Origin of the sequence: Streptomyces vulcanius (genome assembly GCF_042653945.1) — a bacterium.
Taxonomy (GTDB): Bacteria; Actinomycetota; Actinomycetes; order Streptomycetales; family Streptomycetaceae; genus Streptomyces; species Streptomyces mangrovi.
Genome location: NZ_JBHSFK010000028.1, coordinates 1 through 56130, shown reverse-complemented (window position 1 = coordinate 56130; position 56130 = coordinate 1). Strand labels below are relative to the sequence as shown.

Below are 56130 nucleotides of genomic sequence, written 5' to 3'. Positions count from 1 at the left end.
TCCTCCTTGCGGATGAGATCAGATCGACCATCGTCGCAGGGGCGCGCGCCGCCTTGCCTCATACCCCTGCTGACGGTTCATCAGTATTGAATGTTGGCGGCCTTGGGGCTACTTTCCGCGACGACGCAGCCGGAGTTGCCCGAGACGAAGAGGTGGTCGCATGGCCGAAGTCAGCGCGGAGGCACGCATCCAGGCACCGGCCGAGAAGGTGTGGGCCCAGCTCACCGACTGGCCGGCGTACGGGGAGTGGAACGCCACCCACACCAACTTCCCGCAGGGCGGCCCCGGAGCCCTCGAGGTGGGCGCGACCTTCCAGGAGAACATGAAGCTGATGGGCTTCCCGGCCGAGGTCGAGTGGACGGTCGAGGAGCTGGAACCGGCCCGGCTGCTCACCATCCGCGGCAAGGGCCCGATGGCGGTGAACGTCGCCACGCGCTACACCCTCACCCCCGACGGCGACGCCACGACGGTCCGCATCGACGGCGAGTTCACGGGTGCGGCCGTGTCCCTGATGGCGGGCAAGCTGAAGGACTCGGGGACGGCGGCGCTGAACGAGTCACTGCGGAAGCTGGACGGCCTGGTGGCCTGAGCACGAGCAGCCGTACGACGGTGGGGGCGCGCCCCCACCGTCGTACGGCTGTCGCCGCGAACGCTGACGTCAGTCCTCGTCGGCGAGGATCAGGTACAGCTTCTTGCGGGCCTCGTTGATGACGGTGAGCGCCTTCTCCCGCTGCTCCTTGCTGCCGGCCTTCCAGACCTGCCCGAAGGCCTCCATCAGACCGAAGCCGGCCTGGCGGATCTCACCGAGGGCTTCCCAGTCGACCCCGCGGCCGGCCTCCTCCCAGGGGGCGTCCGGGCCCGCGTCGGCAGCCGTGCGGCCCTCTTCGGTGAGCGAGAAGAGCTTCTTGCCGCCCTCGCTCGCGCTGCTGATCAGGCCCTCGTCCTCCAGGAGCTGGAGGGTCGGGTACACCGAACCCGGGCTGGGCTTCCACGCCCCGCCGCTGCGCTCGGCGATCTCCTGGATCATCTCGTAGCCGTGCATCGGACGGTCCTTGAGCAGGGCCAGGATCGAGGCCCGCACGTCGCCGCGCCGTGCCCTCCCCCTGGGCCCGCCGCGCCCGCGTCCACCCCAGGGGCCAGGGCCGAAGCCCGGTCCGAAGCCGGGGCCGCCGTGGCCGAATCCCGGACCACCGGGCCCGCCCGGACCGAAGGGCCCGAAGGCCGCACGCCCTCCTTCGAAGCCACCGCCGAAGCCACCGCGGCCACGCCTGGGGCCGCCCTCACCATGTCCACGCTCGAATCCGTGGGTACGCATCGCAAACCACTCCTTCATTCCATCGTTGATCTGTCGCGATGCGTCAACGATATATCGGAATAGCTCGCATGACAAGAGTCAGGGTTGGCGGGGCGTTGTCCCGTCTCACTGGCGCGCGGCTGAGTGCGCTGGGGGTGCTGGACGGCTGTACCGGCTGGGACGGTGTCCACTGCGGCACTGGGCGGCGGCGACCGGACGGCACGTCGGCGGTATGCCTCGGCAGGGAGCAGTGGTGGCCGCAGATTGAGCCCGCCGACGGCGCATGACAGGCTCATGCCCCATGATCGATGATTTCGCGAAAAAGTACCTGCACAGCGATCTCCGAGAGATACGCGAGGCGGTGCTCTGGAAGCTCGACGGGCTCGGCGAGTACGACATCCGCCGCCCCCTGACCTCGACGGGCACCAACCTTCTCGGCCTGGTCAAGCACCTGTCGATTTTGGAATCCAGGTACTTCGGTGAGGTCTTCGACCGGCCGTTCCCTGAGCCTCTGCCCCGGTGGGACGATGCCGGGGAACACGGTGCCGACATGTGGGCGACCGAGCACGAGACGCGCGGCGAGGTCGTCGACCGTTACCGTCGCGCCTGGGAGCACTCGGACGCGACGATCACCGCCCTCGCCATCGACTCTCCCGGCCACGTGCCCTGGTGGCCACGCCCCGACGTGAAGCTGTTCAACATCCTGGTCCACATGCTCACCGAGACCAGCCGGCACGCCGGACACGCCGACATCCTGCGCGAACAACTCGACGCGTCGACCGGCACGACAGCCAAGTACGCAGCACCACAGCACGACGCGACCTTCTGGGAAGCCCAGTGCGCGAAGATCGAGCGAGCCGCCAAAGCAGCCGTCACAGGACAGGCGTGTGCTAGGCCGCCTGTGGGGTGAAGTGGAGCATTTCGTCGTCGCCGGGCTGTACGACGCCGTAGCTGCTCTCCGGGACCGCGTTCCAGGCGCCGGGCAGGTCGCCCAGGGGCTCGGAGACGATGAGGCGGGTCTCGTCGGAGACCCCGCGCAGGAAGGCGAGGTCCGGGTGGAGCTGGCGCAGCGTGTCGACCCGGGTGCTGTAGAAGAGCGACCGGGACTCGCCCTGGCTGGAGTAGCGGAAGCCCCACAGCCGCGCTCCGTCGGTGACGGCGAGCGTCATCTGCAGCGGGAAATCGATCCCGTACGCCTGCCCGGTCCGCTCCACCATGCCGGCCATCCGCGCGACGGCGCCGGGCGGATCCTCCTCCAGGCCGAAGGTCAGGGCGAGATAGAACATCATCTCGGAGTCCGTCGAGCCCTCCATGTCCAGGAAGAGCTCCGGGTCGACGGCGAGGGCGAGGTCGCGGCGCATCCGGTGGAAGTCGGTGATCCCCCCGTTGTGCATCCACATCCAGCGGCCGTGCCGGAAGGGGTGGCAGTTGGTCTGCTGCACCGCCGTACCCGTCGAGGCACGGATATGGGCGAAGAACATCGGCGAGCGGACATGGCCGGCGATCTCCCGCAGGTTGCGGTTGCTCCAGGCCGGGCCGACGTCACGCACCACGGCGGGCGACTCGACGTCGTCCGGCCCGTACCAGCCGACGCCGAACCCGTCGCCGTTGGTCGTCTCTACGCCCATCCGCGCGTGCAGGCTCTGGTCGATCAGCGAGTGCTCCGGTCTGTAGAGGATCGTCTCGAGGAGTACGGGCGTTCCCGTGTAGGCCAGCCATCGACACATGTCCGTCTGCCTTCCTGTCACTTCTCCTGACGTCTCCTGACGTCTCCTGACGCTTCCGGCCGTCGCCGGTCGGGCGCCCGCCCGCCCCGCGCCGAGGGGCGGCGAGCGCCCGTGCCGGGCCATCACCAGGTGGGCGAGCCGCGCCACGGCCCGGCGGTCACGAGAACTCTTCGCCCCGGTCCACGCACAGCGCCCAGATGATGAACCCGGAGAAGGCGATCATCACGACCGACCAGACCGGGTAGTACGGCAGAGAGAGGAAGTTGGCGATGATGATCAGCCCGGCGATGGCCACGCCCGCGACCCGGGCCCACATCACCGACTGGAACAGGCCCAGACTGACGATCACCGCGACGACGCCCAGGGCGAGATGGACCCAGCCCCAGCCGGTGAGGTCGAACTGGAAGACGTAGTCGCGCGTCGAGACGAAGATGTCGTCCTCGGCGATCCCCATGATCCCGCGGAAGATGTCGAGCACTCCGGCGATCATGAGCGTGACGGCGGCGAAGACCGTCAGGCCCTCCGCCCAGTGCCGCTTGGTCGAGTGCGCGTGCGTTTGCGCGCGGGTGGCGTGTGACGCAGTCATCCCCATGCCTCGATTCACTCGTCGTTCGCTTCGTTCGCTTCGTTCGCTTCGTCGTTCAGTGGTGGACCGGAGGGCGGCCGCGGCCGTAGTCGCTCAGGACCAGTTGCTTGGCCCTCTCGAACTCCTCGTCGGTGATGTCGCCGCGGGCCTTGATCTCAGAGAGCTTGGCGAGCTCGTCCGCGCTGCTGGGCTTGTCGGAGGAGCCCTTCGCGGTCTCCCTGATGTAGTCGTCGACCTGCTTCTGCTGCGCCTGTGCGTGCTTCACCTCGCGCCGGCCCATGTTCTTCCCCCGCGCGACCACGTAGACGAACACGCCGAGGAAGGGCAGGACGACGCAGAACACCAGCCAGCCGGTCTTGGCCCAGCCGCTGAGGTCGTCGTCGCGGAAGATGTCGACGATGATCCGGAACAGCAGGACGAACCACATGACCCACAGGAAGAACAGCAGCATCGTCCAGAAGGCGCTCAACAGCGGATAGTCGTACGCGAGGTACGTCTCACCAGTCATCTCTTCCTCCGTGTCCCGGGCCTGCGCCCGCCCGACAGCTCTTCCGTGCCGACTTCAGCGTGCCCACGGCAAACGGCGGGCGCCTCACCCGCCTCGGGTGAGACGCCCGGCGGTCGGCCGTCGCGCTCAGGGGCCCGGGTCGTCGCCGCGCGAACCCGTCACACCCGCCCTGCGCAGCGCGGCCCGCCAGGCGAAGGCGACCGCCACCTCGACGAGGCCCAGCAGGACGAGCCACAGTCCGAGCAGCCGGGTCAGCGCCCGGGCCGACTCGGTGGGCAGGGCCAGCACCACGATTCCGGCGACGATCGCCAGGAGCCCGGCCGCGAGGACGACGCCGCGGTGGGGCAGGTCCTTGGCGGCGAGGGCCGTGTGGAGCGTGAGGATGCCGGACACCAGCCACAGCACCCCGACGATCAGTGACAGCGCGGCGATGGTCTGCAGCGGGTGGCGCAGGCACAGCACGCCGGCCAGGACGTACAGCACCGCGAGGAGCAGCCCGGTGGTCCGTTCGTGGGCCTCCCGCCCGAAGGCGGCGACGAACCGGAACGCCCCGGTCACCAGCAGGTACAGGCCGATCAGCACCGCGAGGACGTGCAGGGTCTCGTCCGGCCAGACCAGGATCAGGATGCCCGGTACGAGGGTGGCGAGGGCGGACCCGAGCAGCCAGGTCCAGGAGCGGCCGAGCGCCGACAGGACGTCGGCGGGATCACCGGCCGCTTCGGTGTGCGGTGCCGCCGGACCACGCGACTCGGCCATGGCTCCTCCTCGTCTCCACGCGCCCCAACTCTCCCCGGGGCTGCTGCGCCCCCGACGGCTCCCCGGGGCTCCTGCGCCCCAGCCTCCCGCCCGCCGCCGTCGCCCCGGGTCACCCACCGCGGGTGATCCGCGCGGGCGGCGGGAGCGATGGGGTGGAGCAGGACGGGCCCGGCACGACCGCGCCTCGGCGCTGCCCGGACGCGATCCGCCGAGGTACAGGAGGTTCAGTCATGACCACGCCGAACACACGCACGACCTCGCAGGGCGCATCCACCGCCTCGCAGGACGCACCCACCGCCTCGCCGGACGCACCCACGGCACCCCGCTCCCTCACGACATCCCAGTTCTTCGCGACCTCGCTGTCCCCGGCCGAGCGAGCGGCCCACGGCAGGCACGCGCGCAGCCACTCCCCGCGTTCCAGTCACGGCTGGTTCGATCCGGATCCGAAGCGGCCCGACCCCGTCGAGGTGATCGAGCATCAGTCGGCCACCCGGGTACAGGAGTTGGTGCCGATCCGCTACGGCCGTATGACGGAGTCCCCGTTCCGCTTCTACCGGGGCGCGGCGGCGATCATGGCGACCGACCTCGGCCCGCAGCCCCACACCGGCCTCACCGTGCAGCTCTGCGGCGACGCCCATCTGCTGAACTTCCGGATGCTGGCCTCGCCCGAACGGCATCTGATCTTCGACATCAACGACTTCGACGAGACCCACCCCGGGCCCTTCGAGTGGGACGTCAAGCGGCTGGCGGCCAGTCTGGCCATCGCCGGCCGGGCCAACGGCTTCTCGCTCAAGGAACAGAACACCCTGGTCCGCACCTGTGTGGGCGCCTACCGGGAGCGGATGCGGGCGTTCGCCGGAATGCGCAACCTGGACATCTGGTACGCCCAGGAAGACACCGACAGCCTGCGGCAGCTGATGGCCTCGTCGATGAACCGGACGGCCCGGCGGCGTACCCAGGCGGCCGCGCAGAAGGCCCGGACCCGCACCAGCATCAAGGCGTTCGAGAAGCTCACCCGGATGACGGCCGAGGGCCGGCGGATCGCCGCGGACCCGCCGCTGATCATCCCGCTGCGCGATCTGCTGACCGATCCCGCGGCGGAGTGGCAGGGGCTGGAGACGGTCTTCGCCGCCTACGCCCGCAGTCTGTCCTCCGAGCGCCGGCATCTCCTGCGCCGCTACCGGCTGGTCGACATCGCCCGGAAGGTGGTGGGCGTGGGAAGCGTCGGCACGCGCTGCTGGATCGTGCTCATGGTGGGCCGGGACGACGACGACCCGCTGCTGCTGCAGGCCAAGGAGGCCGACGAGTCGGTCCTCGCCGCCCACACCGACGCCGAGCCCTACGACAACCAGGGCCGCCGGGTGGTGTCGGGGCAGCGGCTGATCCAGACGACCAGCGACATCCTGCTGGGCTGGACCCATGTCGACCTGGGCCTCGACGGACGCGGCCGGGACTTCTACGTACGGCAGCTGTGGGACTGGAAGGGCATCGCCCGGCCGGAGACGATGGACCCCGGCATGCTGGGGCTGTTCGCACGGGTGTGCGGGGCATGTCTGGCGCGGGCCCACGCCCGTTCCGGCGACCCGATCGCCATCGCCGCGTACCTGGGCGGGAGCGACAGCTTCGACCGGGCGCTCGCCGGGTTCGCGCAGGACTACGCCGACCGCAACGAGCGGGACTTCGACGCGCTGGGCGACGCGATCCGCATCGGGCGGGTGCAGGCCGAGAGCGCCTGACACACCCGCTCATGGTCACTCGGGCAGCTGGCGCATCTCCAGGAGCCGCAGCCCGAGTGACTGGCAGCGTGCGAGCAGTCCGTAGAGATGCGCCTCGTCGATGACGGGTCCGAACAGGACGGTCTGGCCGGACATCACCACATGGTCCAGTTCGGGAAAAACCTTGGTGAGCGTCTCCGACATCTGACCGTCGACACGGATCTCGTAGCGCATGGGCTGCTCTCCCCGTCGTCTCCCTGAGATCCTGCGCCGCCGCGCGCCGCACGGCCTCACCCGGTACAGGTGATACCCCGTCCGGCGCGCAACCCGGTCCGGGTCAGTGGGTGACGAAGAGCTTGAACGAGATGATCAGCAGCCCGATCACCAGGTTCACCGCGGCGCTGACGGCCATCAGCCGCCCCGAGGCGCCCGCCCGTCGTGCGGCGGCGACCGACCAGCCCACCTGGCCCGCGACGGCGACCGTGAGCGCGAGCCAGGCCGTCCCCTCCAGGTCCAGGCCGAGCAACGGGCTGACGGCCACCGCGACGGCCGGCGGCACCGCGGCGTTGACGATCGGCCACTCCTCCCGGCACACGTGCAGGACGACCACGCGGTCCAGCCGCCGCTGCGCCAGCCGGGCGCCGAACACCTCGGCGTGCACGTGCGCGAGCCAGAACGCCACGGCGGAGAACAACAGCAGCAGCACCATCTCCAGCCGGGGGAACTCGCCCAGGCCGCCGGCGCCGGCCACCACGGAGGCGGCGAGCATGGAGCCGTAGACGCCACCGGTGAAGTCGGCACGCGCCCGGGGCTCGGGGGCGCTCTCCCGCGCGGTGAGGCGCTGTTCGCTGTGGGACATGGCCGGCTCCCTAGGCGGGTCGGGGACGCGTTCCGGCCGCGTCGGCGCGGATCCGTCCGGGGCGAGTTGCCGGCCGGCCCGGCAGATGCGGGGTGACCAGGAAACTGGCGAGGGTGATCCCTCCGGCGGCGAGGACGGCCGCCTTCAGGCCGTCCAGTTGCGCCGAGGCGTAGGAGTCCGCGAGGGCGTCGACCTCGGCCGGCGGCAGTCCGGCGTTCTCGGCCGCCGAGCGCACCTGGCCGGTGGGGACGAAGGCGATCCCCGCCTCGAGGGCGACGCCGGCCTGCTCCCGGGTCTCCTCGGACAGCCGCGGGTCATTCTCCACCTGCGCGGTGAACGCCTGGGCCAGCGCTCCGACCAGCAGCGATCCGATGAGCGCGGTGCCCAGCGTGTCGAGAACCATCAGGAACTGTGCGGTACCGAGGAGGATCAGAGCCCGCCAGCGTTTCACGTCGTCCACCTCGCCGAGTCGGCCCGGGACGCCGGTGGGCATCGGCCAGCAGCGACCGCGGCCGACCGGCCGCCACCTCCATCGCAGCTCAGGAGCCCGTCCCGTGCCTCACCCGCCACGGGCGAGCCCGCTGTCGCGCGGCCATGACCACGTACGGCGGGGCCGGCTCGGCTGCGGTCCGTCTGTTTGTTCATTGCGTCCGGTTGAGGCTTGGCCGGCCGGACGATGAGCAGGCAGTCGGTAGGTCCCTTGCCGCGACCAGCAGGTTTCCTTAGCGTTGAGCGGTGACCAGTTCGACCGCCAGAGCGGGAAACCTGCCGGCGTCCTACACGACGTTCGTCGGCAGGCGGCGGGACATCGCCGAGGTCCGCCGCCGCCTCGGCGTGACGAGACTGCTGACGCTCACCGGGGTGGGAGGGGTGGGCAAGACGCGGCTGGCGCTGGAGGTGGCGGCTGCCGGACGGAAGGGCTTCGGCGACGGGGTGTGGCTGGTGGATCTGGCCCCCGTGCAGGACCCGTCGACCGTGGCGAGCGTCGCGGCGAGCGCCCTCGGCGTACCCGATCTGTCGGCGAGGCCCGTGGTGGAACAGCTCGGGCGCCATCTGGCCGGGCGACAGTGCCTGATCGTGCTGGACAACTGCGAGCATCTGGTCGACGCGTGCGCCGCGCTGGCGGACGCGCTGCTGTCGGCCGGGCCCGACCTGCGCATCCTGGCGACGAGCCGGCAGCCGCTGGGCATCGCGGGCGAACATGTCGTCACCGTCGCGCCGCTGTCGCTTCCGGACGAGGCGGTGGAGCTGCTGCGGGACCGGGCCGCCGCGATCCAGCCCGACTTCGTCGTCACCGACGCCAACCGGGCGGCCGTCACCCGGCTCTGTGCCCGACTGGACGGGCTGCCGCTGGCCATCGAGCTGGCCGCCTCCCGGCTGCGTACGCTCACCGTCGAGCAGGTTCTGGACCGGTTGGAGGACCGGTTCGCCCTGCTCACCGGGGGCAGCAGAACCGCCCGGCCGCGTCAGCGGACCCTGCGGGCGCTGATCGACTGGAGCTACGAGCTGTGTGCTCCGGCCGAGCGGTCGCTGTGGAGCCGGCTGTCGGTGTTCGCCGGGGGCTTCGGCCTGGACGCGGCCGAGGACGTCTGCGCCGGAAACGGCATCGCGCCCGAGGACGTCCTCGACCTGCTCGACCAGTTGGTCGCCCAGTCCGTGCTCCTCATCACCGAGCGGGAGGGACAGCCGCGCTACCGGATGCTGGAGACCATCCGCCAGTACGGCCTGCAGCGGCTCGCCGAGTCCGGCGAGGAGAACACGGTAGGGGCGCTCCACCGCGACTTCTACCGCACCCTCGCCGAGCGCATCGCCGACGGCTGGTACGGCCCCGGGCAGGAGGAGGGCCTGGCCCGGCTCCGCGCCGAACACGGCAATCTCCGTGCGGCGTTGGAGCACAGCGACGCCGGGACCGCGCTGGCGCTGGTCGCGGCGCTGCGTTTCCACTGGTGCGCCGACGGATTCCTCGGTGAGGGACGGCGGTGGCTCGACCGGGCCCTGGCCGCGTCTCCCGAGCCCACCGCGGCCCGGGCCAGGGCGCTGTGGGTCGCCGCCTGGGCGGCGCTGCTCCAGGGCGACCACCCGGCTGCGGACCGGTCGCTGGCGGAGGCCGGGGAGCTGGGCGCCTGGCTGAACGACCCGGTGGTATGCGCGTACGTCCAGGGCTTCCGTGGTACGTCCGCACTGTTCCGGGGGCAGCTGGACGAGGCCGTGTCCCGGTACGAGCGGGCGGTGGCCGCGCACGAGGCCGTGGGCGACGGCCCGGGGGCCCTGATCTCGCTGTTCCAGCTCGCCATAGCGCAGGCCCACACCGCCGACCCGCGCGCGGAGCGGACCGGGCGGCACGCGGTGTCCACCGCCGAGGCGCACGGCGAGCGGTGGAGCCGTTCGTACGCGTTGTGGGCGCTGGGCCATGACGCCTGGGTGCGCGGCGACCAGGAGTCCGGCACGGCCTTGACGCGCGCAGGGCTGGAGATCCAGCGGGGCTTCAACGACTACGTCGGCGTGGCGCTGATGATGGAGCTGCTGGCCTGGATCACCGCCTCCGGTGGCGATCACGAGCGCGCGGGGCGACTGCTGGGCGCGGTCCGTTCCCTGTGGCACGACATCGGCACGACCATCTCGGTCTTCGGCCCGCATCTGGCGGAGCGGCACGAACAGTGCGAGCGGTCGGTCGTAGGGGCCCTGGGCCCGGAGGCGTACGAGAAGGCCCTCGCGGAGGGCGGCGAGCACGACCGCCCGGGCCTCGCCATCGCGTACGCGCTCGACGCCGAGCCGCCTCTCGGGCCCGGGCCCGCGCCCGCGCCGGTCCCCGGCCCGCTGACCCGCCGCGAGCGGGAGGTGGCCGCTCTGGTGGCCCAAGGGATGAGCAACCGGCGGATCGCCGCCGCGCTGGTGTTGTCGCCGCGTACGGTCGACGGTCACGTGGAACACATCCTGGCCAAGCTCGGCTTCGGCTCCCGTTCCCAGGTCGCGGCGTGGGTGGCCGTGAATCAGGTACCCACCCCGTAGTTCCACCCATAGCCCCGGGTGTGCCCCGCACCGATGGTGGTCGGCATGACGCACATCGAGGTGGACGAGAGCCGTTGCGACGGCTTCGGATTCTGCGAGCAGGCCGCACCCGACGTCTTCGGACTCGATGACGACGGTTTGGTGACCGTCCGGCTGCCCCGGATCCCGGACGAGTTGACGGACAAGGCCGAGGCGGCCACCCGAGCCTGCCCGGTGGCGGCGCTGAGGGTCGTGCGATGAGGACCGCGAGGGCCGTCGTGGTCGGCGGCTCGCTCGCCGGGGTGACCGCCGTCGACGAACTGCGGCGACAGGGCTGGGACGGCGCGATCACCCTCGTCGGCGACGAGCCGCGGGCCGCGTACGCCCGGCCGCCCCTGTCGAAGGGCGTGCTGAAAGGCACGGAGGACGCGGCCTCGGTGCTGCTGCCGGAGATCGGCGCCGACGGCGGCGTCGAGGTACGGACCGGTACCCGTGCCACGGGCCTGGACCTGGACGCCCGGCGGGTGCGGGTGGAGGGAGGCGAGGAGGTCCCGTACGACAAACTGGTGATCGCCACCGGTGCCAGGGCCCGCACCCTGGGCGGGCCCGGTGAGCGGGTGCTGCGCACGCTCGACGACGCGCTGCGCCTGCGTACGGAATTCGGCCGGGCGCGCAGCCTGCTGGTGATCGGCGGCGGCTTCCTGGGAATGGAGATCGCCTCCGCCGCGGCCGGCCTCGGTCTGGAGGTCACCGTCGTCGACCTGCGGGCGCCCTTCGTGTCGACGCTGGGGCCCTTCCTCGCCGGGCTGTTCGGCAGGGCCGCCCACGAGCGAGGCGTCCGGACGGTCGTCGCGGCCGACGGCGTGACGCCGAGGCCGTACGGCGCCGAACTGGTCGACGGCAGCCGTCTGGAGGCCGACCTTGTCGTGACCGCCGTCGGCTGCCGCGCCAACACCGAATGGCTGGAGGGATCAGGGCTGACGGTGCTGGGCGGGGTCGTCGTCGACGAGCGCTGCCGGGCGGCTGTTCCCGATGTCGTGGCTGTCGGCGACGTGGCCGCCTTCCCCACCGGAGACGGACGCTTCCGGCGCACTCCGCACTGGGACAGCGCGATCGGCCAGGCCCGGGCCGGCGTCGCCGCCCTGCTGCACGGCGACCGGGCGCAGCCGTACACGCCTCAGCCGTACTTCTGGACCGAGGCCTTCGGCCTGGCCGTCAAACTCGCCGGAGCCCTGCCCGCCGCCGGGGAGCCGACCGTGCTCAAGGGTTCGGTGGCCGAGCTGTCCGCGCTGCTGCGCTGGGACCACCCGGCCCGCCCGGTGGCCGCCGCCCTCAACCACCGCATCCCGGTCGGCCGGCTGCGTGCACTCGCCGCGTGACACCCCTCCCCGTCCCACGATCGAAGGAGATCGCCCCATGACCACCGCCGCTCCCCTCACCTCCGATCTCGACCTCTTCAGCGACCAGGCGCTGGCCGACCCCTACCCCCAGTACCGGGCCCTGCGTGACCTGGGGCCGGCCGTCCGGCTGAGCCGGCACGGTCTGTGGTTCGTCTCCCGCTACGAGCAGGTGCGTTCGGCCCTCGCTGACTGGGAGACCTTCTCCTCGGCCCAGGGCATCGGCCTCAACGACGGCTTCAACGACGCCTGGGGCAGCGCCCTGATCAACCTGGACCCGCCCGCGCAGACAGAGCAGCGAAAGCTGTTCACCGACCGGCTATCCCCGCGTGCGCTGCGCCCGGTCGCCGAGGACATCGACCGCCGGGCCGACGAGCTGGTCGCCGAGCTGGTGTCCCGGGGTTCGTTCGACGCCGTGACGGACCTGGCCCAGGACCTCCCGGTCCACGTGATCATGGATCTGATCGGCTGGCCCGAGCAGGGCCGCGACCAGTTGCTCGACATGGCCGCCGGCTGGTTCAACTCCTCCGGGCCGGCCTGCCCCCGTACGGCCGCCTCGGTCCCGAAGGTCGAAGCCCTCATGGGCTACCTGGCCGAGGTCGTCGCCAAGGAGAACCTCGTACCGGGCGGCTTCGGCTGGACCATGCTGGAGGCGCACAAGCGCGGCGAGATCCCCGTCGAAGGGGCGATCGGCCTGCTCGCGGGCTATGTGGTGGCTGCCTTCGACACCACCATCAGCGCCATCTCCAGCGGCGTGTGGCTGTTCGCCCGCCATCCCGAGCAGTGGGAGCTGCTGCGCTCGGACCCGTCGCTGGTGCCGGCCGCGTTCAACGAGATCGTACGGATCGAGAGCCCGATCCAGGTGTTCTCCCGGGTCACCACCCGTGACGTCGACCTCGGCGAGGGCGTCACCATTCCGTCCGGCGCCCGCGTGCTGCACAGCTACGGCGCGGCCAACCGCGACGAGCGGCACTTCCCCGGCCCCGACCGCTTCGACGTCCGCCGCAACCCCGTCGACCACCTGGGCTTCGGCTACGGCAACCACGCCTGCGCCGGCCAGGGCCTGGCCCGCCTCGAAGCACACGCCGTATTCAAGGCCCTGGCCGCCCGGGTGGAGCGGATCGAGCTCGCGGGTGAGCCCGTCCGTGCCCTGAACAACATCACCCGCGGCTTCCGGAGCCTGCCTGTCCGGGTCCTCTGACGTCGTCCCGCCAGCGACGCAGGACAAGTGCGCCGCCAGGCGATGTATCCGTCGGGACGGATCAGCAGGATGCCCAGCCGCTCGGCACACCGTCCGGCGGCGGCCCCCGGACGCCGCCGGACAGGCCGGTGAGCACAGGGAACCTGCCCTGGCCCACCAGGTCGAGGGTGGAGATCCGGCGGCCCGCCGCGTCGATCGGCCAGGCGTGCGGGACTCGTCGTGCTTGAGGCGGGGGACACGGTGAGCAAGCCGACCGCCGTCTCCACCTACAGCCCGGTGGTATTCGACGTCCCGGGCCGTCCGGTGCCGCTCGAACTCAAGGTCTCCGCGCCCTCGGCCGGGAGCGACCTGCCGGTCATCCTGCTGTCCCCCACGGCCACGGAATGACCAACTTCCTCTCGTCGCTCAACGGGTACGGCCCTCTCGCCGGCTTCTGGACCGCCCGACTTCGCCGCGCCGTGGTGTCAGGCGACGCGGAGGACGCTCTTGCCGTGGGTTGTGCCCTCGGCGAGGCGCTGCACGGCCACGGCCACGTCCCCGAGGGCGTACTCGGTGGTGATGTCCATGCGGACCTTGCCGTGGGCGACGAGGCCGAGTGCGCGGCGGGCACTGTCGGCGAGCCGCTCGGGATGGGTCTGGCTGAGCAGGTTGCTGTTGTAGGTCAGGAACGACTTGCCGTGCATGAGGAGGTCGTTGTCGTTGGCGAGGACGGGTTCGTAGCCGGCGAGGTTGCCGTACGACACCAGTCGGCCGTGTAGCGCGAGCTGCTCGAGTCCGGCGGTGCGGGTCGAGCCGCCGACCGGGTCGAGGATGACGTCGGGCTTCTCGTCGCCGGACCTGGCCGGGAACTCCGGGCGGAGCAGGAGCCGGTCGTACCCGAACTGCGCGGCGTAGTCGGCCCTGTCGGCGGTTCCGACCACACCGACGATCCGGCCTGCTCCGGCGAGTCGGGCGAACTGGGCGGCGAGCGTGCCGACTGAGCCGGCGGCGGCGTGGATCAGCACGCTTTCGCCGGGCCGCACGTGCGCGGCGGTGTTGATCAGGTCGTAGGCGGTCGGTGTGCCCCACCCGAAACCTGCGGCTGTCCTCAGCGGCATGCTGCCGATGCCGAACGTGAGCGTGGCGGATGCCAGGACCACCTCGGCGTAGGCGCCCGAGGTGGTCAGCGTGGTGACGGCCTCACCGACACGGCGTGCGTCGACACCCGCGCCTACCGCGACGATGTGCCCGGATGCCTCGAACCCCGGGACGAAGGGACGCGGTACGGCGAAGTGGCCGTCCCTGACCATGGTGTCGCCCCACTGGATCCCGGCGTAGGCCACCCGGATCGCCACCTGGCCGGGGCCGGGGGTGGGCTCATCGCGTTCGGTGACCCGGTAGTGGTCATCGGTGTCGAGAACGACAGCCTTCACGGTTACAGCCCCCTGCGTCGACTCAGTATCCTTACAGTCGAGAACGATAGGTATATAAGGTTCCTGAGTCAACACATGAACCTGTTAATGGAGTGGGAGTACGCGGTGGAAGCCCCGACCGAGAACGACCTCTGCACCCGGATCAGGCGGTCGGAGCAGGCGTTGATGGCGCACCACGAGGCAGTACTGCGTGCCTACGGGCTGACCATGACGCAGTACACCGTGCTGCTGATCCTCTCGCGCGAAGGCGGCATGTCCGGCGCCCAACTGGCCCGCTCCTGCGGGGTGACGCAGCAGAGCATGAGCAGCGTGCTGACCAATATGGAGAACAAGGAACTCATCCGCCGCGAGACGTCCCCGGTGCACGCCAAGGTGCAGATCGCCACCCTCACCGATGAGGGCCAGACACTGCTGGACCGCGCCTACCAGGAGGTGATCGTCCTGGAGCGCGCGCTCACCGACGCGTTCACGCCCTCCGAACACGCCGCACTCTGCGAACTCCTGGAACGCGCCACCACCGTCCTGATCCAGCAGACGCGCCACGCGACAGCCTCACCGCCCGCCACCTGAGTTCGCGGCTGCCACACCCGCGGGAGTCCCGTCACCGCGTACCCGGGCATGTGGATTCCCCGGTCAGCGGAACGCCGCCTGGCCGGTGATCGCCTGGCCCACGACGAGCGTGTGCATCTCGCTCGTGCCCTCATAGGTGAGGACGGACTCCAGGTTGTTGGCGTGGCGCAGTGGCGAGTACTCCAGGGAGATGCCGCCCGCGCCGAGGACGGTGCGGCACTCCCGTGCGATGGCGATCGCTTCGCGGACGTTGTTGAGTTTGCCGACGCTGATCTGTTCGGGACGGATACGGCCCTGGTCCTTGAGCCGGCCCAGGTGCACGGCGAGGAGTGCGGCGCCGCTCAGGGACACGGTCATGTCGGCGAGCTTCTTCTGGGTGAGCTGGAAGGCGCTGATCGGCTTGTCGAACTGGATGCGGGAGTCGGCGTACTCGATCGCCGTCTGCAGTGAGTCGCGGGCGGCGCCGACCGCGCCGAACAGGATGCCGAAGCGGGCCTCGTTCAGGCAGGACAGCGGTCCGCGCAGGCCCTCCGCGTGCGGCAGGCGCGCCGAGTCGGGCAGCCGCACATGGTCGAAGTACAGCTCCGAGGTGACGGACGCGCGCAACGACATCTTCTGCTTGATGTCCCGCGTGGTGAAGCCGGGCGTCCCACGCGGGACGAGGAAGCCGCGGATGCCGTCCTCGGTCTGTGCCCAGACGGTGGCCACGTCGGCGATGCCGCCGTTGGTGATCCACATCTTGGAGCCGTTCAGGATCCAGTCTCCCCCGCCGTCGCGGACGGCCCTGGTGCGCATCCCGGAGGGGTTGCTGCCGAAGTCGGGCTCGGTCAGGCCGAAGCAGCCGATGGCCTCACCGGCGGCGAGCCGGGGCAGCCACTCCTGCTTCTGCTCCTGCGAGCCCCACTTCCAGATCGAGAACATCGACAGCGAGCCCTGCACGGAGACGAAGCTGCGGAAGCCGGAGTCCGCCGCCTCCAGTTCCATGCAGGCGAGGCCGTAACCGACCGCGTTCGTCCCGGCGCAGCCGTAGCCTTCGAGATGCATGCCGAGCACCCCCAACTTGCCCAGTTCCGGGGCGAGTTCGCGGGCGAAGTGCGCGTTCTCGAACCACTCACCGATGTGCGGGCGCACCCGGTCCTCGAGGAAGCGGGCGACGGTGGCCTGGATCTCGCGTTCCTCGTCGGTGAGAGTGGAGGAGAGATCGAGCAGGTCGAGAGGGTCCTTCATCGGCTTACGGCTCATCGTGGGCTCCTGGTCGTCTGGTTGGGGTGTTCGGTTCGGTGGAGGATCTCGGCGGTGTGCCGGCCCAGGCGCGGCGGGGGCAGGCGGTACTGCGCGGGCGTGCCGCTCAGGGCGATGGGGTTCGCGACCTGGCGGGAGGGCCTGCCGTCCCTCGTGTCGGCGGGGAGGTCGACGATGCCGGGAAGGCCGAGTTTGTGGGCGAAGGCGAATGCCTCGTCGAGGGTGTTGACCGGCCCGGCCGGCACCCCTGCGGCCAGCAGGGCCGTCGACCAGTGGTCGGCGCCGGCCGCGCCCAGCCGTACGGTCAGGATGTCCCGGAGGGCGGCGCGGTGGGCGACCCGGTCGGTATTGGTGCGGAAGCGCTCGTCGGCGGCGAGACCGGGCTCCCCGACGGCCTCGGCGAGCGCCGCGAACTGCCGGTCGTTGCCCACCGCGATCGCGATCGGACGATCGGCGGCGCGGAAGGTCTCGTACGGGGCGATGCTCGGGTGGGCGTTGCCGAGGCGGCCCGGGACCACACCGGCGACGGCGAACGCCGACGCCTGGTTGACCATGGCCGACAGCAGCGAGCCCAGCAGGTTCACCTCCACAAGCTGCCCCTCCCCGGTGGCATCCCGGTGCCGGAGGGCGGCGAGGATGCCGAGGCAGGCGTGCAGCCCGGTGATCACATCGACCAGCGCCACACCCGCCTTCACCGGCTCCCCCGCCGCGTCCCCGGTGACGCTCATCAGCCCGCCGACGGCCTGCACGAGCAGGTCGTAGCCGGGGATCGCCGCGCCCGCGCCGCTGCCGAAGCCGCTGATCGAGCAGTAGACCAACCCCGGGTGCCGGGCCCGGAGTTCACCAGCGCCGAGGCCCAGCCGCTCCATCGTGCCGGGACGGAAGTTCTCCACCAGCACATCCGACTCCGCGACCAGGGCACGGGCCTGTTCGAGGCCGGCGTCGGTGGTGAGATCCAGAACGACGGACCTCTTGTTCCGGTTGGCGCTCAGGAAGTAGGTCGACGTGCCGTCCTGGTCCGCCGGAGGATGCCAGGCCCGGGTGTCGTCCCCGACGCCCGGCCGCTCCACCTTCACCACGTCCGCGCCGAGATCGGCCAGGAGCATCGTCGCGTAGGGCCCCGCGAGAACCCGGGAGAAGTCCGCGATGCGCAGACCATCCAGCGCGCCGCGCGCCGCTCCGTCGAGAACACCGGTCCGTCCGTCCGGCGCGTTGTCCTGGGTGCCCACGCACCCTCCTCTCCGATCGTCCTGCGGGTGCGAAACGACTGTGTCCCGGCCGTCTCCCACTACCACCAGCGCTCCAGCGGCGGTGCCGGGTGGGTGAGTTCGACGAGGGGCAGCCCCTGGCCGAGGGGAGCGACGGACCGTACGACACGCACCCGTGCGCCCATCGCGACCGCGACCGGAGCCGTCCCGGTGACCTGGCAGAGCACGTTGAAGCCCTCGTCCATGGCGACGAACCACGTGTTGTGCGGGACATGGCCGTTCCGGCGCACGGCGACCCCGGAGCCCTCACTGCGCTCCCGCGTGAAGGCCGTGGACCCGCAGGCCCGGCAGAACGAGCGGCGGTAGGCCACGGTGCCGCACCAGCGGCATCGTTGGAAGTGAAGTTCGCAGCAGACCTCCGGTGCGTCCGCGGCTGTGGCCGCGGCCTCGTGGTCTTCTGCGGACTCGGGGTGTTCACGGGTGTCTGTACGGAGCATCACGGCCTCCTACGCACAGTTCGGTGACCGGAAACGAGCGGTCGGGATCCGATGTGGCTCCACCACACTGGTCCTGCCGCGGATCGCCGGTCAACGACGTACTGACGCATCTTTGTGCGCGAAACGCGTTCCATTCACCGAGGTCAGAGCCGCTCTGCCGGGACTACCCTCAGCGTGGTGGCCGACCTCGCCGTTACGCCGACGGAGCCCGCCGGCGTGCGTCACGTCCACCTCACAGCAGTCCCAGCTCTCTGGCGCGGCGCACCGCGTCCTGGCGCCGGTTGACGGCGAGCTTGCGGTAGGCGCTCTTGAGGTGTGTCTTGACCGTGTTCACCGACACGTACAGGTCGGCGGCGATCTCCTCCGTCGACATCAGCTGCGCCAGCCGGCGCAGTACGTCGCGCTCGCGTCCGCTGAGCTCCTCCACGACGGGCGGCGGGCCGGCTCCCGGCCGGGGCGCGGTCGCGGGGGTGAGCCAGTCCTCGGCCAGGGCGCGCAGGGGTGCCGTGTCCAGATAGGGCCGGAGCCACGGTCCGGCTTCGCGGAAGGGCCGGCGCAGCCGCTCGCGCCGCGCCTCGCGCAGGGCGCGGGCCAGCAGCCGGCGGGCGGCGTCGAGGTCTCCGGCCTCGTCCGCCGCCTGGGCCCGGACCAGCGCGGCCCGGACGGTGACCGCGGGTCCGGCGCGGCCTTCGGGGCGCGCCCGGTCGAGCAGCCGTAGCGCCGCCTGCGGCTCGCCCGCGGCGAAATGGGCCCGCGCCGCCGCCACCACGCACGCCGGCTGGTCGCCGGGCACCTCGTGCAACAGCGCGGCCGCGGTCTCCGGCCGCCCCTCGGCGAGGTGTACGGCGGCGACGACGAGCGCCGTCTGCCCCGTGGCCCAGGGCGAGACCGCTTCGGCGTGGACGACGGGCCGGACCGCCTCCAGCGCGGCGCGGGTGTCGCCGCGGGCCAGGTGCAGCCGTCCGGTGACGATGGCGCGGCCGGCCTCGGTCACGGGGTCGCGCAGCGCGGGCCTCGACTCGGCCGCCGCGTCGAGCAGGGCCCGGGCCTGCGCCAGGTCGTCGCGGTCGATGGCTACGGCGGCCAGGACAAGGCTTCCGACCCCGGAGCCGGACGGCTGCGGCAGGCCGAACCGCTCGGTCTCGGCGATCGCCGCCCGCGCCCGGCGTTCCGCCCGGCCGGGCCGGCCGTCCAGGAAGTCGATCAGGGCCAGCCGCCCCAGGGAGTCCTCCCTGACCAGGGCCGTCGCCGCCCCGCCCGCGCAGGCGGCCACCAGTTCGAGAGCGGTACGGGCGTCTTCGAACCGTCCGGCCCACAGGCGCGCCGAGCCCAGATGGGCCAGCAGCAGCGCGGTGAGCTCGGGATGCTTCCGCAGCAGTTCGGCGGGGACCCGCTCGCACAGCCGCCCGGCGTCCGCCGCGGCTGCCTCCACCCGCTCCGGCGCCCCGGTGAGCCGCCCGGCCAGCGCCTGAAGCAGCGCACAGCTCAGCCGGGCGGCGGGCGCGTCCCCCCGCAGCCGCAGTTCCGCGTGCCGCAGATGGGCCAGCCCCCGCTCCAGGTCGCACCGGCCCAGTTCCCGTGCCGCGCGCACGAGGTACGTGGCCGGGCCGTCGGACCGCGGACCCATCCGGGAGAACAGTTCGGCCAGGTCGTCGCAGCGCAGGCCGGTGAAGAGCTGGCCGATGGCGAGGTCGTCGACCAGGGCGCCGGCGGTGAACTCCCAGTCGCCCGCCGCCGCGGCGTGCCCGAGGGTCTCGGCAAGGAAACCGGAACGCCGGAGCCATCGCGCGGCCCGTCGGTGGAGTTCCGGCTCCAGCCCGGGCGCGCCGACCCGCAGATGCGCCCGGAGGATCTCGCCGAACAGTGGATGCAGCCGGTACCACCCGTGCCCGAGGTCCTCCACGAACGCGTTCTCCCGGTGCAGCCCGGCCAGCACCGGCCCGGAGTCGGTGCGTTGCGTCAGCGCGTCGGCCAGCTCGGGGCAGAAGCGTTCGAGGACGCTGATCCGCAGCAGCAGGTCCTGGACCTCGGGTGGCTGCTGCTTGAGCACCTCGGCCAGCAGGAAGTCGGCGACGGTACTGCGGTCGGCCTCGAACTCCTTGAGATACGTCTCCGGATCCGGGCTGTCCCGCGCGGCGAGGGCACACAGCCGCAGACCGGCGGCCCAGCCCCGGGTGCGCTCGACGAGGGCCCGCACCGCGTGCGGGGGCAGCCGCAGCCCGTGCGCGTCGAGCAGCTCGGCCGCCTCCTGAGGGGTGAAGGCCAGCTCCGCGCCCCGGATCTCCGTCAGTTCGCCGGCGGCCCGGTAGCGGTGCAGCGGCAGCAGGGGCTCGGTACGGGTGACGAGGACAAGCCGCAGCCCTGCCCCCGCGTGGTGCAGCACGAACTCCAGTTGCTCCGTGATCTCCGGATCACGTACCCGGTCGTACTCGTCGACGACCAGCACGACGGGCCCGTCCCGGCCGCTCAGCTCGGCGGCGAGCCGCGCCAGCAGGGCCCGAGTCACCCGACCCGCGTCCGCCGGGCCACCAAGTTCCGTCGGCAGTCGCACCCCGACGGCCCGCAGCGCCTGGAGGACATACGCCCAGAACATCCCGGGCCCCTGGTCGGCCGCCTCGGCCGTGAACCAGGCGACCGTGTCCGCCCGCTCCTCGGCCCATCCGGCGACCAGCAGGGTCTTGCCCGCACCGGCTGCGCCGTTCACCATCGTCAGCGGTGTCCGCAGCGCCTGGTCGAGATGGCTGAGCAACCGCTCGCGGCGCAGAAAGATCGGAGGGGACGCCGGTACCGCGAACCTGGTGCGCAGATACGGGTCTCCTCGGGGATCGGCCTCCGGCGCCGTACCGTGTTCCTCGGGCCTGGTCATGCACTCACCGCCCCTGTTCGGCCGGCAGGTCGCGCGGAGCGCTCGCCTCCCCAGCATCCCAGGCTTCCCCGCCCCCCGCGCTACGGAGCCCTTGAGCACGCCACCACACCCCTCGATCCAACCGAACCACCGAACACCACGGCCCCGGCCCGACCCGGCCACACCACCAAACACCACGGCCCCGGCCCGACCCGGCCACACCACCGAACAGCGCAGCCCCGGCCCGACCCGAGCCGCTACCACCGCGAACACCCGCCCCCGGCCCGGCCGCACCGCCGAACACCCCGGGCGCGACGCCAGACACCCAAGCCCCACCCCATGCGCGACGCCGCACGCCCCAGTTCGGCCACACCACCGAACACCCCAGCCCCACCCCAGGCACGCCGCCACGCACCCCAGACCAGCCCTACCTCAGGACACCCCAGCCCAGTCCCACCCCAGTCGCGGCGCCGGACACCCCAGGCCTACGCCGACCCAAAGTCCCGCCGGACGTCCCGGTCCCGCCCCGGCCCCGGCCCCGTCGCGGCGTCGAACGCCCAGCCCCGTCCTGCCCCACGGCCAGACACCCCAGCCCGGCCCCGCCGAGGGACATCACCGCCCAGCTCCGGCCCAGGTACAGCGCCGAACGCACAGCCCAGCCCCACCGCGCCCAACCCCACCGCGCCCCGCCCGCAGCCTCACACAGCCACGCCCACGGCCCGCTCGCGCCCCGCAGAACGGCCAAGCCTTCCCCGGCACCGCAGACGCGCTCAACCACTCTCGCGCCGGCCGCCCCCGCCGGACGCCCCAGTGGTCGGCCTCGCCGCCCCGACCCACCTCAACCGCTCCACTCCGCCCCCGGCCCCGCCCGAGACCCAACCCGACAGCCCGACTCGCCCGGCACCCGACCGCCTCACTCCCTCCCCGCCACCCCCAGCAACCCGCGATACCACCCCGCCGTCTCCGCAAGGCGGCTCAGCGGGCCCGGTCCCGGCTGCAAGCCGGTCAGCGTCCACAGGTCGTCGGCCCGGTACCAGTGGTCCTCCGCGGCCAGCATGAACTGCCGCTCCGACGCCCGCCCCGGTGCCGCCCGCAGCCGCTCCAGACAGACCGGCACCGGCCAGTCCGCCTCCGGCCGGGGCGGCAGCACCCCCTGCGCGGCCAGCTCGGCGAGCAGGTCCCCGATGCGCACCGGCTGCGGATGCCCCGCGTGCTGGACCCCGGCCGGCACCGCGATCCGGCCCACCGCGACCGCCGCGATCAGCCGGCCCAGGTCACCCGCGTCCACCAGGGTCAGCAGTCCCCGCCCGCCGTCCCACTCGGCCGGCACCCGCTCGACCAGTTCGCGCAGTGCGGGTACGACCCACCGGTCGCCGGCGCCGAGCACGATCCCGGGCCGCAGCACGACCGCCCCCGCCCGGCGGGCGTACGCCTCACCCGCCAGCCGCGACCGGCTCACCGCGGAGGCCGGCTCGGCGGTGATCTCGTCGACCGCGATGCCCCGGTGCGGCCCGGCACCGTAGACGGCGGTCGTGGAGAGGTGCACCACGCGCCCGGCCCCCGCCCGCGCCGCCTCCTCCATCACCAGGCGGGTGCCCTCGACGTTGACCGCCCGGCACAGCGCCTCGTCACCGCCGATGTACGAGGCCACATGTACGACAGCCCGCGCGCCCTCGCACAACCCCCGCACCGCGTCCGGATCGGTGAGGTCACCGCGCACCCACTCGACCTCGGCGGGCCCGGGCTCCTTGGGAACGCTCCGCACCAGCGCGCGGATCCGTGGCACCGGAGCGTCGCCGTCACCCCACCCCGCCGGATCGAGCAGCGCCCGCAGCGCATGCGACCCGATGAACCCCGTAGCGCCGGTGAGCACCACCGTGCCGTTCAGAACCGCCACCCCCGCTCGCCCCAGAACCGCTGAACCGCTGAACCGCTGAACCGCTGAACCGCTGAACCGCCCACCAACATACGGCGGTCCAAGCGATCCAAGCGGGCCAGGCGCAGCGAATTGGCCTTGGCGGACAGCCCTCCCGCCCCCCTAACGTCTCCGGCATGCGGATTCGAATCGTCGACGCCTTCACCGACCGCCCCTTCGCCGGAAACCCGGCCGGGGTCCTCCTCCTCGACGCCTTCCCCGACGACGGCTGGCTGCAGAACGTGGCCAAGGAGGTCAACCACGCCGAGACGGCCTTCGCGCACCCCCTTCCGCCGGGCGGCGACGCGGACTGGGCGCTGCGCTGGTTCACCCCGGTGGCCGAGGTCGACATGTGCGGCCACGCGACGCTCGCCACAGCCCACGTCCTGCACACCACACACGCCCACGAAGGCCCCGTACGGTTCGCGACCCGCAGCGGTGTCCTGGTCGCGACGCCCGCCGAGGACGGCTGGATCACGCTCGACTTCCCGACCGCGCCGCTCACCCCCGTCCCGCTGCCGGACGGCGTCGCGGAAGCACTCGGCACCGAACCGCTCGCCACCGCCCACGACACCGGCCCCCACCTCGGCGACCTGCTGGTCGAACTCCCCGACGAGAAGAGCGTCCTCGCCCTGCGCCCGGACCACCGGGCCCTCGGCGCCTACTCGCGGCGCGGCCTCATCGCCACCGCCCGCGCCGAGAACCCGGCCCTGGGCCATGACTTCGTCTCCCGCTGCTTCTTCCCGAACTTCGGCATCGACGAGGACCCGGTCACCGGCAGCGCCCACACCGCGCTGGCCCCGTACTGGAGCGCACGCCTGGGCCGTACGACCCTCACCGGGCTGCAGGCCTCACCCCGCTCCGGCCTGGTCCGCACCGAACTGCGCGGCGACCGCACCCTCCTCACCGGCCGCGCGGTCACGGTCATCGACGGCGACCTGCTCGCCCAGTAGGCACAGTTCACGGGGTGGGCAGCCAGGACACCTTCCCGGCCAGCAGCGCGTATCCCACGAACGCCCCGATGTCGAGCAGGGAGTGCGCCACCACCAGCGGCCCCACCCGCCCCCAGCGCCGGTACAGGAAGACGAACACCACGCCCATCACCATGTTGCCGATGAACCCGCCGATGCCCTGGTAGAGGTGGTACGAGCCGCGCAGCACGGAGCTGGCGACCAGCGCGTTGCCCGGGCTCCAGCCCAGTTGCCGGAGCCTGCGCAGCAGATAGCCGACGACGATGACCTCTTCGAGGATCGCGTTCTGCATCGCGGACAGGATCAGCACCGGGTACTTCCACCACACGTCCGGCAGCGCCTCGGGAACCACGGTGAGGTTGAAGCCGAGGCCGCGGGCCAGCAGGTAGAAGGCGATGCCGGTGCTGCCGATGACCGCCGCGATCGCGGCCCCGCGGCCGAGGTCGGGCCAGGGGCGGGTACGGTCGAAGCCCAGCGTCCGCAGGCTCTCGCCCTCGCGCAGCAGCAGGTGCGCGACGAGGGCGACCGGGACCAGTGCCGAGGCGATCCCGAAGAGCTGCCAGGCGAGATCCAGCCATGGACGACCCGGGGCTGCCGAGGCGTTGAGCGTCGCCGCCTGGTCCTTGAGGCCGCCCGGCTTCGTGACCGATCCGACAAAGCTGATCAGAGCGGACACTCCACTCGCACCGAGCGAAAGCCCCAGAACGAGGAGCGTCTCATCGCGGAGAAACCGCCGCGGGAGCTGCTCTCCAGGAAAAGAATCGGCCACCGACCCCGTCTTCACCTGCATACCTGCTTCCACTTGAGTAAACCCGCCACACTGCCGACCAGGTCTCGCTAGGGTCTCGAAAGTACTTACGAGAACGTGCGTGACAGGCCGTCGGGGGAACGGGTGCCGTACGGGGCGTACCTCCCCTTCGCATTCCGAGCGGCGATATTCCGCCAAGGATGCGGCAGGAAGGGCACGACCATCATGGGACGTCACAGCTTGCCCGATCGGTCCAGGGCGGGCGGCAGCGGCCCCCGCTCCCGAAAGCGAGGCCGCGCGGTGGTGCTCACCACCGCCCTCGTCCTTGTCGTCACCGGCTCCGCCACGGCCGCCGTGCGCAGTGGGCTGCTCTCCTTCGGTTCCTCCTGCCGGGACCACCCGGTACGGCTGACCCTGGCCGCCTCCCCCGACCTGGCGCCGGCGCTGCGGGTCGCGGCCGAGCGGGCCCAGGACAGCGGTCTGACCTCCGACGGGCAGTGTCTCGCGGTCACCGTGAAGGCCCGTGAGTCCTCTGAGGTCGCGACCGCCCTGGCCGCCGGGAAGGACGTGGCCGCCGAGGCCTGGGTGGCCGACTCGGACCTGTGGCTCCAGCGGATCACCTCCGGCGGCAAGGGGAGCCGGGTGACCCAGGTGGGCAACGTGGCCTCCACCCCCGTAGGGGTCGCGATGGTTCCGGCGGCGGCGAAGTCGCTGGGCTGGCCGCAGAAGACGTACTCCTGGTTCGAGCTGGCCGGTGCGACGCTCCAGGACGACTCTCTGCGGCTCGGCGCGGCCGATCCCACCCACAGCGCGGCCGGGCTGCTCGCCCTCACCCAGATCGGCACCGCCGCGGCCACGGTCAAGGGCGGGGACACCCAGGCCGCGGCCCTGATGAAGACGCTGTCCCAGAACACCTCCGCCACCGACGCCGAGGTGCTGACGAACGTACCGGAACGCAGCCGGGCGGCCGTCGTCACCGAACAGGCCGCGTACGCCCACAACGCGCCGGCCGGCGCCGACGACGACGTCCGGTTCTTCTACCCGAAGGACGGCTCACCGCGGCTCGACTACCCGTTCACGCTGGTCGACAAGACGAAACAGAGCGTCGACGAGAGCCGGGCGGCGATCCGTTTCATGTCCTACCTGCGCCGGCCGGAGCAGCAGAAGCTCCTCCGGGCCCAGGGTTTCCGGACCTCCGCCGACGACGTCCCGCGCGCGGTGGTCGCCACGGCGGGCGGCAGCAGCCCGCAGCCGTACTCCGCACCCGCCCCGCAGCCCGCCGCGGACACGGCCGTCGAGCAGGCTCTGGGGACCTGGACGATCACGGTGCAGAGCGCGCGTCTCACCACGGTCGTCGACGCCTCGGCCTCCATGGCGGAGAAGGTGCCGGGCACCGGCCGCACCCGCATGGACGTCACCAAGGGCTCCCTGATGCAGGCCCTCGCCACCTTCACCGATGACGACGAGATCGGCCTGTGGGACTTCTCCACGAAGCTCGACGGCGACAAGGACTACCGGATCCTGGTCCCGACCGGCCGCCTCGGCACCGGCGACCAGCGCGACCGGCTCTCACGGGCGTTCGCCGGCCTCGCCCCGGTACGGAACGGCGCGACCGGCCTCTACGACACCACTCTCGCCGCGTACAAGGAGGCGATCGCCTCCTACGCCAAGGGCAAGTTCAACGCCCTGGTCGTCCTCACCGACGGCGTCAACGAGGACCCCGGCAGCATCTCCCGCACCGCCCTCCTCACCGAACTCCAGAAACTCACCAGCCCCGAACGCCGCGTCCCCCTGATCATGATCGCCGTAGGCCCGAACGCCGACCGCAAGGACGCAGCCCGGATAGCCGAGGCCACCGGCGGCTCCGGCCAGTCGGTCAACAACCCGTCCCAAATCCAAACAGTGATCCTCAAGGCCATAGTCGCGGCAAGCGCAACCCCCTAAAAGGGGCGCGGGGCTGTGCCGATATGCGGCTCCGCCGCGTGGGCGCGACAAGCCCCCCACCTGCCCGCACCCGAAGAACTCACCGCATCCCCACAGCCTCCGGCACCCCTACAGGCCACGTATGCACAGGCTCCCCCGCGTGCATCAGCTCCGCATACCTCCGCGTCGTGGCCGCCAGCGCCGCGTCCCGCGACAACCCGGACTCCAGGGCCCGATGGAACGTCTCCACCTGCCAGGTCGCCCCGTTGGCCCGCCGCCGGCACCGCTCCTCGATGACCCCGAGGTAGAAGTCGCGGTCGGCCGGCTCGATGCCCCACGCGTCGAGCCCGGCCTCGGCCAGCGGCAGCAGTTCCTCCCGTACGAGGCTCACCGCGTCCACCTCGGCCACACCCCCGAGCCGCCCACGCCGCGGCCACCGCAACTTCGCGTCGATGCCATGGCGGCACGCCTCGTCGAAGTTGGCCTCGGCGGTCTCGAACGGCAGCCGGGACCACACCGGCCGGGAGTCCTCGGCCAGCGCGCGGACGACGCCGTAGTAGAACGCCGCGTTGGCGATCACGTCGGTCACGGTGGGCCCGGCCGGCAGGACACGGTTCTCCACCCGGAGATGGGGAACGCCGTCGGCGATGCCGTAGACGGGCCGGTTCCAGCGGTACACGGTGCCGTTGTGCAGGACGAGTTCGGCGAGCGAGGGCGTGCCGCCGGCGTCGATGACCTCCAGCGGGTCCTCCGCGTCGCAGATGGGCAGCAGCGCCGGGAAGAAGCGCAGGTTCTCCTCGAAGAGTTCGTACGCGGAATCGATCCACCGCTCCCCGAACCAGGTGCGCGGCCGTACGCCCTGCGCCTGGAGCTCCGGCGGGCGGGTGTCGGTGGCCTGCTGGAACAGCGGCGGCCGGGACTCGCGCCACAGCTCACGGCCGAACAGGAACGGCGAGTTGGCGCCGACGGCGATCTGCGCGGCGGTGACGGCCTGGGCCGCGTTCCACACCGCGGGGAAGCGGTCGGGGGTGACCTGGAGGTGCAGCTGCACGGAGGTGCAGGCCGCCTCCGGCACGATCGACTTCGAGGAGCACGACAGCCGCTCCACCCCCTCGATGTCGAGGGCGAAGTCCTCGCCGCGCGCGGCCACGATCTGGTCGTTGAGAAGCGTGTACCGGTCGACGTCGGAAAGGTTGGACGAGACCAGATCGTCCCGGTCGAGGGTCGGCAGAATACCGATCATCACGATTCCCGCGTCGACCTCGCCCGCCTTTCGATGGGCATATGCCAGTGACGTACGGAGTTCCTCGGCGAGCCGGTCGAATACCCGGTCGCCCAATCCATGGGGAGCTATGTTGACTTCCAGGTTGAACATGGCGAGTTCTGTTTGGAAATCACGGCTCGCGATCCTCTCCAGGACTTGCCCATTCAACATTTTCGGCAGGCCGTCGGAGCCCGCGAGATTCAGCTCGATCTCAAGCCCCATGAGGTTCCTGGGCCGTTCGAAGCGCTCCTGGGCCAGAAGCCGCTCCAGCCCCGTCAGGCACCTTCGGAGCTTGTCGCGGTACTGCTGCCGATCGGACAGGTCGAACCCGCCCGCCACGACCTTCTCCCCCATCGAAGCGTCCCTCCTCGCGTGGGCGGGCCGACGAACGGCCGCCGGTCTCCGGGTCAGGGGGGATGATGCCCACCCGGACCGATCGATAACGCCCCGGCCGGCCCCGCCACCCGCTACTCTGACCGGATGTGCACCCGAGATGTCCGGAGGCACATTCACCGGGCATACGGCGGAGCGGTCTTTCGGAAAGTCGGAAACTCGTGAGAAACGCCGACGAGAATGGGCCGACCGTGGCGCGTCCATTTCCCGAGGTCATCCCGGGTGCGGGCCGCACTGAATCGGGATGATTCACACCTTTCACCGGCCGAATGAACCCTTGCCGAGTGTCCCGGAAGCGGCTAGACGAAACACCGTCTGAACATGTGTCGTATAAACTCCCGAAACAAGGCGGAGAAGGTGGGCCCTCGGTCGATGGAGCCTGTCGTCCATGTGACGGCAGGCCGCTCGCGTACCCCGTTGGCACCACCCGAAACACCCGGAGGCCCTGGCCTCCCACCTCTCCGACCTGTCGAGAGCCGGCTGACAGCGCCGTCCGCCCACGCCCTCGCACCACATGCCTGTCGAATGAGAGGCGACCCACCATGCCGCTGCATGTCCCCCCGGCACCCGCGCCCGCCCTGCGCACCGTCCTCACCGCCCTTGGTTCCCCCACCGCGGTCCGTGAGGCCCGTACGCCCTCCCTGCGCACCGCAGCGCAGGGAGACGCCACTCCCGAGCTTCCGCTGCCCCTGCACGTGCTGGACCGGATCACCCCCGAAGGCGTGTCGGCGACCCGGCTGGTCGGCTGGCGCTTCCTGATCCGCTGCGGGGACCGGGCCGTCGCGGCGGCCGAGACCCGGCTGACTCCCGACGGCTGGGCGTTCTCCCACTTCTTCGAAGGCCCCTACATCGCCTCCACCGAGCGCGCCCTGCGCCAGGCGGAGTCGGCGGCCCAGCCCTACCAGGCCCGGCTACTGTCCGTGCCCGGCCTCTACATGCTCACCCTCTGGCTGCACGGCGACACCGACGGCGACGGCACCACCGGCCACCCCGCCGCCACCGACCTGCTGGTGCCGCTGGCCCCGGCGCCGCCCGGCATCGCGGCCCACCGCGCGCACCGGGTCGCCGAGCTTCTCCCGGTCCTGACCCTGCGGGTGCCCCCGGCGGCCCCACCCCTCCTCGGATCCCCCGCCTGACCTGCCCGTCCGAACACCGCGTACGCCGTCGTACGCGGTGTTCTTCTGTGCGCCCCCGACCGGACTAGCCCTATCCGGCCACCGGAAACCACCCGAAGTGACAGTGCGGTTGAGATGAACCGCCCGCGCGGGTGATGCGTCCTGAACCTGTGAGAAGCGGTGCCGTGAAATACCTGCGGATCCACGCCCGTAGAGCAACACTGGGTTCCGACGGACTTATCACAACGGGGGGCGGCCATGAACGATACTTACAACGATTCGCGCCGCGGGACAGACACCACAGCCAACTCACACAACACGCCAGAGCGGAAGAACCCATCCATGTGCCAGCACCAGCCATCCTGCCCCACCGCATCCTCCGCCGACCGGGAGTCCGCCCGGCTCGTCGCGCACCACCCGGAGCAGGGCTGGAGCCTGCTGTGCAACGGCGTCCTGCTCTTCGAGGACACCGGTGAACTCCTGCCCGACGGCCAGGTCATCGACCCGCACCGGCCCGCCGTCACCGCGGTCACGGCCGCCTAGGACCCGCTCAGCACGGCTCGGACGGCGCGGGACCGCCGTCCGAGGACTCCGGGGGCCGGACCGCAGACACAGACCTGCGAACCGGCCCCGACGCGTTTCCGGGGCCGCTCACTCCGCGTAGCCCCCGCCTTCCCTTCCGTACCGGTTTCCGGAAGACTCCTGGAAGTTACGGAGTTCGGCACAGCGGGCGGGAAAGAGGGTGGGGAAGTGGCAGCGCACGACAAGGTCACCATCACGGACATCGCCCGGCGCGCCGGGGTCTCGGTGCCGACGGTGTCCCGCGTGGTCAACGGCCGCTCCGACGTCTCCCCGCAGACCCGCGCCCGCGTCGAGGAACTCCTGCGGGAACACGGCTACCGCAAACGCCCGGCCACCGCCTCCGCCACCCGCGCCGCCCTCCTGGACCTGGTCTTCAACGACCTCGACAGTCCCTGGGCGGTGGAGATCATCCGGGGCGTCGAGGAGGTCGCCCACGCGGCGGGCGTCGGCACCGTCGTCTCGGCGATCCACGGCCGCTCCGGCGACGCCCGTGAATGGATGCGCAATCTGCGCGCCCGCGCCTCCGACGGCGTCATCCTGGTCACCTCGGCCCTGGAACCCACCCTGCACGAGCAGTTGCGCATCCTGGGCGTCCCGCTGGTCGTCGTCGACCCGACGGGCTCCCCGGCCGCCGACACCCCCACCATCGGCGCCGCCAACTGGTCCGGCGGCCTCGCCGCCACCGAGCACCTGCTGTCGCTGGGCCACCGCCGCATCGCCCTGATCGCGGGCCCGCCCCGCCTCCTCTGCTCCCGCGCCCGCTACGACGGCTACCGCGCAGCCCTGGAGGCGGCCGGCCTCTCCGTCGACGAAACCCTCGTCGTGCCCGGCGACTTCCACCCCGAGTCGGGCTTCGCCGGCTGCACGGCCCTGCTGGACCTCCCCGACCCGCCGACCGCCCTGTTCGCGGCCAGCGACCAGATGGCGCTCGGCGCGATCGAGGCCCTGCGCCGGCGTGGACTGCGCGTCCCGGAGGACATGAGCGTCGTCGGTTTCGACGACCTTCCGGAAGTCCGCTGGTCCTCCCCGCCCCTCACCACCGTCCGCCAGCCCCTCGCCGACATGGGCAAGTTGGCCGCCCGCACCGTCCTGGCCCTGACCCATGGCGCCCGCCCCGACACCCCACGGGTCGAACTGGGCACGGAACTGGTGGTCCGCGCCAGCACGGCCCCGCCGGCCTAGCTAGGTCGCCGCGTAGCACCGGACGACGACGGTCTGCTCGGGGCTCCACTCCTGTTCGACCGTGGCCAGCAGTTCCCAGCCCAGGCGCTCGTACAGCGCGGCAGCCGCCGTGTCCGAGGCCACCACGTCCAGGACGGGGTGCAGACCACGGTCCCTGGCCTCCCGTACGGCCCGCCGCATCAGCAGTGCCCCCAGTCCGTGCCCCCGCGCACCCGGGGCGACGAACAGCCTGCTGACCACCGCCGTCCTGTCGACGCCGACCCCTTCGCGGCCACTCCACAGACCGGGTGCCGCGTCGCCCGCCCCGCTCCGGGACAGCCCGACATGGCCGACGACCCGGCCGTCCAGCTCCGCGACCCACGCCGCGAGCAGCGACGACGACTGTGCCAGCCACTCTCCGGGACGCTCCGGCCAGTTGACCGGGTAGCCGTCCCGCTGGTGGACCTCGGCGAGCGCGCGGACACAGTCGTCGAGGTCACGGTCGGCGCGCCGCCGTACGGCACTCTCTTCATCCACTCCGGAATCGAACACCCCGGGATCGAATCACATCACCCCAGCAGCGCGTCCCGGATCGCGTAGTACGCCGGCTTGCGCGCGAACTCCTCGTCCCACGGCAGCGCGGCGCCCTGCCCCGGGAAGAAGGCCGGAATCCACGAGTACTTGTCCGTGTAGTCCCAGACGGTGATGCCGACGCACCGCCGCACCGCGAGACACGCCCGGGTCAAGTCCCCGTACCACTCGGCCTGCTGGGCCAGCTTCTCCTCGGTGGCCGGCAGCAGCATCCGTACGTCGACCTCGGTGAGCGCGGTGTCCAGCCGGAGCCGGGCGAAGCGGCGGAGGTTCTCCTCCAGGGTGGTCGGATAGCCGTACTGGAGGGCGAGATGGGCCTGGAGGCCGATGCCGTGCAACGGGACGCCCTGGGCCTTGAGTTGCCGAGCGAGGTCGTAGTAGGCGTCGCTCTTCGGGCCGACCGCCTCGATGTTGTAGTCGTTGAGGTAGAGCCTGGCCCGGGGGTCGGCCTGGTGCGCCCAGCGCAGCGCGTCGGCGATGTAGCCGGGGCCGAGGGTCTTGTAGAAGACCGTCTCGCGGTAGGTGCCGTCCTCGTTGAAGGCCTCGTTGACGACGTCCCAGGCGTAGACCTTGCCCCGGTAGTGCCGTACCTCGGTCTGGATGTGGTTCTTGAGGACGGCCCGCAGTTCGTCGGCCGTCCACTCCCTGCCGGTCAGCCAGCCGGGCAGCTGGCTGTGCCAGACGAGCGTGTGGGCGCGTACCTTCTGGTGGTTGGCCCGCGCGAGGTTCACGATCTCGTCGCCGGCGGTCCAGTCGAAGACGCCCTGCTGCGGCTCGGTGGCGTACCACTTCATACCGTTGCCCGGCGTGATCATGTCGAACTCGTTGCCGAGGATCCTCGTGTAGGCGGCGTCGGTGAGTTCGGGGTTGTCGGTGGCGCTGCCGAAGTAGCGGCCGTGGCGCTGTGCGAGGTCGGCGAGGGTGGTCTGCGGTCTCTCGTGCGCCTGGGCGGCTGGACCGATGGCGACGAGAGCGGCGGCAAGAGCGGTGGCCAGTCCGAGCCGGAGAGGGGACGTGCTGGGCATGCTGCGACTCCTCGGGGTTGGGTCGGCAAGGTGTGTCAGCCCTTGGTCGCCCCGGCGGCGAGCCCGCCGACGAGCTGGCGCTCGGCGACGGAGTAGAAGGCCAGCGCGGGGACCATGGCGATCACGAGATAGGCGAAGATCCGGGCGTACTCGGCGGAGTACTGCCCCTGGAACTGCTGCACCCCCAACGGCAGGGTCCACCAGCTGGGTTCGTTGAAGACGAGCAGCGGCAGCAGGAAGTTGTTCCAGCTGGCCACGACAGCGAGCACGGACACCGTGCCGAGGGCCGGCCGGGCCATGGGCAGCAGGATCCGCCAGAAGAAGGCGAGGGGGCCGCAGCCGTCGAGCGTCGCCGCCTCCTCCAGCTCCGCCGGGATCTCCCGGAAGAACCCGCGCAGGATCACGATGGTCATCGGCAGCCCGAAGGCCGCCTGCGGCAGGATCACCCCGAGCGGGTTGTCGAGGAGGCCGATCGACCGCAGCAGCAGGAACAGCGGCAGTACCGCGACCGCGAAGGGGAACATCAGCCCCATCGTGAACAGGGTGAACAGCGCCTCCCGGCCCCGGAAGGCGAACCGCGCGAAGGAGAACGCGGCCAGCGCCGACACCGCGACCACCATCAGCGTCGTACCGACCGCGATCAGGGTGCTGCTGCCGAGCAGTTGCCAGAAGGAGCGCGAGCCGAGGATGGCGGTGTAGTTGGAGGTGACCCAGGGGTCGGGCAGCCCGATGGGGTTGCGGGAGAGCTGGTCGGTGGACTTGAAGCCGGACAGCACGGCGTACACCAGTGGTGCGGCCATCACCACGCCGACGATCGCCAGCACGGCGTGCACGGGAAGGGTCCGGCCGGTCCTGCGGGCGCTCACGAGCCGCCTCCTCGCATGGTCGTGGTGGCGCCCTGAAGGTCCCGGCGGAGCACGAACCGCTGGTAGGCGAGGGCGAAGACAAGGCTGATGCCGAACATGACCACGCTGATCGCGCTGGCGTAGCCGACCTGGTAGCGCTTGAAGCCGTACTGGAACATGGTCACGGCCATCGTCTCGGAGTGATGGTCGGGCCCGCCCGCGGTGACGATCCACACCAGGTCGAACAGCTGGATGGAGCCGATCACCGACAGGAAGACACTGATCCGCAGGGTCGGCGCGAGCAGCGGCAGGGTGACGTTGCGGAACCGCTGCCAGGGCCCGGCCCCGTCGATCAGCGCGGCCTCCGTCAACTCGGCCGGGATGGACTGCAGTCCGGCCAGGTAGAGCATCATGTGGAAACCGAAGTACTTCCACGTCATGACCAGGAACAGGGTGGCCATGACGGTGGACGGATCGGCGAACCACTCCCCGCCGAGGCCGTCCAGCCCCACGGCCCCCAGCAGATGGTCGGCGAGACCGTCGTCCGGCGCGAAGATCATGCTGAACAGCACACCGGTGATCGCCTCGGAGAGGATGTACGGCGCGAAGAACAGCATCCGGTACACGGCCCGCCCCCGGATGCGCTGGTTGAGCGCGACGGCCAGGGCGAGCGCGAACGGCAGCTGGAGCAGCAGCGACAGCCCGACCAGGACGAGACAGCGCCACAGGTCGCCGAGGAACACCGGGTCCTGGAAGAGCCGGGTGAAGTTGTCGCCGCCGATGAAGTCCTCGGGCATGCCGAAGCCGCCCCAGCGGAAGAACGCGGCGTACACCGCGAACAGCATCGGCAGCAGCACCAGTGTGCCGAACAGCACCAGCGCGGGGACCTGGAAGCCGACGGCGGTGAGCCAGTGCAGCACGCGGCGCCGTGTCCGGCCGGCCGCCGCGGGGGCCGGCGGCGGGTGGTCGGCACCCGGTGTGCTGCGCTTGTCCGGGAGGTAGGTCGAGGTCATCGCCGGCTACTGCTCTTCCTTCGCGACCTTGGTGATCGACTCCGCGACCTGCTGGGCCGACTTGGACCCCGCGATGAGCCCGGCGACGCTGTCGTTGACCTCCTGGCCGACGGCGGGCGCGTACGCCTGGTCGAGATAGAGCTGGAAGCCGGTGGCGGACTTCAACTGCGCCTGTACGGCGGACAGGTTGGGGTCGGTGAGCGCGCTCTCGGCGGCCGGTACGACGGGCAGCACCCCGGTCTTCTTCACGAGCGTGGTGTCCGTGGCCGCCGAGGCGAAGAACTTCAGGAAGTCGACCGCGGCCTGCGGGGCGTCCTTGCGCAGTGCGTGTCCGCCGCCTCCGCCGAACACCTCGGTGAGCGCGCCCTGGCCGCCCTCGACCGCCGGGAACGGGAAGAACCCGAGGTCCGCGCCGATCCCCTTGCCCGCGTCGGCCTCCACCACCGGCGCCCACTGCCCCATCAGCTCCATGGCCGCCTTGCCGTTGCCCATGGCGGCGGCCTGGCCGGTGGGGCTGCTGTAGGCGGCGCCGAGGAAGCCCTTCTGGAACGGCTGGAGATCGACCAGGTCCTGGAGGTGTGCCCCGGCCTGGACGAACCCGTCCCCGGTGAAGTCCTTGTCCTCGTCGGCCTTGCGCAGGGCGTCGATCCCGGCGGTGCGCATGGCGAGGTAGGCCCAGTAGTACATGCCCGGCCACTTCTCCTTGCCGGCCAGGGCGAGCGGGGTGATCCCGGCGGACTTCAGCTTCCGTACGGCGTCCAGGAAGCCGCTCCAGGTGGTGGGCGGCTCGCTGACACCGGCCCGCTTGAACAGCGCCTTGTTGTACCAGAAGCCGATCATGCCGATGTCGAACGGGACGCCGTACACCTTCTCGTCGAACAGGTACGGCTCGCGGGCGACCGACAGCAGTCCGTCCCCCCACCCCTTGCTCTTGTCGGTGAGGTCCTCGACGAGTCCGGCGTCGATCTGCTGTTTGAGCACACCGCCGCCCCAGGTGTGGAAGATGTCGGGGAGCTTCCCGGAGGCGGTCAGGGCCGTCATCTTCGACTTGTAGGGGTCGTTCTCCAGCTGGACGATCTTGATCTTCACCCTGGGGTTCTGCGCCTCGAACTGCTTGGCGAGCCCGGCCCAGACGTCCTTGGTCGGCTGGGTGGTGGAGATGTTCCACCACTCGATCGTGGTCGTCCCCGACGACCCTCCGTCCGAGTCGCCGCCGCAGCCGCTCAGCGCCGTCATGCTCACACCGGCGGCGGCGGAGGCCGCCAGGAAGCCGCGGCGGGACAGTGCCGGGTCGCCCATTGTGCGCTCCTTGGGTAGATCGAAAGTTTCGGACCAAATCCAGAAAGCTTCGCTGCTGCCGCACCCTAGAGACACCCTTCTGCGAGTGGCAACCCCTTGAACACAGGCAATCCAAGGGCGACTTCAAGGAACCGCGAGGGGCGAGCGCCTCCTTCACTCCGAAACATTCGCTCACAGCCGCGAACATTACGAAGAACCCTCTCCCAGGCGCCACCGAGCCCATGACGCTTCGTGTCCGCCCCAGGGGCCGTCCCCCATACGGCCCAGCCGGCTCCGCGACCTCGGGACGCCGGTTTCCTGTCGCGCCACCCCCGCCCACATGGCGAGTCTTAACGGAAGCTTGACGCCCAGGACCGCCGGGAGGCATGGGCCCGGGCGTCACTCTCCGCTTACGCTGTTGCCGCCGGCCGCGTGATGGCCGAAATCCCACGCTGAGCCGCATCCAGGAGCACACCGATGGCCACCACCGAGCACCCTCCCCCCAGCCGCCTGCGCGCCTGGATGCTGGAGGGCCTGGCCGACATGGGCAAGGGACACGCTCCACAGGCGGAGAAGGCGGAGAAGCCCGAGCCGGAGCACAGGGGCCAGCCCTGGTTCCGGGTGATGTGCCTCACCGGTGTCGACTACTTCTCGACCCTCGGCTACCAGCCGGGCATCGCGGCTCTGGCCGCAGGCCTGCTCTCGCCCGTCGCCACGATCGTGCTGGTGATCGTCACCCTGGCCGGCGCGCTGCCGGTGTACCGGCGGGTCGCCGAGGAGAGCCCGCACGGTGAGGGCTCGATCGCGATGCTGGAGCGGCTGCTGTCGTTCTGGCAGGGCAAGCTGTTCGTGCTGACCCTGCTCGGCTTCGCCGCCACCGACTTCCTGATCACCATCACCCTCTCGGCCGCCGACGCCTCCACCCACCTGGTCGAGAACCCGCATCTGACCAGCGCCCTGCACGACAAGCAGCTGCTGATCACCCTCATCCTCGTCGCCCTGCTCGGCGCGGTCTTCCTCAAGGGCTTCCTGGAGGCCATCGGCGTCGCCTTCGCGCTCGTCGGCCTCTACCTCACGCTCAACGTCGTGGTCGTCGCCGTCGGCCTGTGGCACGTGGCCACCGCGGACCATGTCGTCACCGACTGGTCCAGCGCGCTCACCGCCGAGCACGGCAACATGTTCGCGATGGTCGGTGTGGCCCTGATCGTCTTCCCCAAGCTCGCGCTCGGCCTCTCCGGCTTCGAGACCGGCGTCGCCGTCATGCCGCATGTCAGGGGCGACGACACCGACACCGAGGAAACGCCGACCGGCCGTATCCGGGACACCAAGAAGCTGCTCACCACGGCCGCCTTCATCATGAGCGCCTTCCTGATCGCGACCAGCTTCATCACCACGCTGCTGATCCCGGAGAAGGAGTTCGAGTCGGGCGGCCAGGCCAACGGCCGCGCCCTCGCCTACCTGGCGCACGAATACCTCGGCGGGGCCTTCGGCACGGTCTACGACGTCTCGACCATCGCCATCCTCTGGTTCGCCGGCGCCTCAGCGATGGCCGGCCTGCTCAACCTGATGCCCCGCTACCTGCCCCGCTACGGCATGGCCCCGCACTGGGCCCGCGCGGTCCGCCCGATGGTCATCGTCTTCATCCTGATCGCGTTCCTGGTCACCTGGATCTTCGACGCCGACGTCGACGCCCAGGGCGGCGCGTACGCCACCGGTGTGCTGGTGCTGATCAGCTCCGCCGCCATCGCCGTGACCATTGCCGCGCACAAGGCCGGCCAGCGGGGCTGGACCATCGGCTTCGCGGTCATCTCGGCGGTGTTCCTCTACACGACGGTCGTCAACGTCATCGAGCGCCCGGACGGCGTGAAGATCGGTGCCTGCTTCATCGCCGGCATCATTCTGGTCTCCCTGCTGTCCCGGCTGGCCCGCGCCTTCGAACTCCGCGTGACCAGCGTGACGCTCGACCCGATGGCGGAACGTTTCATCCGGGACATGGCCAGCCGCAAGATACGGTTCATCGCCAACGAGCCCGACCAGCGCGACAAGACCGAGTACCGCGAGAAGATCGAACAGATCCGGGAGGACAACGACGTCCCCGGCGAGGACTTCGTCTTCGTCGAGGTGACGGTCCTCGACCCCTCCGAGTTCGAGGCGGGCCTGACCGTACGCGGCGAGGTCCTGCACAACCGCTACCGGGTCCTGACCCTGGAGTCCTCCTCCGTCCCGAACGCCCTGGCCGCCCTGCTCCTCCACGTCCGCGACACCACCAACCGCACCCCGCACATGTACTTCGAGTGGACCGAGGGCAACCCCTTCGCCAACTTCATGCGCTTCTTCCTCTTCGGCCAGGGCGAGGTCGCCCCGGTCACCCGCGAGGTCCTGCGCGAGGCGGAACCCGACCGCAACCGCAGGCCGCGCGTCCACACGGGCTGAGCGGCACTGACGTCCCCGTCGGCGACTCGCGGCCCTATGGTGATCCGCATGCAGTCCTACACAATCGGCCAGGCGGCACGGCTGCTCGGCGTGAGCCCCGACACCGCGCGCCGCTGGGCGGACGCCGGCCGGGTGACCACCCATCGCGACGAGGCCGGACGGCGTCTCATCGACGGCAAGGACCTCGCCGCGTTCTCCGTGGAACTCGCCAGGTCCGACACGGCCGACGACGACACCCCGTACACCTCGGTCCGCAACGCCTTCCCCGGGATCGTCACCGCGGTCAAGCTCGGCGACGTCGCCGCCCAGGTCGAGATCCAGGCCGGCCCGCACCGCCTGGTCTCCCTGCTGACCAGAGAGGCCGTCGAGGAGCTGGGCCTGGAGGTCGGCATGGAGGCCACGGCCCGGGTGAAATCGACGAACGTCCACATCGACCGCGTCTGAACGGCCGTACGAACGCACATGCACACCCCGGACAGCGATCGCCGCCGATTATGCGAAGCGACAGGAGACGTATGCCTCGCATATGCGGCATCATCACTCCTCAGGGCCGTTCGAGGGATCGCATGACCGAGGAGTACACCGTGATGACCCGTACCAAGCGCCGCACCCGCCGCACCCTTCAGGTGACCGGCGCCGGAGTCGCCGCGCTGATGGCCCTGAGCGCGTGCGGGTCGTCCGACTCGGACGCCTCCTCGTCATCGGCGTCGTCATCGTCCTCCTCGCCCGAGCTGTCCGGGACCGTCACCGTCTTCGCCGCCGCCTCCCTGAAGGAGAGCTTCACGGCGCTGGGCAAGGAGTTCGAGGAGGAGCATCCCGGTACCAAGGTCACCTTCAACTTCGGCGGCAGCGACACCCTCGCCGCGAGCATCACCGGCGGCGCTCCCGCCGATGTCTTCGCCTCCGCCAGCCCCAAGACCATGGCGATCGTGACGGACGCGAAGGACAACGCCACCGAGCCGGTCACCTTCGTCCGCAACCAGCTGGAGATCGCCACCCTGCCGGGCAACCCGGACAAGGTCGCCTCCCTCAAGGACCTCACCAAGTCCTCGCTGAAGGTCGTCCTGTGCGACAGGACCGTGCCGTGCGGCGCCGCCGCCCAGAAGGCGCTCGACGCCGCAAAGCTGAAGCTCACCCCGGTCTCCTTCGAGCAGGACGTCAAGGCCGCCCTGACCAAGGTGGAGCTGAAGGAGGCCGACGCGGCGGTCGTCTACAAGACCGATGTGCACGCGGCCGGTGACAAGGTGGAGGGCGTGGACTTCCCCGAGTCGGCCGACGCCATCAACGACTACCCGATCGCGCTGCTCAAGGACGCGCCCAACGCGGCCGCCGCCAAGGCGTTCATCGCGCTGGTGCAGTCCGCCGACGGCCAGAAGGTCCTGAGCGAGGCCGGGTTCCTCAAGCCGTGACGTCACCCGTGAAACCCCGCGCCGCGGACGCTCTGGAGAGCGCTCCGCGACGCGTCCGCACGGGCGTCCCACTGCCCCTCCTTCTGCCGGCGCTGATCGGCCTGGTGTTTCTGGTCCTCCCGCTTCTCGCCCTGCTGATCCGGGCTCCCTGGCGGGCCATGCCCGATCTGCTGACCAGCGCCGAGGTATGGCAGGCCCTGCGGCTCTCCCTGATCTGCGCCACGGCGGCGACGGCGGTGAGCCTGGTGCTCGGGGTGCCGCTGGCCTGGCTGCTGGCCCGGGTCGAGTTCCCCGGGCGCGGTCTCGTCCGGGCCCTGGTGACGCTGCCGCTGGTGCTGCCGCCGGTGGTCGGCGGTGTGGCGCTGCTGATGGCTCTCGGCCGCAACGGCGTCGTGGGGCGCCTGCTCGACTCCTGGTTCGGGATCACGCTGCCCTTCACCACGGCGGGTGTCGTGGTCGCGGAGGCGTTCGTGGCGATGCCGTTCCTCGTGATCAGCGTGGAGGGCACCCTGCGGGCCACCGACCCCCGCTACGAGGAGGCCGCCGCCACACTCGGCGCCTCCCGCTTCACCGCCTTCCGCCGGGTCACCCTGCCCCTGATCGCGCCGGGCGTCGCGGCGGGCGCGGTCCTGGCGTGGGCCCGGGCGCTCGGCGAGTTCGGCGCGACGATCACCTTCGCCGGCAACTTCCCCGGCCGCACCCAGACCATGCCGCTCGCGGTCTACCTCGCTCTCCAGAGCGACCCGGAGGCGGCCATAGCCCTCAGCCTGGTCCTGCTGGCCGTGTCGATCGCCGTCCTCGCCGGGCTGCGGGACCGCTGGATGACGGCGTCATGAGCACGATACGAGACGATGTCCGGGTGACCGCTCCCGATGCCCAGGGCCTCGACGCCCGTCTGGTCGTCGACCGCGGCTCCTTCCGCCTCGACATCGCCCTGTCGGCGGCCCCCGGCGACGTCGTCGCCCTGCTCGGCCCGAACGGCGCCGGCAAGACCACCGCCCTGCGCGCCCTCGCCGGGCTCGTCCCGCTCAGCGCCGGCCACCTCCGGCTGGACGGTACGGCCCTGGAGCGCACCCCGCCCGAGTCCCGGCCGGTCGGCGTGGTCTTCCAGGACTACCTGCTCTTCCCGCACCTCACCGCCCTCGACAACGTGGCCTTCGGCCCGCGCTGCCTAGGCGCATCCAAGACGGCGGCCCGTGCCCTGGCGGCCGAGTGGCTGGAGCGCATGGGCCTCGCCGCCCACGCCGGTGCCAAGCCGCGCCGGCTCTCCGGCGGCCAGGCGCAGCGTGTCGCCGTCGCCCGCGCCCTCGCCACGAACCCCCGGCTGCTGCTGCTCGACGAGCCCCTGGCGGCCCTGGACGCCCGCACCCGACTGGAGGTACGGGCCCAGCTCCGGCGCCATCTGGCCGATTTCGAGGCGGTCGCCGTCCTCGTCACCCACGACCCGCTGGACGCCATGGTCCTCGCCGACCGACTCGTCGTCGTGGAGGACGGCCGGATCGTCCAGGAGGGCGGCCCGTCCGACATCGCCCGCCATCCCCGCACGGACTACATCGCCCAGCTGGTCGGCCTGAACCTCTACCGGGGCCGCGCCGACGGCCACACGGTCCGGCTCGACACCGGCCCGGCCATCACCACCACCGAGATCCTCACCGGCCCGGTGTTCGTCGCGTTCCCGCCGAGCGCGGTCACCCTCCACCGCGACCGCCCCACCGGCACCAGCGCCCGCAACCTCTGGCGCTGTGAGGTGGCCGGTCTCGAGACCCACGGCGACCAGATCCGCGCCGACCTCGGCGGCGAACTCCCGCTCGCCGCCGACCTCACCACGGTCGCCGCCGCCGAGCTCGACCTGCACCCGGGCGCCACGGTCTGGGCGACGGTCAAGGCGACCCAGACCCACGCATACCCGGCTTGAGGCACCGGGCGGCCTACGTTGGTGCCCATGACCCTGAGCATCCGCAACCAGCTTCCCGGTACCGTCACCGCCGTCCACCCCGGCGAGGTGATGGCCGCCGTAAAGGTCCACCTCGACGGCGGCCAGGACCTCATGGCGGCCATCACCCTGGAAGCCGCCCAGCAGCTCGCCCTGACCGCCGGTACCGCCGTCCGGGCCCTGGTGAAGTCGACGGAGGTCTCCCTGGCCACCGGCCCGGTCGACGGCCTCTCGATCCGCAACCGGCTTCCCGGCGCGATCACCGGTCTCGTCACCGGCGAAGTCATGGCCTCCGTGAAGATCTCCGTGCCGGGCGGCGAACTCACCGCGGTAATCACCAAGGACGCGGCCATCGACCTCGGCCTCTTCGTGGGCTCCGACGTCATCGCCCTGATCAAGTCGACCGAGGTGTCCCTGGAGACGGTGTAGCGGACAGGCGGGCCCCGGCGCGGCGGCCGGGGCCCCACCTCTCCGGGCTCAGTCCTCGTACGCGTCCAGCGGCGGGCACGAGCAGACCAGGTTCCGGTCGCCGAAGGCCTGGTCGATCCGGCGCACCGGCGGCCAGTACTTGTCGGCGGCGGACACCCCGGCCGGGAAGACGGCCTCCTCACGGGTGTACGCGTGCTCCCACTCCCCGCCGAGCGCGGCGGCGGTGTGCGGAGCCTGCCGCAGCGGGTTGTCCTCGGCCGGCCACTCCCCGGCGCCCACCCTGTCGATCTCCGCGCGGATGGCGATCATCGCCTCGCAGAACCGGTCCAGCTCGATGATGTCCTCGGACTCGGTCGGCTCGATCATCAGCGTCCCCGCCACCGGGAACGACATCGTCGGCGCGTGGAACCCGTAGTCGATCAGCCGCTTCGCGACATCGTCCACGCTGACCCCGGTCGCCTTGGTCAGCGGTCGCAGGTCGATGATGCACTCGTGCGCGACCAGCCCGCCGGGGCCGGTGTAGAGCACCGGGTAGTGCGGTTCGAGCCGCTTGGCGATGTAGTTGGCGCTGAGCACCGCCACCTGGGTGGCCCGCTTCAGCCCCTCCCCGCCCATGAGCCGCACATACGCCCATGAGATCGGCAGGATCCCCGCGGACCCCCAGGGCGCGGCCGAGACCGGCCCGACCCCCGTCGCGGGCCCGGCGGCGGGCTGCAACGGGTGGTTCGGCAGATACGGCGCGAGGTGCGACCGTACGGCCACCGGGCCCACACCCGGCCCTCCGCCGCCGTGCGGGATGCAGAAGGTCTTGTGCAGGTTCAGGTGGGAGACGTCACCGCCGAAGTGGCCCGGCTTGGCGAGCCCGACGAGCGCGTTGAGGTTGGCGCCGTCCACGTACACCTGCCCGCCCGCCTCGTGCACCTGGGCGCAGATGTCGGCGACGTGCTCCTCGAACACCCCGTGCGTCGACGGGTACGTGATCATCAACACCGCCAGCTCCTCGCGGTGCTGCTCGATCCTGGCCCGCAGGTCCTCGACGTCGATCTCGCCGTCCTCGGCGGTCTTCACGACGACCACCCTCATACCCGCCATCACGGCGCTCGCCGCGTTCGTCCCGTGCGCGGAGGACGGGATCAGACACACGGTCCGCCGCTCGTCCCCGTTGGCCCGGTGGTACCCGCGCACGGCCAGCAGCCCGGCCAGCTCGCCCTGCGAGCCGGCGTTCGGCTGCAGCGACACCTTGTCGTACCCGGTGACCTCGGCGAGCTGCTCCTCCAGCTCACGGATGAGCGTGAGGTAGCCCTCCGCCTGCTCGGCGGGCGCGAAGGGGTGCAGCTGCCCGAACTCGGGCCAGGTGACCGGCTCCATCTCGGTGGTCGCGTTGAGCTTCATCGTGCAGGAGCCCAGCGGGATCATGCCCCGGTCGAGCGCGTAGTCCCGGTCGGCGAGCCGGCGCAGGTAGCGCAGCATCGCCGTCTCGGAACGGTGCTGGTGGAACACCGGGTGGGTCAGGACCGCGTCGGACCGCAGCAGCCCGGCGGGCAGCGCCTCCCCGGCCGCCGCGTCCAGCGCCTCGATGTCGCCCTCGACCCCGAAGGCGGCCCACACGGCGGCCACCTGGGCCCGCGCGGTGGTCTCGTCGCACGCGACCGACACCCGGTCGGCGTCCACGCGCCACAGGTTGACACCCCGCTCCCGCCCGGCGGCGACGACCTCGCCGGCCTTCCCGGGCACCCGCGCGGTCAGCGTGTCGAAGTACGAGCCGTGCACGACCTCCACACCACCTGCGGTGAGCCCCGCGGCCAGGATCGAGGCGTACCGGTGCGTCCGCCGGGCGATGGCCCGCAGCCCCTCGGGCCCGTGGTAGACGGCGTACATCCCTGCCATCACCGCGAGCAGCACCTGCGCCGTGCAGATGTTGCTGGTGGCCTTCTCCCGCCGGATGTGCTGCTCACGCGTCTGCAGGGCGAGCCGGTAGGCCTTGTGCCCGTCCGCGTCCACGGACACGCCCACGAGCCGCCCGGGCAGACTGCGCGCGAACTTCTCGTGCACCGCCATAAAGCCCGCGTGGGGCCCGCCGAAGCCCATCGGCACCCCGAACCGCTGCGTCGTACCGACCGCGATGTCCGCCCCGAGCTCGCCCGGCGACTTCAGCAACGTCAGCGCGAGCAGATCCGCGGCGACGGTCACCAGCGCACCGAGCCCGTGCGCCTCGTCGATCACCGCCTTGATGTCCCGTACGACACCGGAGGCGCCCGGGTACTGGATCAGCACCCCGTTGATCTCACGCCCGGCGACCTCGGCCGGGATGCCGTCACTGAGGTCGGCGACCACGACCTCCACGCCCGTCGGCTCCGCGCGCGTCTCGATCACGGCGACCGTCTGCGGCAGCACGTCCGCGTCGATCAGGAAGAGCCCCTTCTTGTTCTTCCCCATCCGCCGGGACAGCGCCATCGCCTCGGCGGCGGCCGTGCCCTCGTCGAGCAGCGAGGCACCGGAGGTCGGCAGCCCGGTGAGGTCGGCCACCATGGTCTGGAAGTTCAGCAGCGCCTCCAGGCGCCCCTGCGAGATCTCCGGCTGGTAGGGGGTGTAGGCCGTGTACCAGGCCGGGTTCTCCATGACATTGCGCAGGATCACCGGCGGCGTGAACGTGCCGTAGTACCCGAGTCCGATCATCGAGTGGAGGACCTGGTTGCGGTCGGCCAGCGACCTCAGCTCCGCCAGCACCTCGGCCTCGGTGCGCGCGCCCGGCAGCTCCAGCGCCCCGGCGTTCTTGATCACGTCCGGGACCGCGGCGGCGGTCAGCTCGTCGAGCGAGCCGTATCCGACCTGGGCGAGCATCTTGGCCCGGGCCTCCTGGTCGGGCCCGATGTGGCGCTGCTCGAAGGGGATTCCCTGTTCGAGTTCGGAGAGTGGAATGCGATCGGCGGTCATTGCTGAGGCCTCCTGGTCTGACGACCTTCAAGGGGCTCCACGGCACGGATCCCCGGACGGCCTCCCCCTCTGTCATCTCAACCTGAGAGCTTCACCGGCCGCCCACGGGCAGCCGGCTTTCACCGTCGGTGAGGACGGAGGCCGTCGACGCCGTCGACATCCGTCCTGCTTTCCAGAGTGACCTCGTCCGTGCGGTACGTGAGCCTGAGAGATTCCGGGGAGGATTTGCTCCTTCGGCGCCTCCGATGGTGTCCGGAGGACTCTCCCGCATGGGGTCTGCAGCCGTTGTCAGACTACCAGCGAGGTCAATGACGGCCCCTCGAGTGGCCGTGCGTCCCAATGTGTTCTTTTGTAGTGCTTACGACGGAGTTGCGAACACGTGGAGGGCCCGTGCAGACCGACATCGATCCGCGCAACCTGATCGGCCGCAAGGCGTTCGACCGCAATGGCGCCAAGATCGGCACCGTCGACGAGGTCTACCTGGACGACGCGACCGGAGTACCCGAGTGGGCGGCCATACGCACCGGCCTGTTCTCCCGCGACGCGTTCGTCCCGCTGGAGCCCAGCAAGCTGGTGGAGGGCACCCTGCGCGTCCCCTTCGACCGGGCCCTGATCAAGGACGCCCCCGACTTCGGCGTGGGCCGCCACCTCTCCCCCGAACAGGAACTCCAGCTGTATCACCACTACGGCCTCGACGTGGCCTCCCCGCCCCCGCTCCCTGACCACGACTTCGGCCGACTGGCAGGCACCGACGAGAGCTGAGCCCCTCCGGCATCTTTTCAGGAGCCGCAGACCCGTATGAGTGCCGCGAGCGCCCCGGCGGGGTCGTGGAGCACCCGCGCGCCGCCCGTGACGACCCGGCGGGCGCCGGCGTCGACCGGGTCGGTCCGCGCCCAGTCCACCGGGACCCGCGGTGCCCCACGCACAGGACCCCACGAGCAGCAGCCCCACGAGCAGCAGCCGCACCACATCACCGCGCCGCTCCGCCCACCGGGCGACCCGCTCGGCAACCTCCCGTACCGTCATGTCACACCCCCTTCACTCTCTGTAACGACTCGGTCTGATCCGGGGTTCCCTCCCCCGCAACGAATCTCTCAGCCGCTTTCCCGGCCGCCTTCTCAGCCGCCTCCTCAGCCGCGGAGTCCCCTTCCTCAGGTGTTCGCCGCACCAGCGGCAAGGGCTCCGCAACCGCCAGCTCGGGATCGTCGACGCGGAACGTCCGCACCCGCCCCGGCTCCGACTCCGGCGTCTCGAACCGCACGGTGACCCGGCCAAGCCCGCTGCCCTGCACCCACCCGTGCCCGAGCTCCGCGTGCCGTACGTCGTGCCCGGGGCGCCACCGGTGCTCGGCCGGCACCGGCTCCTCGCCGACGGGCTCGTCGGGCACCTCTTCCTCGGACAGGTCCGCCCGCTCCTCCGCGGCCTGGGCGAACAGGTCCTCCTGGGTGAAGTCGGCCAGACCGCTGACCCCGACCCCGAGCAGCCGCACCCCGCCCGTCGTGTCCACGGAGTCCAGTAGCCGCGCCGCGGCCTCCCGCACCACCCCCGGATCGTCCGTCGGCCCGCGCAGGGTCTCGGATCGGGTCAGCGTGGAGAAGTCATAGCGCCGGACCTTCAGCACGATGGTCCGCCCCGACAGCCCGGACTCCCGCAGCCTGCGCACGCACCGGTCCGCCAGCCGCCGCACCTCCAGCCCCACCCGGACCCGGTCGTGGATGTCCAGGTCGTAGGTGTCCTCGACCGACACCGACTTCGTCTCCCGCTCCGCCACCACGGGCCGGTCGTCCCGGGCCAGGGCCATCGCGTACAGCGCGTGTCCGTGCGCCTTGCCCACCATGCGCACCAGCTCGTCCTCACCGGCCTCGGCGATCTCGTCGACCGTGGTGATGCCGGCCCGCCGCAGATGGTCGCCGGTGGCCGGCCCGACCCCGGGCAGCGTCCGCACCGGCATGGGTCCGAGGAGCGCCCGCTCGGTCCCCGGCTCGATGAGCACCAGACCGTCGGGCTTGGCCTGCTCGGAGGCGATCTTGGCGAGCATCTTGCAGGACGCCAGCCCCACCGACCCCGTGAGCCCCGTGACGGCCCTGATGTCCGCCCGCAGCCGGATCCCGGCCAGCAGCGCCGACTCCCCGTCCCAGGCGGTACCCCCGGCCTCCAGGTCCACGAACGCCTCGTCGAGGCTCAGCGGCTCCACCAGCGGCGACAGTGCCCGCAGCAGCGCCATCACCTGGTCGCTGATCGACCGGTAGAAGCCGAAGCGCGGGACGAGGTAGGCGGCGTTCGGAGCGAGCCGGCGCGCCTGGGCCATGGGCATCGCCGAGTGCACCCCGAAGGTCCGCGCCTCGTACGACGCGGTCGCCACCACCCCGCGCGGCCCGAGACCGCCCACGACCACGGCCTTCCCGCGCAGACTCGGCTTGGACGCCTGCTCCGCCTGGGCGTAGAAGGCATCCATGTCGAGATGCAGGATCGTGGGCGCGTTTCTCACACGTCCGATGCTGCACTACGGCACTGACAACAGCGTCGGCACGGCGCGGGCAGCGGGCCGCCGCGGCTCAGACCGCCCGGTTGCGCCGCCGTGCCAGCTCGTCCGCCGGGTTGGGCCCGACGAGCGTCTCTCCGGTGTCGACCCGCTCGCCGTGCAGCTGCGACAGCGCGTTCTCCACGTCCCGCCAGACCACGCCGACGGCGATCCCGAAGATGCCCTGGCCGCCCTGGAGCAGCGCGTGGACCTCGTCCGGCGAGGTGCACTCGTAGACCGTCGCGCCGTCGCTCATCAGCGTCATGCGCTCCAGATCGCGGAAGCCGCGCTCCCGCAGATGCTGGACGGTGGTGCGGATGTTCTGCAGCGACACCCCGGTGTCGAGGAATCGCTTGACGATCTTCAGGACGACGACGTCCCGGAAGCTGTACAGACGCTGCGTGCCGGACCCGTACGCGGGCCGCACGCTCGGCTCGACGAGGCCGGTGCGCGCCCAGTAGTCGAGTTGCCGGTAGGTGATGCCGGCGGCCGCACAGGCCGTCGGTCCGCGGTAGCCGATCTGCTCGGACGCCATGGATGTCGCCCCTCCGCTGCTCGGCACGGCCGCCGGTCGCTGCGGAACGTGATCGGCCGCGCTGCCGTAAAGCGGGTACGGACCGCTTCCCCCGATACCGAGTCCGGGGGCACCCCCAGCCGTACCGTCGCCGCTGCTTCTCACGCCGACCTCCGTCCTTGACCTGCCTTCTCGACGGTAGGCAGTCACCAGGGGTGCGTCAACGATCGCCACACTCGCCACGCCGAGTGATAATCACCCTAGGAGTGGTTTCCCGCACCCCGTCGCGGGGAAAGGCTAGCCGAATGCGCTGAGAAGTAGCCGTAGGACGCTCTCAGCCGCCACTGGCAATTGCCGGGACCTGCGCGCCTACGGGCCGGGCCCGAGCGGCTACTGGTTGCTGGTGCCGAAGTCCTCTGGCGAGATCTGGTCGAGGAACTCGCGGAACTTCTCCACCTCGTCCTCCTGCTCGTCCGGAATGGCGATTCCCGCGTCGTCTAGCACCGTGTCGCTGCCGTAGATCGGCGTCCCGGTACGCAGCGCCAGCGCTATGGCGTCGGACGGGCGCGCGCTCACCTCGACACCGCTGGCGAACACCAGCTCCGCGTAGAACACGCCCTCCCGGAGGTCCGTGATCCGCACTTCCGTGAGCTCCTGGCCGACGGCCTCCAGCACGTCCTTGAACAGGTCGTGGGTCAGCGGCCGCGCAGGGGCCATGCCCTGCTGGGCGAAGGCGATCGCCGTCGCCTCCCCCGGTCCGATCCAGATGGGGAGGTAGCGGTCGCCTCCCACTTCGCGCAGCAGCACGATCGGTTGGTTGGAGGGCATTTCGACCCGGACACCTACGACATCGAGCTCGTTCACACAGCAACCCTAGGCCGTGCCCGGGACGTTTGGGTAGTCGGGCCGGGAACGTGCGGCCGATCCGCCGAGGGCGAAATCAGCGGCTCACGGCAGCCGCACCCCGAGCGCGGTCTGCACGAGCGCCGCATGGAGTTTCACGGTGAGCCCCGCCAGTTCCTTCGTCCGGGCCTCGGCATGTGCCCTGGTCTGCGGGTTGCGGTGCCGCTTGAGCGGGGCGACCACCTGGTCCACGAGACCGGCCTCACGGTCGGCCGCGGCCTTCATCACCCGCAGATGCCGGGGCTCGATCCCGAACCGCCCCAGTTCGGCCACGAGCGTGGCCACAGTGGCCGCCTCTGCGTCGTAGACCCCGCCTTCCAGCGGCACCAGGAGCCCGTAGGACTCCCACTCCACCAGCACGGGCTCGTCGATCCCGGCCGCCGCCAGCAGCTCCGCCCGCCCGATCCGCGCCGCGGTGGGCGCGTCGGGCGCCTCCAGGACCGTCGTCTCTCCGTCCCGCTGCCGCCCCACGGTCGGCAGGGGTACGGCCTCACCACGCTCCACGGCGTCCAGGTGCTCCCGGATCACCTTCAACGGCAGATAGTGGTCCCGCTGCATCCGCAGAACATGGCCGAGGCGCTCGACGTCCTGCGGGCTGAACTTGCGGTACCCCGACGGGGTCCGCTGCGGTTCGATCAGCCCCTCCGCCTCCAGGAAGCGGATCTTGGAGATGGTGACCTCGGGAAACTCGTCACGCAGCACGTTCAGCACGGTGCCGATGCTCATCGGACCACCGTCCGCGGCGGCGGTGCCGTGCCCGGCACCGCCCCTCGGTGTTTGAAGCATGGACCTTCCCTTGATTCCCCCCGGATGGAATCCGGGGGAGGGTCAGTAACCCCGCTGGCTCGGGTAGAAAACCAGCCGGTACTTGCCGATCTGCACCTCGTCACCGTTCGCCAGTGGGACCTCGTCGATCCGCTCCCGGTTGACATAGGTGCCGTTCAGGCTGCCGACGTCCGCCACCTTGAACGTGCCGTCCGCGCCGCGGCGGAATTCCACGTGGCGACGCGAGACCGTCACATCGTCCAGGAAGATGTCGCTCTGCGGGTGCCGCCCGGCCGTGGTCAGATCGCCGTCCAGCAGGAAGCGGCTGCCCGAGTTCGGACCGCGGCGCACGACCAGCAGCGCGGAGCCCAGCGGCAGCGCGTCGACCGCGGCCTGCGCCTCCGGGGAGAGCGCCGGCAGCTGGGTCTGGCCGGTGACCTCGGAGTCGTAGGCCTCAAGACCGGAGATGGAGATCGTGGAGGTCGTCTCCGACGCGCGCTCGGGCGTCAGACCGGGGCGCAGGGGAGCACCGCAGTTGGAGCAGAAGCGGCTGTTCTCCGCGTTGCGGTTACCGCACCTCGTACACACCAGGGCCGACATAGGGGAAAACCCTCCACCCGCACTTGAGGCTGACGGTTGGCCGAAACCTATGCCGCCGGACTGGGCAGGGTCAACAGCCGCCGCACCCTGACCTCCGGAAATGTCACCACCCGGACCACCCACCTGGTCACGGAACAGCGGTCGCTGGCCCTCTTCGTCGGGCTGTGCGCGATGGCGAGCGGTCGCGTTGTCGCTGCCCTCTCGCGCGCTCTTGCCGAACAACTTCGCAAACAACTTCACGGGCGATTCCCCTTGACCGAAACAGACCCGCCCGTGGGGCAGGACGAACCCTGACTGATTACACCGGCCGACCCGGACATCTTCACAACGTCCGTATCCACCAGACAGTTTCCACCACGCACCACCCGATCGGTGCGCCGACCCCCCGCAACCTCTTGCCCCTGCCGGACGGCCCCCATGCACCCCCGGTTCACCGTGAGGACGACCGAGCGTAGTCAGGCTGCTCGGCCGCTCGCAAGGCGTCCACGACGATCTTGTCCGACCGCTCGACGGTCACCGTGGCCTGCTCCTTCTCCAGAGTCTGCACCACGCCTCCAGGAATGTTCAGCGCCGGTTCGAGGTCCTGCGGATTGCCGATGACCTTGAAACGGAAGGGCGCATTGATCTTGTTCCCGTCGACACTCACGCTCTTGTCGGAATCCGTCAGATAGGTCCCGGCGACGACGCGCACGCCGTTCACCTGGATCGCCTCCGCCCCGGCGGCGCGCAGCTCCTGGATCGCGTCGAGCAGCATGTCCGCCTCGACCGTCCCCTTCGTGTCCTCGATGGTCATCGTGATCCCCGGCCCCTGGGCGGCCACCGTGCCCGCCAGGATGCCGAGTTGCCTCTCCTTCTCCACCGTCTGCTTCCGGGCCTCCTCCGCCTGGTCGGAGCTGTTCTCCAGCTCCGCCCGCTGCTTTTCGAGCCCTTGCTTCTCGTCCTCTAGACGCTGACTACGGTCATCGAGTTCATCAAGGATGCGGACGAGGTCCTCCTGGCGCGCACCCCGCAGCGCGTTCCCGCTGTCGCTGTTGGAGGCGACCTGGACCGCGAGACCGAAGCCCAGGCCGAACAGCAGCAGGGCGACGATGAGTTGGGCCCGGGTCACCCGGAGCGGCCACAGCCCGTTCGCCAGCCGCTGCCGGCCGGTCAGCGCCGCGTCCGCCGGCTCCTCGGCCAAGGGCTGCGGGGTCTCGGTCGCCGGGACCTCCTCGGGCAGTGCCTTGCGGAGCCTGTTCTCGGGCACCTGATCCTGATCGTTCATCGGCCTCACGCCCGGAAGACGTGCCGGCGGATCGCGGCGGCGTTGGAGAAGATCCGGATACCGAGGACCACCACGACGCCCGTGGACAGCTGCGCGCCCACGCCCAGCTTGTCGCCGAGAAACACGATCAGCGCGGCCACGACCACGTTCGACAGGAACGACACCACGAAGACCTTGTCGTCGAAGATGCCGTCGAGCATGGCCCGCAGACCCCCGAACACGGCATCCAGCGCCGCCACGACGGCGATCGGCAGATAAGGCTCGACGACCGCCGGAACCTCTGGCCGGACCAACAGGCCGGCCACGACTCCCACGACGAGGCCCAGTACGGCGATCACGATGTGCCCTTCTCACTTATCGGCTGTGCTGTACGGACGATCACACTCGGTGCGGCGGGCAGCCGGACGTCGTCCTCCACGGAAATGGCCGTCCGGATGCCGTAGTTCTCCTGCAGAACGCTCAGATACACACCGTCCGAGCTGTTCTGGAACTTTGTGCTGAGGGTGTTCCCGTCCCCCACCGCGAGCACCGTGTACGGCGGCACCAGCGGCTTGTTGTCGACCAGTATCGCGTCACCCGCGGCCCTGATGGCCGACAGCGCCGTCAGGCGCTGTCCGTTGATCGACACGGCCTCGGCACCCGACGCCCAGAGCCCGTTGACGACCCGCTGCATGTCACGGTCGCGGACCCGTCCCGTGTCGGAGAACCCGGAGGTCTCGCGCGGGTCGCCGTCTCCGCCGGTGGAGGCTTCCTTGGCATCGTTCACGACGAGTTTCACCCCGGGGCCGTGCACCTCCACGGCGCCCGACAGGATGTCCACGAGATCCGCGCGGCCGTCGCCGCCACCGCTGTCCTTGAGGGCCGCCCGCTGCCGCGCGCTCACGTCGTCGCGCAGCTCGTCGACGGTCCTCTCCAGCTTGTCCGCGGCCTTCGTCTCGCTGTCGATGCGGTCGATCAGCTCCTCGCGCTCCTTGGCCACGACCGGAGCCGCGATACGCGCCTGCGCCGCCCCGACAGTCACCACGAGGGCCGCGAGCACCAGCCCGGCAGCCAGCCCGACCTTCGCCCGCAGCGTCTTCGGCAGACCGCCGGCACCCTCGGACTGCTTCCGGGCGGCGGCCTCGGCGTATCCCTCGTCGAGGCTGTGGTCCATGACGTTGGTGAGCAGCGACATGGAGGCGTCCGGGCGCGACACGCGCGTGGGTGTGCTCCGAACGGGGGGCTGCTGCGGCATGCCGCACATCGTCGCATGTCGCGGCCGCTACCTCCGAATGGCCCCACCGGCATGCCGGACAGGCCCCCTTGGGGACACTTGTCCGGCACGCGCGTGTGCCGCCCGAATCAGCGCCCGGCGCTGTCCACGACCGACGACCACTCGTCGAGCAGGGCCTGCGCGGAGGCGTCGTCGGGGCCCTCCGCCCACAGATGGGTGACGGCCTCGGCCGGGTCGGGCAGCACCATCACCCAGCGCCCGTCCGTCTCCACCACCCGCACACCGTCCGTGGTGTCCACGAAGCGGTCTCCGGCCGCTTCGACGACCCGCCGCATCACCAGGCCCTTGACCGCCCACGGGGTCGCCAGATCCCGCTTCAGGACGTGCGCCCGCGGAATCCGCGCGTCGATCTGGCTGAGCGTGAGCTGCGTCCGCGCCACCAGCCCGATCAGCCGTACGAAGGCGGCCGTGCCGTCGAAGACACTGCTGAACTCGGGGACGATGAACCCGCCCTTGCCGTCTCCGCCGAAGATCGTCGTCTCGTCCCGGCCGACCCTGGTCAGGTCGTCGGGCGAGGTCGTCGTCCACTCCACCTGGGTGCCGTGGTAGGCCGCCACCTGCTCGGCGATCCTCGTCGTCGTCACGGGAAGCGCCACCCGCCCGCTGCGCCGCTCCGCGGCCACCAGGTCGAGCAGCACCAGCAGAGCACGGTCGTCCTCGATGATCCGGCCCTTCTCGTCCACCAGGGAGAGCCGCTCACCGACCGGGTCGAACCGCACCCCGAACGCGGCCCGCGACGACGCCACGATCTCGCCGAGCCGTACGAGCCCCGACCGGCGCTGGTCACCCGTCTCCGTGGGCCTGGACTCGTTCAGACCGGGGTTGATCGTCAGCGAGTCCACCCCTAGCTTCCCGAGCAGGCTCGGCAGCACCAGCCCCGCGCTTCCGTTCGACGCGTCGACGACGACCTTCAGCCCGGACTCGGAGATCCCGGTCGTGTCGACGTTCCGCAGCAGCGATCCGGTGTACGAGTCGAAGACGCTGGCCGGAAAATGCAGGTCCCCGATCTCTCCCGGGAAGGCCCGCCGGTACTCCTGCCGCGCGAACACCCGGTCCAGCTTCCGCTGACTGGCCTGCGACAGATCGGCACCCTGTCCGTCGAAGAACATGATGTCCACGGAGTCCGGTACCCCGGGCGAGGTCCGGATCATGATCCCGCCGGCGCTCCCCCGCGCGGTCTGCTGTCTGGCCACCGGCAACGGCACGTTCTCCAGGTCCCGGACGTCGATGGCGCTGGCCTGCAGCGCGGAGATCACCGCCCGTTTGAGCGCCCGGGCGCCACGGGAGTGGTCACGGGCCGTGGTGACCTGGGAACCCTTCTTGAGCGTCGTCGCGTAGGCGCCGGCGAGCCGCACGGCCAGCTCTGGCGTGATCTCCACATTCAGGATTCCGGACACCCCGCGGGCGCCGAACAGATGCGCCTGGCTCCGGGACTCCCAGATCACCGAGGTGTTGACGAACGCGCCGGCCTCGATGGTCTTGAACGGATAGACCCGTACGTTCCCCTGCACGATCGATTCTTCACCGATCAGGCACTCGTCACCGATGACGGCGCCGTCCTCGATCCTGGCGGCCCGCATGATGTCGGTGTTCTTGCCGACGACACAGCCGCGCAGATTGCTGTGCTGACCCACGTACACGTTGTCGTGCACCACGGCCCTGTGCAGGAACGCCCCGCTCTTGACGACGACATTCGACCCTACGACGGTGTGCTCGCGGAGTTCCGCACCGGCCTCCACCTTCGCGTAGTCCCCGATGTACAGGGGCCCGCGCAGCACCGCGTCCGGATGCACTTCGGCACCTTCCGCCACCCACACGCCGGGGGAGATCTCGAATCCGTCGATCTCGACGTCGACCTTGCCCTCCAGCACATCGGCCTGGGCCTTCACATAGCTCTCGTGGGTACCGACGTCCTCCCAGTAACCCTCGGCGACGAAGCCGTAGACCGGCTTGCCCTCCTTCATCAACTGAGGGAAGACATCACCGGACCAGTCGACGGACACATCCGCCTCGACATAGTCGAAGACCTCTGGCTCCATGACGTAGATACCGGTGTTCACGGTGTCCGAGAAGACCTGGCCCCAGGTCGGTTTCTCGAGGAAACGCTCGACCTTGCCCTCTTCGTCGACAATGGTGATGCCGAACTCCAGCGGATTGGGCACCCGCGTCAGACAGACGGTGACCAGCGCGCCCTTTTCCTTGTGGAAGCTGATCAGCTCGGTGAGGTCGAAGTCAGTGAGGGCGTCACCTGAGATGACGAGGAAGGCGTCGTCCTTCAACGCCTCTTCAGCGTTCTTGACGCTTCCCGCGGTTCCGAGTGGCTTCTCCTCGTTGGCATAGCTGAGCTCCATACCGAGCTCTTCACCGTCACCGAAGTAGTTCTTGACCAACGACGCCAAGAACTGGACAGTTACGACGGTCTCGTTGAGCCCATGCCTTTTGAGCAGCCTCAGCACGTGCTCCATGATCGGTCGGTTGACGACCGGCAGGAGTGGCTTGGGCATGCTCGAGGTCATGGGACGAAGGCGTGTGCCTTCGCCTCCGGCCATCACGACGGCCTTCATGTCGGAAGCGTCCTCCTAGAAGAGATGACGGTCTAGCCGACTTCACCCATCCAGATTGTCCCGCACTTTTCCGAAGCGGGCCATCGAGCCACTGCTACCGCCCAATCGGCGAGCTCAGCCGGCCATGGCGTCCGCACGAACGAGGCGGCGGACCTGTACCACGTAGAGGACTCCTGCCCACCAGTAGAGCGTTGTACCCCATCCTGCGAACGCCCATCCGAAAATAGCAGCGAGTGACGCAATCCATCCACTTCCGTCACTGAGCAGGAGCAGCGGGAAGGCGTACATCAGGTTGAAGGTGGCGGCCTTGCCCAGGTAGTTCACCTGTGGCGGCGGATAACCGTGGCGCCTGAGGATGCCCACCATCACCAGGAGAACCAGTTCCCGCACTACAAGTGCAGCAGTCAACCAGATTGGCAGAATCTCTCGCCAGGTGAGGCCGACCAGAGTCGAGACAATGTAGAGGCGGTCGGCGGCCGGGTCCAGGAGCCGGCCGAGGCTGCTGACCTGATTCCAGCGCCGAGCCAGCTTGCCGTCCAGGTAGTCGCTGACTCCGCTCAGAGCCAGCACAAGAAGAGCCCAGCCGTCGCTCTGCGGGCCCCCGAACTCCGGCCTGAGGATCAACCACAGGAACAGGGGCACACCGACGAGACGGGCCATGCTGAGGATGTTCGGGATGGTGAGGACCCGGTCGGTCTGAACACGGGTCTCCTGGACCTCCACCCGGGGGCCTCCAGTGGGAAACGAGCCGATGATGCCCCCTGACCCTACCTCAACGCAAAAAAGCTCTGGCCCCTGGGCTGTTCGCCCAAGAGCCAGAGCTCTAAAAGGAGTTCGGCGGTGTCCTACTCTCCCACAGGGTCCCCCCTGCAGTACCATCGGCGCTGTAAGGCTTAGCTTCCGGGTTCGGAATGTAACCGGGCGTTTCCCTCACGCTATGACCACCGAAACACTATGAA

At 70.8% G+C, this 56130-nt stretch carries 53 protein-coding genes, 1 rRNA gene, 1 pseudogene and 1 riboswitch; of the genes and pseudogenes, 21 read left to right on the top strand and 34 right to left on the bottom strand.

The window, feature by feature from the left end:
* The first annotated feature begins 160 nt into the window (after positions 1 to 160).
* Positions 161 to 589 carry a type II toxin-antitoxin system Rv0910 family toxin gene (locus tag ACFPIH_RS35265; RefSeq protein WP_381181693.1) on the top strand — a complete coding sequence of 143 codons (429 nt, stop codon included), beginning with the start codon at positions 161 to 163 and terminating at the stop codon, positions 587 to 589.
* Between the two features lie 69 nt (positions 590 to 658).
* Here ACFPIH_RS35265 and ACFPIH_RS35260 read toward each other — a convergent pair whose 3' ends face one another.
* Positions 659 to 1315, bottom strand: coding sequence for a PadR family transcriptional regulator (locus ACFPIH_RS35260; RefSeq protein WP_381181695.1), 657 nt, complete (start codon positions 1313 to 1315; stop codon positions 659 to 661).
* A gap of 280 nt (positions 1316 to 1595) precedes the next feature.
* On the opposite strand from ACFPIH_RS35260, the gene ACFPIH_RS35255 reads away from it, so the two are divergent.
* The gene (locus ACFPIH_RS35255; RefSeq protein ID WP_381181697.1) at positions 1596 to 2204 is read left to right on the top strand and encodes a DinB family protein; all 609 of its coding nucleotides are present in this window, start codon (positions 1596 to 1598) and stop codon (positions 2202 to 2204) included.
* On the opposite strand, the gene ACFPIH_RS35250 is transcribed toward ACFPIH_RS35255, so the two are convergent.
* The 4 genes from ACFPIH_RS35250 to ACFPIH_RS35235 all read right to left on the bottom strand — a co-directional run bounded on the left by ACFPIH_RS35250 (position 2185) and on the right by ACFPIH_RS35235 (position 4871).
* Positions 2185 to 3021, bottom strand: a complete 837-nt coding sequence (locus ACFPIH_RS35250; RefSeq protein WP_381181785.1) for a class II glutamine amidotransferase — start codon at positions 3019 to 3021, stop codon at positions 2185 to 2187. The genes ACFPIH_RS35255 and ACFPIH_RS35250 overlap by 20 nt on opposite strands.
* Before the next feature lie 157 nt (positions 3022 to 3178).
* Positions 3179 to 3607, bottom strand: coding sequence for a DUF7144 family membrane protein (locus ACFPIH_RS35245; RefSeq protein ID WP_381181699.1), 429 nt, complete (start codon positions 3605 to 3607; stop codon positions 3179 to 3181).
* A 55-nt stretch (positions 3608 to 3662) separates the two neighbouring features.
* On the bottom strand, positions 3663 to 4115 hold the full coding sequence (locus tag ACFPIH_RS35240) for an SHOCT domain-containing protein (RefSeq protein ID WP_381181701.1): 453 nt from the start codon (positions 4113 to 4115) through the stop codon (positions 3663 to 3665).
* Positions 4116 to 4241: 126 nt separating this feature from the next.
* On the bottom strand, positions 4242 to 4871 hold the full coding sequence (locus ACFPIH_RS35235) for an HdeD family acid-resistance protein (RefSeq protein WP_381181703.1): 630 nt from the start codon (positions 4869 to 4871) through the stop codon (positions 4242 to 4244).
* Positions 4872 to 5101: 230 nt separating this feature from the next.
* On the opposite strand from ACFPIH_RS35235, the gene ACFPIH_RS35230 reads away from it, so the two are divergent.
* Positions 5102 to 6607: a DUF2252 domain-containing protein gene (locus ACFPIH_RS35230; protein WP_381181705.1), complete on the top strand. Its 1506-nt coding sequence runs from the start codon at positions 5102 to 5104 to the stop codon at positions 6605 to 6607.
* A 15-nt stretch (positions 6608 to 6622) separates the two neighbouring features.
* Here ACFPIH_RS35230 and ACFPIH_RS35225 read toward each other — a convergent pair whose 3' ends face one another.
* The 3 genes and pseudogenes from ACFPIH_RS35225 to ACFPIH_RS35215 all read right to left on the bottom strand — a co-directional run.
* Positions 6623 to 6820, bottom strand: coding sequence for a hypothetical protein (locus tag ACFPIH_RS35225; protein WP_381181706.1), 198 nt, complete (start codon positions 6818 to 6820; stop codon positions 6623 to 6625).
* Between the two features lie 103 nt (positions 6821 to 6923).
* Complete coding sequence (locus ACFPIH_RS35220; RefSeq protein ID WP_381181708.1) at positions 6924 to 7445, bottom strand: hypothetical protein; 522 nt, start codon at positions 7443 to 7445, stop codon at positions 6924 to 6926.
* A gap of 10 nt (positions 7446 to 7455) precedes the next feature.
* Positions 7456 to 7833: pseudogene (locus tag ACFPIH_RS35215) on the bottom strand (MFS transporter); the annotation flags it as partial.
* A 347-nt stretch (positions 7834 to 8180) separates the two neighbouring features.
* On the opposite strand from ACFPIH_RS35215, the gene ACFPIH_RS35210 reads away from it, so the two are divergent.
* The 5 genes from ACFPIH_RS35210 (at position 8181) to ACFPIH_RS35190 (ending at position 13418) form a co-directional block, all read left to right on the top strand.
* Positions 8181 to 10454: an ATP-binding protein gene (locus ACFPIH_RS35210; protein ID WP_381181709.1), complete on the top strand. Its 2274-nt coding sequence runs from the start codon at positions 8181 to 8183 to the stop codon at positions 10452 to 10454.
* 45 nt (positions 10455 to 10499) lie between these two features.
* Positions 10500 to 10694, top strand: a complete 195-nt coding sequence (locus ACFPIH_RS35205; protein WP_381181711.1) for a ferredoxin — start codon at positions 10500 to 10502, stop codon at positions 10692 to 10694.
* Positions 10691 to 11812: an NAD(P)/FAD-dependent oxidoreductase gene (locus ACFPIH_RS35200; protein WP_381181713.1), complete on the top strand. Its 1122-nt coding sequence runs from the start codon at positions 10691 to 10693 to the stop codon at positions 11810 to 11812. Before ACFPIH_RS35205 ends, ACFPIH_RS35200 begins: the two co-directional genes overlap by 4 nt.
* A gap of 37 nt (positions 11813 to 11849) precedes the next feature.
* Positions 11850 to 13031: a cytochrome P450 gene (locus tag ACFPIH_RS35195; RefSeq protein WP_381181715.1), complete on the top strand. Its 1182-nt coding sequence runs from the start codon at positions 11850 to 11852 to the stop codon at positions 13029 to 13031.
* Between the two features lie 240 nt (positions 13032 to 13271).
* The gene (locus tag ACFPIH_RS35190) at positions 13272 to 13418 is read left to right on the top strand and encodes a hypothetical protein (RefSeq protein WP_381181717.1); all 147 of its coding nucleotides are present in this window, start codon (positions 13272 to 13274) and stop codon (positions 13416 to 13418) included.
* A gap of 77 nt (positions 13419 to 13495) precedes the next feature.
* On the opposite strand, the gene ACFPIH_RS35185 is transcribed toward ACFPIH_RS35190, so the two are convergent.
* Positions 13496 to 14443 (bottom strand): quinone oxidoreductase family protein, encoded by a 948-nt coding sequence (locus ACFPIH_RS35185; RefSeq protein WP_381181718.1) that lies wholly within the window; start codon positions 14441 to 14443, stop codon positions 13496 to 13498.
* Between the two features lie 75 nt (positions 14444 to 14518).
* On the opposite strand from ACFPIH_RS35185, the gene ACFPIH_RS35180 reads away from it, so the two are divergent.
* Complete coding sequence (locus tag ACFPIH_RS35180) at positions 14519 to 15013, top strand: MarR family winged helix-turn-helix transcriptional regulator (RefSeq protein ID WP_381181720.1); 495 nt, start codon at positions 14519 to 14521, stop codon at positions 15011 to 15013.
* Between the two features lie 63 nt (positions 15014 to 15076).
* On the opposite strand, the gene ACFPIH_RS35175 is transcribed toward ACFPIH_RS35180, so the two are convergent.
* From ACFPIH_RS35175 to ACFPIH_RS35155, 5 genes are all read right to left on the bottom strand, one after another.
* The gene (locus tag ACFPIH_RS35175; RefSeq protein WP_381181722.1) at positions 15077 to 16255 is read right to left on the bottom strand and encodes an acyl-CoA dehydrogenase family protein; all 1179 of its coding nucleotides are present in this window, start codon (positions 16253 to 16255) and stop codon (positions 15077 to 15079) included.
* Positions 16252 to 17484 (bottom strand): CaiB/BaiF CoA transferase family protein, encoded by a 1233-nt coding sequence (locus ACFPIH_RS35170; protein ID WP_381181724.1) that lies wholly within the window; start codon positions 17482 to 17484, stop codon positions 16252 to 16254. The genes ACFPIH_RS35175 and ACFPIH_RS35170 overlap by 4 nt, the downstream gene beginning before the upstream one ends.
* A 59-nt stretch (positions 17485 to 17543) precedes the next feature.
* Positions 17544 to 17960 carry a Zn-ribbon domain-containing OB-fold protein gene (locus ACFPIH_RS35165; protein WP_381181726.1) on the bottom strand — a complete coding sequence of 139 codons (417 nt, stop codon included), beginning with the start codon at positions 17958 to 17960 and terminating at the stop codon, positions 17544 to 17546.
* A 232-nt stretch (positions 17961 to 18192) separates the two neighbouring features.
* On the bottom strand, positions 18193 to 20826 hold the full coding sequence (locus ACFPIH_RS35160; protein ID WP_381181728.1) for a winged helix-turn-helix domain-containing protein: 2634 nt from the start codon (positions 20824 to 20826) through the stop codon (positions 18193 to 18195).
* An 892-nt stretch (positions 20827 to 21718) separates the two neighbouring features.
* Positions 21719 to 22702 (bottom strand): NAD-dependent epimerase/dehydratase family protein, encoded by a 984-nt coding sequence (locus tag ACFPIH_RS35155; protein WP_381181730.1) that lies wholly within the window; start codon positions 22700 to 22702, stop codon positions 21719 to 21721.
* Positions 22703 to 22857: 155 nt separating this feature from the next.
* Between ACFPIH_RS35155 and ACFPIH_RS35150 the strand changes: the two genes are divergently transcribed.
* Positions 22858 to 23673: a PhzF family phenazine biosynthesis protein gene (locus tag ACFPIH_RS35150; protein WP_381181732.1), complete on the top strand. Its 816-nt coding sequence runs from the start codon at positions 22858 to 22860 to the stop codon at positions 23671 to 23673.
* Between the two features lie 7 nt (positions 23674 to 23680).
* Here ACFPIH_RS35150 and ACFPIH_RS35145 read toward each other — a convergent pair whose 3' ends face one another.
* On the bottom strand, positions 23681 to 24481 hold the full coding sequence (locus ACFPIH_RS35145; protein WP_381181734.1) for a CPBP family intramembrane glutamic endopeptidase: 801 nt from the start codon (positions 24479 to 24481) through the stop codon (positions 23681 to 23683).
* Between the two features lie 183 nt (positions 24482 to 24664).
* Between ACFPIH_RS35145 and ACFPIH_RS35140 the strand changes: the two genes are divergently transcribed.
* Positions 24665 to 26383, top strand: a complete 1719-nt coding sequence (locus tag ACFPIH_RS35140) for a substrate-binding and VWA domain-containing protein (protein ID WP_381181736.1) — start codon at positions 24665 to 24667, stop codon at positions 26381 to 26383.
* A gap of 79 nt (positions 26384 to 26462) precedes the next feature.
* Here ACFPIH_RS35140 and ACFPIH_RS35135 read toward each other — a convergent pair whose 3' ends face one another.
* A complete protein-coding gene (locus ACFPIH_RS35135; RefSeq protein ID WP_381181738.1) occupies positions 26463 to 27980 on the bottom strand; it encodes a glutamate-cysteine ligase family protein in 1518 nt (505 codons plus the stop codon).
* Between the two features lie 581 nt (positions 27981 to 28561).
* Between ACFPIH_RS35135 and ACFPIH_RS35130 the strand changes: the two genes are divergently transcribed.
* From ACFPIH_RS35130 to ACFPIH_RS35120, 3 genes are all read left to right on the top strand, one after another.
* The gene (locus ACFPIH_RS35130) at positions 28562 to 29155 is read left to right on the top strand and encodes a hypothetical protein (protein ID WP_381181740.1); all 594 of its coding nucleotides are present in this window, start codon (positions 28562 to 28564) and stop codon (positions 29153 to 29155) included.
* Between the two features lie 321 nt (positions 29156 to 29476).
* Positions 29477 to 29677: a DUF5999 family protein gene (locus ACFPIH_RS35125; RefSeq protein WP_381181742.1), complete on the top strand. Its 201-nt coding sequence runs from the start codon at positions 29477 to 29479 to the stop codon at positions 29675 to 29677.
* 207 nt (positions 29678 to 29884) lie between these two features.
* Positions 29885 to 30898: a LacI family DNA-binding transcriptional regulator gene (locus ACFPIH_RS35120; RefSeq protein WP_381181743.1), complete on the top strand. Its 1014-nt coding sequence runs from the start codon at positions 29885 to 29887 to the stop codon at positions 30896 to 30898.
* On the opposite strand, the gene ACFPIH_RS35115 is transcribed toward ACFPIH_RS35120, so the two are convergent.
* The 5 genes from ACFPIH_RS35115 to ACFPIH_RS35095 all read right to left on the bottom strand — a co-directional run bounded on the left by ACFPIH_RS35115 (position 30899) and on the right by ACFPIH_RS35095 (position 35650).
* The gene (locus ACFPIH_RS35115) at positions 30899 to 31414 is read right to left on the bottom strand and encodes a GNAT family N-acetyltransferase (protein WP_381181744.1); all 516 of its coding nucleotides are present in this window, start codon (positions 31412 to 31414) and stop codon (positions 30899 to 30901) included. It lies immediately after the preceding gene.
* Positions 31415 to 31446: 32 nt separating this feature from the next.
* Positions 31447 to 32493 (bottom strand): endo-1,4-beta-xylanase, encoded by a 1047-nt coding sequence (locus tag ACFPIH_RS35110; RefSeq protein ID WP_381181746.1) that lies wholly within the window; start codon positions 32491 to 32493, stop codon positions 31447 to 31449.
* A gap of 35 nt (positions 32494 to 32528) precedes the next feature.
* Positions 32529 to 33293, bottom strand: coding sequence for a carbohydrate ABC transporter permease (locus ACFPIH_RS35105; RefSeq protein ID WP_381181786.1), 765 nt, complete (start codon positions 33291 to 33293; stop codon positions 32529 to 32531).
* A 62-nt stretch (positions 33294 to 33355) separates the two neighbouring features.
* Entirely contained in the window at positions 33356 to 34351 is a 996-nt protein-coding gene (locus tag ACFPIH_RS35100) for a carbohydrate ABC transporter permease (protein WP_381181748.1), read from the bottom strand.
* A 6-nt stretch (positions 34352 to 34357) separates the two neighbouring features.
* Positions 34358 to 35650, bottom strand: a complete 1293-nt coding sequence (locus ACFPIH_RS35095; protein ID WP_381181750.1) for an extracellular solute-binding protein — start codon at positions 35648 to 35650, stop codon at positions 34358 to 34360.
* A 456-nt stretch (positions 35651 to 36106) separates the two neighbouring features.
* On the opposite strand from ACFPIH_RS35095, the gene ACFPIH_RS35090 reads away from it, so the two are divergent.
* The 6 genes from ACFPIH_RS35090 to ACFPIH_RS35065 all read left to right on the top strand — a co-directional run bounded on the left by ACFPIH_RS35090 (position 36107) and on the right by ACFPIH_RS35065 (position 41833).
* Positions 36107 to 38062 carry an APC family permease gene (locus tag ACFPIH_RS35090; protein WP_381181751.1) on the top strand — a complete coding sequence of 652 codons (1956 nt, stop codon included), beginning with the start codon at positions 36107 to 36109 and terminating at the stop codon, positions 38060 to 38062.
* Positions 38063 to 38110: 48 nt separating this feature from the next.
* On the top strand, positions 38111 to 38506 hold the full coding sequence (locus ACFPIH_RS35085; protein ID WP_381181753.1) for a TOBE domain-containing protein: 396 nt from the start codon (positions 38111 to 38113) through the stop codon (positions 38504 to 38506).
* Between the two features lie 143 nt (positions 38507 to 38649).
* Complete coding sequence (gene modA / locus ACFPIH_RS35080) at positions 38650 to 39471, top strand: molybdate ABC transporter substrate-binding protein (RefSeq protein WP_381181788.1); 822 nt, start codon at positions 38650 to 38652, stop codon at positions 39469 to 39471.
* Positions 39468 to 40307 carry a molybdate ABC transporter permease subunit gene (gene modB, locus ACFPIH_RS35075; protein WP_381181755.1) on the top strand — a complete coding sequence of 280 codons (840 nt, stop codon included), beginning with the start codon at positions 39468 to 39470 and terminating at the stop codon, positions 40305 to 40307. Before modA ends, modB begins: the two co-directional genes overlap by 4 nt.
* Positions 40304 to 41386, top strand: a complete 1083-nt coding sequence (locus ACFPIH_RS35070) for an ABC transporter ATP-binding protein (protein ID WP_381181757.1) — start codon at positions 40304 to 40306, stop codon at positions 41384 to 41386. Before modB ends, ACFPIH_RS35070 begins: the two co-directional genes overlap by 4 nt.
* Positions 41387 to 41413: 27 nt before the next feature.
* The gene (locus ACFPIH_RS35065; RefSeq protein WP_381181759.1) at positions 41414 to 41833 is read left to right on the top strand and encodes a TOBE domain-containing protein; all 420 of its coding nucleotides are present in this window, start codon (positions 41414 to 41416) and stop codon (positions 41831 to 41833) included.
* 48 nt (positions 41834 to 41881) lie between these two features.
* Here ACFPIH_RS35065 and gcvP read toward each other — a convergent pair whose 3' ends face one another.
* A complete protein-coding gene (gene gcvP / locus ACFPIH_RS35060; RefSeq protein WP_381181761.1) occupies positions 41882 to 44767 on the bottom strand; it encodes an aminomethyl-transferring glycine dehydrogenase in 2886 nt (961 codons plus the stop codon).
* Positions 44768 to 44949: 182 nt separating this feature from the next.
* A riboswitch (glycine riboswitch) is annotated at positions 44950 to 45045 on the bottom strand.
* Positions 45046 to 45157: 112 nt separating this feature from the next.
* Between gcvP and ACFPIH_RS35055 the strand changes: the two genes are divergently transcribed.
* Positions 45158 to 45529 carry a PRC-barrel domain-containing protein gene (locus tag ACFPIH_RS35055; protein WP_381181763.1) on the top strand — a complete coding sequence of 124 codons (372 nt, stop codon included), beginning with the start codon at positions 45158 to 45160 and terminating at the stop codon, positions 45527 to 45529.
* A gap of 17 nt (positions 45530 to 45546) precedes the next feature.
* Here the strand turns inward: ACFPIH_RS35055 and ACFPIH_RS35050 are convergent, their stop codons facing one another.
* The 12 genes from ACFPIH_RS35050 to rrf form a co-directional block, all read right to left on the bottom strand.
* Positions 45547 to 45693 carry a hypothetical protein gene (locus tag ACFPIH_RS35050; RefSeq protein ID WP_381181764.1) on the bottom strand — a complete coding sequence of 49 codons (147 nt, stop codon included), beginning with the start codon at positions 45691 to 45693 and terminating at the stop codon, positions 45547 to 45549.
* A gap of 101 nt (positions 45694 to 45794) precedes the next feature.
* The gene (locus ACFPIH_RS35045) at positions 45795 to 47255 is read right to left on the bottom strand and encodes a DNA polymerase IV (RefSeq protein WP_381181766.1); all 1461 of its coding nucleotides are present in this window, start codon (positions 47253 to 47255) and stop codon (positions 45795 to 45797) included.
* A gap of 67 nt (positions 47256 to 47322) precedes the next feature.
* Entirely contained in the window at positions 47323 to 47967 is a 645-nt protein-coding gene (locus tag ACFPIH_RS35040) for a MerR family transcriptional regulator (protein ID WP_381181767.1), read from the bottom strand.
* Between the two features lie 225 nt (positions 47968 to 48192).
* Positions 48193 to 48666: a bifunctional nuclease family protein gene (locus tag ACFPIH_RS35035; RefSeq protein WP_004934251.1), complete on the bottom strand. Its 474-nt coding sequence runs from the start codon at positions 48664 to 48666 to the stop codon at positions 48193 to 48195.
* Between the two features lie 84 nt (positions 48667 to 48750).
* The gene (ftsR, locus tag ACFPIH_RS35030; RefSeq protein WP_381181769.1) at positions 48751 to 49491 is read right to left on the bottom strand and encodes a transcriptional regulator FtsR; all 741 of its coding nucleotides are present in this window, start codon (positions 49489 to 49491) and stop codon (positions 48751 to 48753) included.
* Positions 49492 to 49533: 42 nt separating this feature from the next.
* Positions 49534 to 50418 (bottom strand): FHA domain-containing protein, encoded by an 885-nt coding sequence (locus ACFPIH_RS35025; protein WP_381181790.1) that lies wholly within the window; start codon positions 50416 to 50418, stop codon positions 49534 to 49536.
* 82 nt (positions 50419 to 50500) lie between these two features.
* On the bottom strand, positions 50501 to 51334 hold the full coding sequence (locus ACFPIH_RS35020) for a DUF881 domain-containing protein (protein WP_381181771.1): 834 nt from the start codon (positions 51332 to 51334) through the stop codon (positions 50501 to 50503).
* Positions 51335 to 51339: 5 nt separating this feature from the next.
* Positions 51340 to 51672: a small basic family protein gene (locus ACFPIH_RS35015; protein WP_003988855.1), complete on the bottom strand. Its 333-nt coding sequence runs from the start codon at positions 51670 to 51672 to the stop codon at positions 51340 to 51342.
* Entirely contained in the window at positions 51669 to 52508 is an 840-nt protein-coding gene (locus ACFPIH_RS35010; protein WP_381181792.1) for a DUF881 domain-containing protein, read from the bottom strand. Before ACFPIH_RS35010 ends, ACFPIH_RS35015 begins: the two co-directional genes overlap by 4 nt.
* A gap of 167 nt (positions 52509 to 52675) precedes the next feature.
* A complete protein-coding gene (locus ACFPIH_RS35005; protein WP_381181774.1) occupies positions 52676 to 55171 on the bottom strand; it encodes a sugar phosphate nucleotidyltransferase in 2496 nt (831 codons plus the stop codon).
* Between the two features lie 114 nt (positions 55172 to 55285).
* Positions 55286 to 55894, bottom strand: coding sequence for a CDP-alcohol phosphatidyltransferase family protein (locus ACFPIH_RS35000; RefSeq protein ID WP_381181776.1), 609 nt, complete (start codon positions 55892 to 55894; stop codon positions 55286 to 55288).
* A 109-nt stretch (positions 55895 to 56003) separates the two neighbouring features.
* Positions 56004 to 56120: ribosomal RNA gene (gene rrf, locus ACFPIH_RS34995) — 5S ribosomal RNA — on the bottom strand.
* Between the last annotated feature and the right edge of the window lie 10 nt (positions 56121 to 56130).

Bases quoted from the DNA above. Each gene is read 5' to 3' on its own strand.
- ACFPIH_RS35265 (WP_381181693.1), top strand. From the start codon at position 161: ATGGCCGAAGTCAGCGCGGAGGCACGCATCCAGGCACCGGCCGAGAAG.
- ACFPIH_RS35260 (WP_381181695.1), bottom strand. From the start codon at position 1,315: ATGCGTACCCACGGATTCGAGCGTGGACATGGTGAGGGCGGCCCCAGG.
- ACFPIH_RS35255 (WP_381181697.1), top strand. From the start codon at position 1,596: ATGATCGATGATTTCGCGAAAAAGTACCTGCACAGCGATCTCCGAGAG.
- ACFPIH_RS35250 (WP_381181785.1), bottom strand. From the start codon at position 3,021: ATGTGTCGATGGCTGGCCTACACGGGAACGCCCGTACTCCTCGAGACG.
- ACFPIH_RS35245 (WP_381181699.1), bottom strand. From the start codon at position 3,607: ATGACTGCGTCACACGCCACCCGCGCGCAAACGCACGCGCACTCGACC.
- ACFPIH_RS35240 (WP_381181701.1), bottom strand. From the start codon at position 4,115: ATGACTGGTGAGACGTACCTCGCGTACGACTATCCGCTGTTGAGCGCC.
- ACFPIH_RS35235 (WP_381181703.1), bottom strand. From the start codon at position 4,871: ATGGCCGAGTCGCGTGGTCCGGCGGCACCGCACACCGAAGCGGCCGGT.
- ACFPIH_RS35230 (WP_381181705.1), top strand. From the start codon at position 5,102: ATGACCACGCCGAACACACGCACGACCTCGCAGGGCGCATCCACCGCC.
- ACFPIH_RS35225 (WP_381181706.1), bottom strand. From the start codon at position 6,820: ATGCGCTACGAGATCCGTGTCGACGGTCAGATGTCGGAGACGCTCACC.
- ACFPIH_RS35220 (WP_381181708.1), bottom strand. From the start codon at position 7,445: ATGTCCCACAGCGAACAGCGCCTCACCGCGCGGGAGAGCGCCCCCGAG.
- ACFPIH_RS35205 (WP_381181711.1), top strand. From the start codon at position 10,500: ATGACGCACATCGAGGTGGACGAGAGCCGTTGCGACGGCTTCGGATTC.
- ACFPIH_RS35200 (WP_381181713.1), top strand. From the start codon at position 10,691: ATGAGGACCGCGAGGGCCGTCGTGGTCGGCGGCTCGCTCGCCGGGGTG.
- ACFPIH_RS35195 (WP_381181715.1), top strand. From the start codon at position 11,850: ATGACCACCGCCGCTCCCCTCACCTCCGATCTCGACCTCTTCAGCGAC.
- ACFPIH_RS35180 (WP_381181720.1), top strand. From the start codon at position 14,519: ATGAACCTGTTAATGGAGTGGGAGTACGCGGTGGAAGCCCCGACCGAG.
- ACFPIH_RS35175 (WP_381181722.1), bottom strand. From the start codon at position 16,255: ATGAGCCGTAAGCCGATGAAGGACCCTCTCGACCTGCTCGATCTCTCC.
- ACFPIH_RS35165 (WP_381181726.1), bottom strand. From the start codon at position 17,960: ATGCTCCGTACAGACACCCGTGAACACCCCGAGTCCGCAGAAGACCAC.
- ACFPIH_RS35160 (WP_381181728.1), bottom strand. From the start codon at position 20,826: ATGACCAGGCCCGAGGAACACGGTACGGCGCCGGAGGCCGATCCCCGA.
- ACFPIH_RS35150 (WP_381181732.1), top strand. From the start codon at position 22,858: ATGCGGATTCGAATCGTCGACGCCTTCACCGACCGCCCCTTCGCCGGA.
- ACFPIH_RS35145 (WP_381181734.1), bottom strand. From the start codon at position 24,481: ATGCAGGTGAAGACGGGGTCGGTGGCCGATTCTTTTCCTGGAGAGCAG.
- ACFPIH_RS35140 (WP_381181736.1), top strand. From the start codon at position 24,665: ATGGGACGTCACAGCTTGCCCGATCGGTCCAGGGCGGGCGGCAGCGGC.
- ACFPIH_RS35135 (WP_381181738.1), bottom strand. From the start codon at position 27,980: ATGGGGGAGAAGGTCGTGGCGGGCGGGTTCGACCTGTCCGATCGGCAG.
- ACFPIH_RS35130 (WP_381181740.1), top strand. From the start codon at position 28,562: ATGCCGCTGCATGTCCCCCCGGCACCCGCGCCCGCCCTGCGCACCGTC.
- ACFPIH_RS35125 (WP_381181742.1), top strand. From the start codon at position 29,477: ATGTGCCAGCACCAGCCATCCTGCCCCACCGCATCCTCCGCCGACCGG.
- ACFPIH_RS35110 (WP_381181746.1), bottom strand. From the start codon at position 32,493: ATGCCCAGCACGTCCCCTCTCCGGCTCGGACTGGCCACCGCTCTTGCC.
- ACFPIH_RS35105 (WP_381181786.1), bottom strand. From the start codon at position 33,293: ATGGCCGCACCACTGGTGTACGCCGTGCTGTCCGGCTTCAAGTCCACC.
- ACFPIH_RS35100 (WP_381181748.1), bottom strand. From the start codon at position 34,351: ATGACCTCGACCTACCTCCCGGACAAGCGCAGCACACCGGGTGCCGAC.
- ACFPIH_RS35095 (WP_381181750.1), bottom strand. From the start codon at position 35,650: ATGGGCGACCCGGCACTGTCCCGCCGCGGCTTCCTGGCGGCCTCCGCC.
- ACFPIH_RS35090 (WP_381181751.1), top strand. From the start codon at position 36,107: ATGGCCACCACCGAGCACCCTCCCCCCAGCCGCCTGCGCGCCTGGATG.
- ACFPIH_RS35085 (WP_381181753.1), top strand. From the start codon at position 38,111: ATGCAGTCCTACACAATCGGCCAGGCGGCACGGCTGCTCGGCGTGAGC.
- modA (WP_381181788.1), top strand. From the start codon at position 38,650: ATGACCCGTACCAAGCGCCGCACCCGCCGCACCCTTCAGGTGACCGGC.
- ACFPIH_RS35070 (WP_381181757.1), top strand. From the start codon at position 40,304: ATGAGCACGATACGAGACGATGTCCGGGTGACCGCTCCCGATGCCCAG.
- ACFPIH_RS35065 (WP_381181759.1), top strand. From the start codon at position 41,414: ATGACCCTGAGCATCCGCAACCAGCTTCCCGGTACCGTCACCGCCGTC.
- gcvP (WP_381181761.1), bottom strand. From the start codon at position 44,767: ATGACCGCCGATCGCATTCCACTCTCCGAACTCGAACAGGGAATCCCC.
- ftsR (WP_381181769.1), bottom strand. From the start codon at position 49,491: ATGCTTCAAACACCGAGGGGCGGTGCCGGGCACGGCACCGCCGCCGCG.
- ACFPIH_RS35020 (WP_381181771.1), bottom strand. From the start codon at position 51,334: ATGAACGATCAGGATCAGGTGCCCGAGAACAGGCTCCGCAAGGCACTG.
- ACFPIH_RS35010 (WP_381181792.1), bottom strand. From the start codon at position 52,508: ATGTCGCTGCTCACCAACGTCATGGACCACAGCCTCGACGAGGGATAC.
- ACFPIH_RS35005 (WP_381181774.1), bottom strand. From the start codon at position 55,171: ATGAAGGCCGTCGTGATGGCCGGAGGCGAAGGCACACGCCTTCGTCCC.